This window comes from Yersinia alsatica, from assembly GCF_902170305.1.
In the GTDB taxonomy this organism is placed as follows: domain Bacteria; phylum Pseudomonadota; class Gammaproteobacteria; order Enterobacterales; family Enterobacteriaceae; genus Yersinia; species Yersinia alsatica.
In genome coordinates this window covers 288358-346028 of record NZ_CABHWW010000026.1, presented here as the reverse complement: position 1 = coordinate 346028, position 57671 = coordinate 288358, and the positions used below count along the sequence as shown (strand labels likewise).

Sequence of the window (57671 nt, the reverse complement as noted above, 5' to 3'; positions counted from 1 at the left end):
CCGGCACCCAGGCAAATCTGGTGGCGTTGTTAACTCACTGTCAGCGTGGTGAAGAGTACATTGTCGGCCAGAAGGCGCATAACTACCTGTATGAAGCGGGCGGTGCCGCAGTTCTCGGTAGTATCCAACCCCAACCTATTGATGCCAATGATGACGGTACGCTGCCTTTAGATAAAGTTTTGGCGGCCATCAAACCTGATGATATTCATTTTGCCCAAACGCGACTGCTAAGTTTGGAAAATACTCACAGCGGCAAAGTGTTGCCACTGAGCTATTTACAGCAAGCCAGAGCATTGACCGACGAACATAAACTTGCACTGCATATTGATGGCGCACGTATATTTAATGCCGCGGTGGCACTGAATGTGCCATTAAGCGAAATCAGCCAATATTGCGACACTTTGACTATTTGCCTTTCTAAAGGCTTGGGAACCCCAGTAGGTTCTCTGCTGTGTGGCAGTGCTGAATATATTCACCGCGCCCGCCGCTGGCGGAAAATGACCGGCGGTGGCATGCGTCAGGCTGGGATCCTTGCGGCTGCTGGGCTATATGCCTTAGAGCATAATGTCGCCCGTCTAAAAGACGACCACGACAATGCCGTGTGGCTGGAACAACAACTGCGCTCATTGGATATCGACATTGTGGCTCCCGGCGCACAAACCAACGTGCTGTATATTAAGCAATCGGCTGAATATGCTGCCAAACTTGGCCCTTGGATGCGCGAGCGTGGGGTATTAATCAGTGCTGGCCCCATCACCCGAATGATTACTCATATCAATATCAGCCGCCCAGATCTGGAAAAAGTGGTCGCATTGTGGCGTGAATTTTTGACAGAACAGCGCTCATGACACCACAACGGATATTGGTGCTAGGCGCCAGTGGCTACATCGGTCAGCACCTGATTCCAAAGCTTAGCCAACAGGGGCACCAGGTCATTGCCGCCGCCCGCCGTATCGAATGGTTAAAAGAGCAACCGTGGCCGGGGGTCGATTGCCGCTTTGTTGACCTTTATCAACCCGCAACCTTACATGCTGCTTTGCAAGATATTGATGTTGTTTACTATCTGGTGCATGGCATGGGGGATGGACAGGATTTGATTGAGCAAGAACGTATTGCAGCCAACAATATGAAGACCGCGTTACAGCATGCTGCCAGCACCTCCTCCTCGGTCAAGCAGGTTATTTATCTGGGAGCTTCACAGCCCGGTGATAGCAACTCCACGCACTTGGTTGCCCGCAAACTGACCGGTGATCTGCTGCGCCAGAGTGGCATTCCAGTGACAGAGCTGCGCGCCAGTATCATCATCGGCCCCGGCTCTGCGGCCTTTGAAGTGATGCGCGACATGGTCTATAACCTGCCCATCCTAACGCCCCCACGGTGGGTGCGGTCAAAATCCTCCCCAGTGGCATTGGAAAATCTGCTGGTTTATTTGACCGAATTGCTCAATCACCCGGCCACTGAAAACCGCGTTTTCGATGTCGCCGGGCCGGAATATATAAGCTATCAGACCATGTTCGAGCGCTTTATTGCCATCAGTGGCAAGCGGCGCTGGCTGGTACCAATTCCCCTCCCCACCCGTTTTATCTCAGTCTATTTCATCAATATGATCACCTCAGTACCCACATCAATTGCCAGTGCATTGATTGAAGGGCTGAATCACGACCTACCTGCCGACGGCCAAGCTTTGCAGGCGCTAATTCCTCAGCAACTCATCAGTTTTGATGATGCTGTTAAAGAGACGTTGCGCCGTGAAGATGAAGTGGTGGACTCCGCGGATTGGGGCTATGACCCAGAGGCGCGCGCCCGCTGGCGGCCGGGTTACGGTTTTTATCCCAAACAAGCTGGCTGCCAACTGTATACCACCGCCTCCAGTGAGGCGCTGTGGCACGTGGTACAACAAATTGGCGGCAAAGAGGGCTATTTCTATGGCAATCTGCTGTGGAAAACCCGCGCCTGGATGGATGACCTTGCCGGTGGTGGTGTCGTTTATGGCCGCCCGGAGAGGGAAACACTGGAGTTGGGTGACCTGATTGATGGCTGGAAAGTTATCACTCTCAAGCCAATGCGCCAACTCGCCATGATGTTCGGAATGAAAGCGCCAGGACTCGGGCGGCTGACTTTTACTATCAAAGACTTGGGTGGACGTCGGAGTTTTGATGTTCGAGCATGGTGGCACCCGGCTGGTTTTAACGGATTACTGTACTGGTTTGTTATGATGCCGGCACACCTGTTTATTTTCCGTGGAATGGCCCAGCGAATTACAACTTTAGCCGAGCAATATGACCGCGAGCATCAAAGTAGTGGCCCACAGAGTGCTTCATCAACAAATAAGCCAAACATCAAAACCGTGGATACATCAGCCCAATGAACCAAAAGGCCGATAAATAACGGTTATTTGTCGGCCAATTGAGACATTTGTAATATTTACTCAGCCCTTTCTGATTGCATAGCGCATCATTTCACGGAAGAATGGCATCTTATTTGCGGGGCTAATAGTTCTAAGCTCTAGCATTCTGATTATTGGTGGGAACCGAATTCGCTATGAAGGTATTGGTTACCGGTGCAACCTGCGGGTTAGGCCGAAATGCCGTTGAATATCTCCGTCGTCAGGGCATCAAAGTCATCGCCACCGGCAACAACCCGGCGATGGGCGCATTATTGACAAAATTAGGCGCTGAATTTATTCATGCTGATCTGACCAATCTGGTTTCCTCGCAGGCAAAAGCCATGCTGGCGGATGTTGATACCTTGTGGCATTGCTCCAGTTTCACCTCGCCGTGGGGGACTGAACAGGCGTTTGAATTAGCCAATGTCCGCGCCACACGTCGCCTGGGTGAATGGGCCGCGGCTTATGGCGTAGAGAATTTTATTCATATCTCCTCACCTGCCATTTATTTCGATTATCACCACCACCGTAATATTCAGGAAGATTTCCGCCCAGCACGTTTTGCCAACGAGTTTGCCCGCAGTAAGGCCGCTGGAGAAGAGGTTATCCAGCAATTGGCGCTGTCTAACCCACAGACCCACTTCACTATTTTGCGCCCACAAGGTTTATTCGGCCCGCATGACACGGTGATGCTCCCGCGCCTGCTACAGATGATTAAGTATTATGGCACTTTGCTACTGCCGCGGGGCGGTGATGCATTGGTGGACATGACCTATCTGGAAAATGCGGTTCATGCCATGTGGCAGGCGACCCAAAGCCAAAATACCTTATCGGGCCGAGCTTACAATATTACCAATCAGCAGCCTCGTCCGCTGCGCACTATCGCGCTACATCTGCTGGAAGAGTTGGGGATGACATGCCGCATTCGCTCCGTGCCCTACCCAATGATGGATATTATGGCCAGAGCCATGGAAAAGTTGGGCAATAAAGCAGAGAAAGAGCCGGTACTGACGCATTATGGCGTCGCTAAACTCAATTTTGACCTGACACTGGATACCCAGCGTGCCGAGTTAGAGTTAGGTTATCGCCCAATAGTGTCGCTGGACGAAGGTATTATTCGTACCGCCCGCTGGTTAAAAGAGCATGGTAAATTACGCGGCTGATAAGGTAGGTTAGCTGGAGGTTTGTCATTCACTTTGCCTTGCTGCAACTCCACATTCTTTGGGTATATACTACAATCACTTTCATAATAGATTCTTTCACTTAAGGTCATCATATGAAAAAGAAAAATATTGCCCTGATTCTCCCACTCGCCATCCTGCTCAGTGCTTGTACCACTTCAGTTTCTCCAGCATTCAAGGATGTTAGCAGCCGCACGGCACCTTGTGTTGACGGGGGACCGGACCAAGTCGCGCAGCAATTCTATGACTTACGGATTCAGCAAATTGGTAATAAGAACGGCTTGCCTGACGATAATTTGTCAGCTCAATTTCGCCCTTATCTGAGTCAGGCACTGTATGAAACTATCCAAACAGCCAGAAAACAAGCCGGTAACCGCGCCACTACTCAGGTAAATACCACACAAACTATTAATGGCGATATTTTTACCAGCCTCCGTGAAGGCAGCACCAGTGCCGACGTCGCTAGCGCCTCAACCATCCCTAATACCGATGCGCGGAATATTCCGTTACGTGTCAATTTGACGCACCAAACAGCCGACGGGAAATCCGTGGCGTGGCAGGATGAAGTGTTAATGATCCGCGAAGGAACCTGCTGGGTTGTCGATGATATTCGCTTTATGGGTGTCTCTGCCCCAGCGAGCAGCCTGCGTCAACTGCTGGGCGATCGTTAATTCCGTTAGCTAATCTTCCAGTAAACAACCATGATGTTTACTGGAAGTACCTGATGTAGAACTCTTGCCTTTCAACCACCGAATAAATAAGCCTCAACAAGGAAGTCGTGACTATGCACCCATTCATCCGGTTTATCGCTGTTAGCTGCTTTTTTATCTCCGCGACGGCTCAAGCGCAAAATTGTGGGCAAACCGCCCAACTGCTCAACGAACGTTTAAGTTATATGAAGGATGTCGCGGGCTATAAAGCCGCCAATCATTTGCCGATAGAAGACCTCATCCAAGAAGATAAAGTAATGGATAAAAGTCTGGCTGAAGCCGAGTCGCTGGGGTTAAGTGGCGCATCTATCAAGCCGTTCATGGTGGCACAAATCAATGCCGCAAAAGCCATCCAATATCGTTACCGCGCCGATTGGCTATCACAGCCAGAAACACATTGGCAGCCAAAGCCACTGGATGAAGTGCGAACCCACATTAGTGAGTTAAGCAGCACAATTTTGCGGCAGATAGCGCAAGAGCTGAAAAGCTGCCAACCCGCAGAGATGGGCGATAAAGCGCTATTTATCAAAACCATCCGCCAGCATAATTTAAAAGAAGCTGATGTTGAGATCATCTTCACCACATTCAATCAGATAAAATTGAAATAGCCATATTGGGTGTACCGGTTTTATTCCAGTAAACCGGTACCCTTTGATTTGCAAGTACAAACCTATTTCGCTTGTTTTTTAACCCACACTGCGGATGCTCTGTCAGATTTATTCATCGCATGACAAATTCCCTCTGATAGCATTCAAATCCAAATGTTATGCTGTTATTTAGCCGTAACACTGGTTATTAATAAATTTTAACGCACAAAGATTGCATAAGTATGCCGCGGAAGTTACCATTCACCGCATCATTGGCTATTCAGATTTGGCGCATGAGTATTCAACTTAACGGAATTAACTGTTACTACGGCGTACACCAGGCGCTGTTCGACATTACATTAGATTGTCCTGCGGGCGAAACCTTGGTGCTATTGGGGCCAAGTGGTGCCGGTAAAAGCTCATTGCTGCGCGTACTTAATCTGCTGGAAATGCCTCGTTCAGGGACCTTGCAGATCGCCGGTAATCACTTCGACTTTACTCAGGCTCCGGGCGCAAAAGCTATCCGCGAATTACGCCAGAATGTGGGTATGGTCTTCCAGCAATATAATCTTTGGCCGCACTTGTCAGTGGTACAAAATCTGATTGAAGCCCCTTGCCGTGTGCTGGGTCTGTCAAAAGATGAAGCCATGGCGCGGGCACAAAAATTACTAACACGTCTGCGTTTGACTGATTTTGCTGATCGCTATCCGCTGCACCTTTCTGGTGGTCAACAACAGCGTGTGGCGATTGCGCGTGCATTAATGATGGAGCCACAGGTGTTGCTGTTTGACGAACCAACCGCGGCACTGGATCCAGAAATTACGGCACAAATTGTCAGTATTATCCGTGAATTGGCCGGCACCGGTATCACTCAGGTGATTGTTACCCATGAGGTTGAAGTGGCCCGCAAAACGGCCAGCCGTGTGGTTTACATGGAAAACGGTCACGTAGTGGAACAAGGCGATGCCAGCCACTTTACACAGCCAACAACTGAAGCTTTTGCCAGCTATCTGTCACATTGATATCTATTTGGGAATTTGCGATGAAAAAATTAATAATTGCTGCAGTCCTCGCCAGTATCAGTTTGTCTGCCTCTGCCGCTGAAACTATTCGTTTCGCTGCTGAAGCAACTTACCCGCCATTCGAATTTATTGATGCCAATAATAAAATGCAGGGCTTTGATATTGATCTGGCCAATGCGCTGTGTAAAGAGATGCAAGCCGATTGTACCTTTACCAATCAGGCTTTCGACAGTTTGATCCCAAGCCTGAAATTCAAACGTTTTGATGCAGTTATCTCTGGGATGGACATCACCCCTGAGCGCCAGAAACAAGTAGCTTTCACCCAGCCTTACTATGACAACTCTGCCCTGTTTATTGCAGAGAAAGGCAAAATTGCTGATTTGGCGGCACTGAAAGGTAAACGTGTTGGTATGCAAAATGGGTCTACCCATCAGAAATTCCTGATGGAAAAACACCCTGAAATTACTGCCGTTCCTTATGACAGCTATCAGAATGCCATTCTTGATCTGAAAAATGGTCGTCTGGACGCCGTATTTGGTGACACAGCCGTGGTCAATGAGTGGCTGAAGCAGAACAACCAACTGGTGGCGGTCGGTGATAAAGTGACTGATGCCAACTATTTCGGCACCGGTTTAGGTATTGCGGTTCGTCAAAACAATACCGAACTACAGGGTAAGTTAGATGCTGCGCTGGCGAAAGTTAAAGCAGATGGCACCTATCAGACAATCTATAAAAAATGGTTCCAGCAGTAATTTAAGCACCCATGAATGAATTTCAACCTTTAGCAAGCGCCGCCGGCATGACCGTCGGCCTTGCCGTTTGTGCCTTGGTCCTCGGCCTGGTTCTGGCGATGCTGTTTGCCGTCGGTGAATCATCGCGTTGGAAAGTGGTCAGTTACCTGACCACCGGCTGGGTCACTATTTTACGCGGGCTACCCGAGATACTGGTGGTCCTGTTTATCTATTTTGGCTCTTCTCAGCTACTGATGATGCTGTCAGACGGCTTTACTCTAAATCTCTATCTGTTTGAGCTGCCCATTAAGCTCAATATTGATGATTTCGAGGTCAGCCCGTTCTTGTGTGGTGTTATCGCCCTGGCCCTGCTCTATTCCGCTTATGCTTCGCAAACCTTACGCGGTGCACTGAAAGCGGTGCCTGTCGGGCAATGGGAGTCAGGTCAGGCGCTGGGCTTAAGTCAGGCGGCTATCTTCTTCCGTCTGATTATGCCGCAGATGTGGCGTCATGCCTTACCCGGCTTGGGTAACCAATGGCTGGTGCTGCTGAAAGATACTGCGTTAGTGTCGCTGATCAGTGTCAATGACTTGATGCTGCAAACCAAAAGCATTGCCACTCGAACACAGGAACCCTTCACTTGGTATATGATTGCCGCGGCAATCTATCTGGTGGTTACCCTGCTGAGTCAGTATGTACTCAAATGGATTGAACTCCGTACCACCCGTTTTGAGCGGAGCCCATCCTGATGTTGGAATACTTACCCGAGATTCTTAAAGGGCTGCATACCAGCCTGACATTGACCATCGCCTCTCTGTTGGTTGCTTTGGTGCTGTCACTGCTGTTTACCATTGTGTTGACACTGAAAACCCCGATAGCGAGCCAGGTGGTAAAGATTTACATCACTCTGTTTACTGGTACTCCGCTGTTGGTGCAGATTTTCCTGATTTATTATGGCCCCGGCCAGTTCCCAGCGATTCGCGAATTTCCGTGGTTGTGGCATGTGCTATCGCAACCTTGGTTGTGTGCCATGATAGCCCTCGCGCTGAACAGCGCGGCTTATACCACCTTGCTGTTCCACGGTGCTGTCCGCGCTATTCCGGCCGGTCAGTGGCAATCCTGCGAAGCTCTGGGGATGTCCAAAGCACAATCCTTACGCATTCTGCTGCCTTATGCTTTCAAACGCGCGCTATCCTCCTATTCCAACGAAGTGGTATTGGTGTTCAAAAGTACCTCACTGGCTTACACCATCACATTGATGGAAGTTATGGGTTATAGCCAATTGATGTATGGCCGTACCTATGACGTGATGGTATTCGGTGCGGCGGGGATAGTTTACCTGTGTGTCAATGGTTTGCTGACCCTGTTAATGCGGTTGGTGGAGCGCAGAGCATTAGCGTTTGAGCGGCGTAATTAGGGGGAAGCTTTTCCTAATGGTTTTGCTTGAACTAGGTGCTCAGCTCGGTTGTTAAAGCTTCACTGCTCACTTAATCTCGGATGAACCAACCGCCAAAGGGTGTGAGCGCACACCCTTGTGGAATCCCGCGCTTGCGCGAAATATTGCCCTGCGGGTAAACCTCCTGCGTCTTCCGGGCTTAACGAGCCAGCGCGACGGGCATCCTTGCCCGAGCGCGCTTTTCGCGGGCGTCCATGCCCGCTCACTCTACCCTCCATCCTTGTCGGCAATATTCCTGATTGCGCTTAACATCAAAGTCCAAAAACCAATGTTTTGACCTTAATATTTAAAAGCACATTTGAGCAGCCGAGTGAAGAGAGTAGGCAAGGAAAATGGGCAGGACGCCCGTTTTAGGCGTCGCGCGGAGGGACCCGCGTAAAGCCGTCCGCCAGCCGAAACGATGAGTGAGGGACACCCACGAAGTGGGCTAGCGATACGTGCGTAGGCGCGGGATTGTCAAGGGTGTGCGCCAACACACCCTTGACCGGTTGAGGCCACGGAGATTAAGTGAGCAGTGAAGCTTTAACAACCGAACCGAACACCTAAATGAATATCAACCGAAATCTGATTCGATATCGATTAATCAAAATATCCCCCCTCCTTTTATCACAAAAATAAAAACTAAATTTTTAATCACATTACTTGCATATAAATTCATAAAATGGCAATGTAAACACCATCAACCATCCGAATAAATCGCGATGAAGCATCATCAGTAATAATAAAATCAATAACTAACAACGTATTCTATTAAAAAAATTCAGACAGGAGTTTAAGCATGAAAAAGTTACTATTGGCAACAATCTTAAGTGGTATGGTTTTCAGTGCGACTGCCGCAGAAACTATCCGGTTTGCCGCTTCTGCAACTTACCCGCCTTTTGAATCTATTGGTGCCAATAACGAAATTGTCGGCTTTGATATGGATTTGGCAAAAGCATTATGCAAGCAGATGGAAGCCAACTGTACTTTTACCAATCAGGCCTTTGATAGCTTGATCCCCGCGCTTAAATTCAAACGTTATGATGCAGTCATTTCCGGTATGGACATTACTCCTGAACGTAGCAAGCAAGTGGCATTTACCCAGCCGTACTATGCTAACTCAGCCATTGTCATCGCCCCGAAAGGTAAATTCAGTTCTTTCGCTGACTTGAAAGGCAAGAAAATCGGCATGGAAAATGGCACCACCCACCAAAAATATCTACAGGATAAGCACCCTGAAATTCAAACCGTGGCTTATGACAGCTACCAAAATGCCATTATCGACCTGAAAAATGGCCGTATTGATGGGGTGTTCGGTGACACTGCGGTCGTTAATGAATGGCTGAAAACCAACCCGAATCTGGCGTCAGTTGGCGAGCATGTGACTGATCCGCAATATTTCGGTACTGGGCTGGGGATTGCCGTGCGCCCAGAGAACACCGCGCTGTTGGAAAAACTGAATAAAGCGATTGATGCAGTAAAAGCTGATGGCACATACAAAGCCATCAATGATAAGTGGTTTCCTAACTGATCCACACGTTAATCAGTCCCCAAAGTCATTGGAGTTGCAGGTCGGCAACCAGTAAACACATCCCGATGAGCTTATTCAGGTAAGTGATTCGGGTGGGTGCGCGCAGCTAACCCACCAGCGGCTTCAAGGACGAAGGGTAAGTAATGTCAGCACTTCATAATGGCTAGTATGTGGAAACATATCGAACAACTGCACCCGCTCAATACGGTAATCCGCTAACTGGCCAATATCTTTTGCCATCGTCTCAGCATTGCAGCTTGAATAGAGAATAAATTCAGGTGCCATCTGGCTGAGATAGTGGCACAGTTCGCTGCCAATTCCACGGCGCGGCGGATTGACCAAAACTAACTGCGGCACTTGTGCTTCGGCGGTAGCAAATCGGGTTGAATCGAGCGCGGCAAAATTGACGTTTTTTAGCCCTAACTGATCCGCAGACTGTCGCGCGCAAGCAATAGCTTCAGCACTGATTTCAATCCCGGTAAGCTGAGTATCGGTATCGGCACAATGCAAACCAAACCCGCCCACCCCACAGAACAAATCCCACATGCTATCAATATTCAGTTCACGCCCCCATTGGCGGGCCGTGGCATACAGCGAGGCCGCTACCTGTGGATTAGTCTGGAAAAAGCTTTGTGGGCGGATGAACAACGGTACCTGATTAAAACTCTCGGGTAGTGTTTGTTGCTCAGTTAATGGAATTTCCTGCTCCCCTTCCAAAATCGCCATATGCACCGGCTGAATATTGGCCGAGATAACCGCCAGTTGCGGCAATTGTTGCTGAAGCCACGGCAACGCTGCCCGCAGTTGCGCCAGTTTAGCTTCAGAGCGCAGTACAAAACGCAGCATAAGCTCGCCGCTATAGGTGCTTTCAGTCAACAACAGAAATTTCAACTCACCCCGTTTACGGGCCACGTTATAGGGCGTCAAACCCGCGCGGGCAATAAAGATTTTAAGCACCGCAAAAATGGGGGCAAAACTGGCCGGATAAAGTGGACAATCACACAAATCTACCGCAGTACCATCACGATGCAACATCCCTAACAGTGGGCGTTCAACACTGCCACTGACCACCATTTTCGCTTTATTACGAAAAGCACTTTCACGCCCGAACACCGGATCGAGCCATTGAGCTACGGCATGACCGGATAACAGACTTTCTAAATGATGTTGTTTGTCAGTTAGTTGCTGGGGATAAGGTTTATCCAGCCACTGACAAGAACGGCAACTACCTGCCGTATATTGTGCGCAATGCATTAATAATTGACCGTTATAATCTGAGACGTTAAATAATTTGCAGCCGAGGCTGTTGATGGGAACGGATTGTAGCACTGTGTCACGCTAAACACTCATTTTGGCGCGCGGAAGTCGTGGTGCCAGGGGAAAAACAACAAACCGATAATCACCACATCCGGGATCTTCTGTAACAGCAGGCTATGCAGGATTTCTGCACCGGTATCCCCTTCGACGCGGAAAACATCCACATCAAGAGATAGCCAATCCAGCGATACCATCAATAAATAAACAATGACGAGTAACTGACACACCAGATAGGTCCAGCGCGCCCAATTTTGCCGTAGGCAGACTGCGACACCACACAGGATCTCCAGTAGCAGCAGCAAAATACTGACAGTAAAGACCAAGCCGGAACCCCAGGTTTGCAGACTTTCATAAATAAAACTGCCGGTACCGCTCCAGCCCAGTTCCGCCACCAACAGTAATACCCCGATAAAACGGGTCGCAATGATGGCCGTTCCGGCAATTAACACCGGCACCGGCGTAGTCGCCGCAGATGAAAACGCTGAGGATGAAAATAACGATCTCATATTGCCCTGTTGGTCTCCCTGCTCAGGTTTTGCAACCTGATGTTATCCTTGACAATAACGCCGCTTAAGCGCGGCGTTATAAGATGATGAAAGCCTAACAGTTTTAATGCTAATCAGCTACGGGCAGCTTTACGTAATTCGCGCAATCGCTGTTTTTCCGCGCGGGACATAAACCACCACGCGATTAAGCCGATAATCCCGACCACCAGCAAGATAAGCGTCGCTAAGGCATTTATCTCTGGATTAACCCCCATGCGCACACTGGAGAACACCAACATCGGTAACGTGGTTGCGCCCGGCCCGGCAACAAAGCTGGCAATCACCAAGTCATCCAGCGATAAGGTAAAGGCCAGCAACCAACCGGAGATGAGCGCCGGTGCAATCATCGGCACGGTAATCACGAAAAAGACTTTTAATGGCGTCGCCCCCAAATCCATCGCCGCTTCTTCGATTGACCGATCCAACTCGCGCAAACGAGAACTGATCACCACCGTCACATAGGCGGTACAGAACGTCACATGGGCCAGCCAGATGGTAAACATACCGCGCTCCGCCGGCCAGCCAATGGCGTGGCCCATAGCAACGAACAGCAGCAACAGTGACAAACCCGTAATGACATCGGGCATCACCAATGGTGCGGTCAGCATAAAAGCGAAGCCGGTAGAGCCGCGAAAACGCCCGAAGCGCACCATGACCACTGCGGCTATCGTCCCCAGCACCACCGCCATCGTGGCAGAAGCCGCCGCGATAGTTAGACTCAAGCCAACAGCAGATATCATCGCCGAGTCATTAAAAAGTTCGGTATACCAACGGGTTGACCACCCCGCCCACACGGTGACCAATTTCGAACTGTTAAACGAATAGATAACCAACATCAGCATCGGCGCATACAAGAATGTATAGCCGACAATCAGGATCACCCGGCGCCAGACCGAACGCACTTCCGGTAGGTTATTCATACCGAGCCTCCTGGCTCTTTATTCTGGTGTTTGTGGAACCAGAGTATCGGCACAATCAGCAACACCAACATCACCGTAGCTACCGCTGAGGCCACCGGCCAATCACGGTTATTGAAGAACTCCTGCCACAAAATACGGCCAATCATGATGCTATCTGGCCCACCGAGTAGTTCAGGGATAACAAACTCACCGACCGCAGGAATAAAGACCAGCATGGAGCCCGCAACAATTCCCCCTTTGGTCAAGGGGACAATGACACTGACAAAAGTCTTAAATGGCTTCGCACCCAAGTCCAGCGCGGCTTCAACCAACGAATAATCCAGCCGGGTCAGCGCGGTATAGATAGGCAGCACCATAAAAGGCAGATAGGAATACACCACGCCAATGTATACCGCCAGATTGGTGTGCAGAATAATCAGCGGCTGATCAATAATCCCGGTCCACATCAGGAAGTTATTCAGGATACCGTTATTTTTTAGTATCCCCATCCAGGCATAAACGCGAATCAGGAATGAGGTCCATGACGGCAAAATCACCAGCAGCAATAAGATATTGCGTGTGGATGATTTACTGTGGGCAATCGCCCACGCCAATGGATAGCCGATAATCAGGCAACAAAATGTCGATACCGCCGCCACTTGCAATGATTGCAGATAAGCATCGATATACAGTGGATCATCAAGCAGTTGCAGATAGTTGCCAAGATTGAGCGAGATATCCAACTTACCGTCCAACCAGGTCACCAGGTCGGTATAAGGGGGAACGGCACGCGCCATCTCTGCCAGACTGATTTTAAACACAATCAGGAATGGCAACATAAACAGCAGGAATAGCCACAAATAGGGCATCGCAATGACCAATTTGCGGCCATGCGACATCTGGAAGCGCTGTATCAGCACCTTAACTGGCCCGATAGTGCGGGTCGGTGGCTCTGCTGCCCCACGGGTAGATTCTGGTATCACAATATTAAGCTCCCAACACCACACAGCTATCCGCGTCCCAGCAGAGTTGCACTTCATCACCCCAGGTTGGCATCCCTTTACGATAGCGATGGCCATTCTGTAGCTGCGCACTCAGCATCTGCCCACTGTGTAATTTAACGTGATAGATAGACAAATCGCCCAGATAGGCAATGTGCACCACTTCACCCACCGCAAAGTTACAACCGTCTTCCGGCACCTGCTCGCACAGCATCACTTTCTCTGGACGCAGGGCAACAAAAACTGGCACACCGTCAACCACCGAAGCATCAGAATCAACTTTCAACGGATGACGTAAGCCGGGGCTATCAATAATTAGTGCATCATCCAAACGCTCTTTTAGCACCCCTTCAAACACATTCACCGAACCGATAAACTCTGCGCTGAATCTACTGTTAGGATGCTCATAGATCTCTTCTGGCTCGCCAATTTGCACAAACTTGCCACGGTTCATAATGGCAATGCGCCCGGCCATGGTCATCGCTTCTTCCTGATCATGGGTCACCATGACGCAAGTGGCCCCCACCCGCTCTAAGATATCCACTACTTCCAGTTGCATGCGGTCGCGCAGCTTTTTATCTAATGCGCCCATGGGCTCATCCAGCAGCAGCAGTTTGGGCCGTTTCGCCAAACTGCGCGCCAGTGCCACTCGCTGGCGCTGACCGCCAGAGAGCTGGTGCGGCTTACGTTTGGCAAACTCTTGCATATGCACCAATGTCAGCATCTCTGCCACTCGGCTTTTGATTTCATCCGTTGGGAGTTTGTCTTGCTTCAAACCAAAGGCGATATTTTGCTCGACAGTCATATGTGGGAATAATGCATACGACTGGAACATCATATTGATTGGGCGCTGATAAGGCGGCACATGCGACAAATCCTGCCCATCAAGCACTATTTGCCCCTGAGTCGGTTGTTCAAAACCGGCCAGCATACGCAACAGGGTGGATTTGCCACAGCCTGAAGCCCCTAACAGCGCAAAAATCTCACCTTTATAGATGGTCAAATTGACATCATCTACCGCGGCCTGACCATCAAATGATTTGGTTAAATTGCGAATCTCCAGCAAGGGGGTAAACACCTTCTGGGATTTTGGCTGCGGACGGGGAATTACATCATTCACTCAGCGTGCTCTCCGTGAAAGCAGAACAGGCCGCAATCAAGGTGCGGCACAATAAAAAAACAGGAACAGGAAGATACACTCCCTGTCCCTACCATGGTCTATTTTACTTTTTCATCAATGGGTTAACAGTCTTCAATGAGTAACTGCGTCACGCCAATGGTTTATTTACCGCTTTTCACTTTGGTCCAGGCCCGCGTGATCACGCGATCAATTTTCGGATCTTGTACTTTCAGAGTGAACATTTTGGCGCGCACATCAGCTGGCGGGTAAATGCCCGGATTATCACGAATTTCTGCATTCACCAGCGGGGTTGCCGCTTTGTTGGCATTCGCATAGAACACATGATTACTGATATTCGCAATCACATCAGGGCGCATCAGGTAATTCAGGAACTGATAAGCTTCATCCTGATTTTTGGCATCAGATGGCATCGCAAACACATCAAAGAAAGCTAGTGCCCCTTCCTTTGGAATGCTGTAAGCCACATTCACACCATTTTTAGCTTCTTTGGCACGATTAGAAGCCTGCATAACATCACCAGCCCAACCTACCGCAACGCAGATATCGCCGTTGGCCAAATCATTAATATATTGTGATGAGTGGAAATAGCGGATATTCGGTCGTAATTTCAACAGTAAATCAGTGGCCGGGCCGGTGTAATCACTGGCCTGAATACTGTTCGGATCTTTGCCCAGATAATTGAGCACGGTGGCAAAAATCTCACTTGGCGCATCGAGGAAAGAGACGCCACAACTTTTCAGCTTCTCAAGATTTTCGGGTTTTAATACTAAATCCCAGCTGTTGACAGGGGCATCAGTCCCCAGTGCTGCTTTAACTTTTTCTACGTTATAGCCGATACCCGTAGTCGCCCACAGATAAGGGATTGCGTGTTTATTCTCAGGATCGTGTTTGCTGACCAGCGCCAACAATTCGGGATCAAGATTTTTGTAATTCGGTAATTTGCTTTTATCCAGCGGCTTAAATACGCCAGCAGACAATTGACGTTCGAGGAAACTGGCAGATGGCACCACCAAGTCAAACCCGGTACTCCCCGCCATCAATTTACCTTCCAACACCTCGTTGGAGTCAAACACATCATAGACAACTTTAATGCCGGTCTCTTTCTGGAAATTTGCCAGCGTATCCGGCGCGATATAATCGGACCAGTTGTAAACGTGCAGTGTTTTTTCCTCAGCAGATGCTGAGACGGACGCGGCCATTAACAGGCCAGCAGCAACACCCGATAACCACTTTTTACGTTGGGTGAACATCCGTTAACTCCTCCAAAATAGGGGGTGAGGTCGTACGCAAATTTGTATCCGATGGGATACAACACCTTTGGCCTGCCGAGCGCGATTGCCACAAACACCAGATGCATGACTATGCACGGCGTGTGATTATTAACCTAACAAGGATAATCACTGATATTGCGGGGGAATATTATGCCCTTTGCAGAAACAGCAGCATAACCGCAGTTCGCAATTCACACCAGACTCTAGGGTAAAAAACGCCTTTTATCGATTTTTTATGCATATTCTATCTATGTAATGCGCCACTAACGGTATAAACGGCGATAAATATCTGGCAAAGGAGGGTAAAAAGCAGAATATCTTATGGTTTATAAGGGGAATAGCAGTGTGCCACTGATGATCAGCAGCACTCTGATAATTGATGTGGGGTGTCAATTAATGAATAACAGGATAAGCCGTGGCAGTTTGCGGCAACTCATCGTCGTCACTGTTGCCAATGAAGAGCAAATCATTAGCACGCGCTTCCAAAATAATCATTGAGATCTGTTCTTCGCACTGCTGCATAAAGTAGCCAAATTGGGCAAATGTCACCCCCACTTCTATTGTCAGCGACTGGCAAACAATCAGTTTTGGCAGATTATCATCCTGAATATCAATAAAGGCTTTAACCGTCAGTGAACTGGCATTAATTTGGCTAAGATCGGCCACTAATGGGATCAAGGCTGTCGGCCGAATCTCGGCCAGTGCAGAGAACAGAATGACGTTATCAACCAAATCAACTTTGGCATCAAACACACCCTCAAAATTTTGCATATGCGGCAAATGCAGTGCCTGGCAGGAATCGCATTCAAAAAATGAGATACCGAGCTGATCCAGCCAACGCCGTAATAAGGCTAAATCCGGGACGATGAGTGAATCCATAACTACCTACCTCACGATTCTCATAATACGAAAAGTGGCATAGCTTACGGAATATTGGCCGACAGCGCCACTTCAATCCCGACTAATTTAATGCCCTAAAGAAGACTTGGTCATGACCTTACTCAGATTTATTCTCCTTTTTTATTCGCTCTTCATCTAACTCTTTCTTGGATTGCGGTTTGGATATTCTATCTGCACTGCCTAATAATGGCCCAAAACCGCTGGCAACGCGCCAAACAATATAGGCGGCAGCCGGGAGCATCAGGCCAATTCCGACAAAAATCATAATAATCGCAACAGTGGCGGTTCCCATCGAACCAGGTAATGACACAAAGTCATTAATACTGAGATAGGCAACAACCAGTAATACCATCCCCAACACTTCTGAAATAATCACAATGCGGGGCATATCTCCTAACGAGCGCATCTTTGCCTCCGATAAGCTCAAGAACGACTTTGACTCAGTGTATTGAATCCTCACTGTTTGTAACAGTATCGATAAGCAAATAGGTAAGATTAATCAGACTAACAGGTAATTCCTGCTTTTTTTTCACTACGCCAAAGGGCATAGTAGACCCCAGTGAGAGTGAGTAATGCGCCAGAAGTCATTTAACAGTTGAATATATCAGTAACTGTTGGCGAAGTGATTATCTCAATTTAATCAAGGAGTTATACATGTTTGCTGTAATTTTCGGGCGTCCTGGATGTCCTTACTGTGTTCGTGCCAAAGAACTGGCGGAAAAGCTGGAAACTGAACGCGACGATTTTAAATTCCGTTACATCGACATCCATGCGGAAGGTATTACCAAAGCTGACCTGGAAAAAACAGTCGGCAAACCGGTAGAAACCGTGCCACAAATCTTTATCGATGAAAAACACATTGGTGGTTGCACCGATTTTGAAGCTTACGCGAAACAAAATCTAAGCCTGTTCCAGTAATCCGGTTAGCAACCAACTGAAGTTTTCTATACCAATAGGGTTTTTCTGTCAATTTTGGTTGGTTTTATCCGATAAAGGGTGTTTAACACCCTTTTTTATTGCCTGTCATTTATCTCACCGCAGTAAAAATATCGTCCCAAAGCGGTTCACCTCGATTATTAGTAGCATATAAGCCCACATTTTATTACTAACCAAGCATATCTATCTGGCTATGCCAAACTTCCTGCTTACTACTGGCTGTCTCGCAGCAGACCGATTAGAATAAGCCCCGCTATTGCCAACATTTATCTTTTTTTGGCGATAACATTTTTGAATTTAAAGATATGTGTCGCTCTAGCGTTACATTGAGGGCGAGTGCATCGTAAATCATCGTCATCCGGGCTAAATAGAAAGTCATACTAGTGAATATAAACGTCGCAAATTTGTTAAACGGCAACTACATATTGCTGTTATTCGTAGTTTTAGCGCTAGGATTATGCCTAGGCAAACTGCGACTGGGTCCTATTCAATTAGGCAACGCTATTGGTGTGTTGGTGGTATCACTGTTGCTTGGGCAACAGCATTTTACTATCAATACAGAAGCGCTCAATCTGGGCTTTATGCTGTTTATTTTTTGTGTCGGTGTCGAAGCTGGCCCAAACTTTTTCTCTATTTTCTTCCGCGATGGCAAAAACTACCTGATGCTCGCCTTGGTCATGGTGGGCAGTGCCATGATTCTGGCCCTCGGTCTTGGTAAGTTATTTGGCTGGGATATTGGTCTAACGGCCGGTATGCTTGCAGGTTCAATGACATCAACTCCCGTGCTGGTGGGTGCCGGCGACACATTGCGCCATACCATCGCCAATAATCCAGCGCTGCAACATGCCCAAGATAACCTGAGCCTCGGTTATGCCCTGACCTACCTGATTGGCTTGGTCAGCCTGATTTTAGGCGCGCGCTACCTCCCTAAATTGCAGCATCAAGACTTACCGACCAGTGCTCAGCAAATTGCGCGCGAACGTGGCCTTGATACCGATAGCCAACGTAAAGTTTATTTACCCGTGATTCGTGCCTATCGTGTCGGCCCAGAACTGGTGGCGTGGGCTGATGGTAAAAATCTACGCGAACTGGGGATCTACCGCCAAACGGGCTGTTATATCGAGCGAATTCGCCGCAATGGTATTCTGGCAAACCCGGATGGCGATGCAGTGCTGCAAGTGGGTGATGAGATCTCGCTGGTGGGTTATCCCGATGCACATTCGCGGCTTGACCCCAGCTTCCGTAATGGGAAAGAAGTCTTTGACCGTGACCTGCTGGACATGCGCATTGTGACAGAAGAAATTGTGGTCAAAAACAGCAATGCGGTAGGCAAACGTCTAAGTCATTTAAAACTGACCGACCACGGCTGTTTCCTTAACCGGGTGATTCGCAGCCAAATCGAAATGCCGATTGATGACAATGTGGTCTTGAATAAAGGCGATGTATTGCAAGTCAGTGGTGATGCCCGCCGAGTGAAAAGCGTGGCTGAAAAGATTGGCTTTATCTCCATTCACAGCCAAGTTACCGACCTACTGGCTTTCTGTGCCTTCTTTATTTTGGGATTAATGATTGGCCTGATTACCTTCCAATTCAGTAATTTCAGCTTCGGTATTGGTAATGCTGCCGGGTTATTAATGGCTGGCATCATGCTCGGGTTTTTACGTGCTAACCACCCTACTTTCGGCTATATCCCGCAAGGGGCGCTTAATATGGTGAAAGAGTTCGGGTTGATGGTCTTTATGGCTGGCGTCGGGTTAAGCGCCGGTGGGGGCATTAATAGCAGTCTGGGAGCCATTGGTGGGCAGATGCTAATATCTGGCCTGATAGTCAGTTTAGTGCCGGTCGTTATCTGCTTTATCTTTGGCGCTTATGTATTGCGCATGAACCGAGCTCTGCTTTTCGGCGCGATAATGGGGGCTCGGACGTGCGCTCCGGCGATGGATATCATCAGCGACACCGCCCGCAGTAATATCCCAGCCCTAGGTTATGCAGGAACTTATGCCATCGCGAACGTATTATTGACGTTAGCAGGCTCATTAATCGTCATTGTCTGGCCGGGGGTATTAGGTTAGCGCGGAAAAAGTGCATTTAAGATAAAACTAAACATTATTTTATACTTTTTTCATTTGCCCAGAACTTTCTTACCGAGCTGGGGTCTGAATTAATGCCACTGCTTTTCTTTGATGTCCCCATATTGAGGAGCCCGATAGTCCCGCCTTCTTAGGTTCAAGACTAATCGGGTTTTTTCTTGCCTGAAATTCAAACCATTACCTATCAATACCTTACAAGCACTTTGCATGGCCATTGGCGGTGGAATGGCGGCAGCACTTTGAAATTTTTCATTTAAATGCTTGAGTTTTAGGTCTGTTCGCCTAGTATTTACGCATCTTAACTATAGAGATATTAAATACTTACATACAGGATGGTGCTAAAAAGGCGAGTGAACTAGATTCTCAAATAGAAAGGAAAGGATAGCTGACAATTTCATTTCTTTTTTTTAATATCGAATTCCAGCGCAAGCATTACCACACCTGACTTACGCACTATTTTATCTCACTATCATAAGATCTATTTCGTAAAAAAGTTTACAGACTCGCTCCAATGAAATATTTGGGGGCAAAGCTCAAGAGCCTTAAATAGGCTTGCTGTATGCATTGCTGGGTCGGAGTTCATCATACGAAATAGCGACATGCTCACTATATGCAGGTCTATTAAGAAGTCGTTTATAGTAGGCTTCAACATATGGCATTGATTTTCTTTTTATATCAATATCATAGTAACGATACAAAACATGTCCAAATTGAATATCGGCTAATGAGAAGTGTTCGCTTGCCAAATAATTCCTAGAGGTGAATATTTCTTCGGCAATCATTAAATTATTTTCAAACTGTTCAACTGCCAATCTGATAGCTTCTATATCATGCAATTCATTGGGAGTACGTGCAACCCGCCAAAAAATTGGTGCCGTAAATGCCAATGCGACATTTAACTTTGACCACTCCATCCAACGATCAACTTCGGTTCTTGCCAGTAAATCATCAGGCCAAAAATCCCCTTTTGCATATCGATTAGCAAGATATCGCAGTATAGCTCCGGTTTCCCATAAAGGAGGATTACAGCCATCCTGTAAAACAGGAACAGTACGGTTTGGATTTAAGCGATAAAACTCGTCAGTGTTAGTACCACCATAACGATGCCCAATATCATGTCTCTTATAAGGTAAATCCAACTCCCCAATACACCACATGAGAGCTTGCACATTCGATGAAGTTTTACGACCCCAGACCGTTAGCAATGTATTCTCCAGAAAGTCATCTAAAAATATTCTTTCAATAATACATACATAAATTAATCCAAGAAAGCATCCGCCCCTATAGACCCAAATCAATCTGTAGCTATAGTAACACTATTAATCACTTAAATTTCAGCTTAGAAACGGTCTGTGAAATCCCCCACAACCCACGCCAGCTCTGACATAGTGGCATTTATCCGCATTGAACAAAAGCGCGTAAAGAGATCCAATTCATTCCACGCAAACCACACAATCCCCTTTAAATTCAATGCACTAATACTTTTACGCGATCCACTCCAAGATCCAAAAACTGAAAAACATTGAAATTCTTTTCAATCTTTTCAGTTGGCGAAACGCCGCAAAGCCCCAGCCACGGCGCGGGCTGGCGGGATGTTTTGTAGAAAAATAAAACTGAAAAAACTTTATAACGCAAAGTGTGCAGGCGGGTGCGGTGTAGTGCCGTTTCCGTCATGATTACGTTTCTTCCGTGGCGTGTTCTGCTACGTGCGCGGGGCGTGGCTGGCGTGTCAAACGACCATCGGCCAACATCGCTTTGATAGTGTCTGAATCTAAACCAGTCAACTCGCCATATCTCTCAACTGTGACGTGAGGAGTTAGAAGAGTGATTGAAATATTAGGTCTCATGATGCAACATCCCCTATTCGCTTGTGGTGAGCGGTAGTAACGATAAATAACGGGTGGTTATTCACTTTTCGAGATGAATTTAATATCTCGAAAAGTGAATGTCAATAAATAAACTTCACTTTTCGAGATGAACATGGATCTTCGACGTGGTGGCCAAGCGGCAATTGACCGGATGCTGGAGGCTTATGGCTTCAGTACAAAGCAGGCTTTATGTGAGCAATTAGGCATATCTGCCAGTACATTAGCCAACCGTTATCTACGTGATACTTTTCCCGCAGACCTTGTGATTCAGTGTGCTTTAGAGACTGGCGCATCACTACGTTGGTTAACGACTGGCGAGGGCGTAATGTATGAAAATGCTAAACAGCTTGATATCGTGCAGATTCCTCGCCAAAAGTTGTTAGACGGCAAACTCTACGATTCAAACTTCTATATGTTCGATAAGGCGTTCTTGCCTGACGGATTAAAAGACCCGGTAGTTATCCTTGATGGGGATATTACCTATATTGCTGATCGCAAGTTCGATGAAGTACAGGATGGCAAATGGGTTGTTGATATTGAGGGAACAATCAGCGTCCGAGATATTATCCGGATTCCCGGTGGCAAAGTGAGGGTTGAAGGCGGGAAGTTTTCTTTTGATTGTAGGTTAGAAGATATCAATTTCCTTATTGCAATAAAATCCATGTTTTTAATTACTAATTGAAATCAAGGGACATATGTTCATAGAATCAGTTAAATTAAAAAATTTCAAATCATTCAAGAATTTAGAAATGAATGACATTCCGAAATTTTGTGTGATTGTAGGGGCTAATGGGGTTGGGAAAACAACTTTGTTTGATGTATTTGGCTTCCTCAAAGACTGTCTGACATACAATGTTAGAAATGCGATACAAAGGCGGGGAGGTTTTAATGAGGTTCTTAGTAGAGGAACAGATTTTAATAATAGAACAATCGAGATTGAAGTAAAATTCAGACTAGAAATTAGTGGCTATGAACGTTTAGTCACATATATTTTAAAATTAAATGAAGATGCAAAAAAAAGAACTTATGTTGATAGAGAGATACTCCGTTATAAGCGTGGCCCATATGGTTCCCCTTATCATTTTCTTGATTTTTCTAAGGGAAAAGGGACTGCCATTATTAATGAAGATGACTTTAGTAAAAAAGATGAGGAGCTTAATAGAGAAGAACAAATTCTTGATTCCGATGATGTTCTAGCAATAAAAGGGCTTGGCCAGTTTTCTAAATTTAAGGCTGCAAGTGCTTTCAGACAATTAATTGAAAATTGGCATGTTTCAGATTTTCATATTAACGCAGCCAGAGGAACAAAAGATGCTGTAGGGTACGAAGATCACCTATCTGCCACTGGTGATAATTTACAACTAGTTGCTCGAAATATTCATGACAATTACCCTGAGATATTCGCTGAAATAATTACTGCGATGAAACATAGAGTTCCTGGTGTTTCTGACGTAAAACCAATAAGTACACAAGACGGTAGACTTTTATTAGGTTTTCAAGATGGGAGTTTTGCAGACCCTTTTATCGACAGATTTGTGTCTGATGGTACATTAAAAATGTTTGCGTACTTAGTACAATTACATGATCCCACTCCTCACCCATTACTTTGTGTTGAAGAACCTGAAAACCAATTATACCCTAAATTATTAACAGAATTAGCTGAAGAATTTAGAGCATATACTACTAGAGGTGGCCAAGTTTTCGTCTCAACACATTCACCTGATTTTCTAAATGCAGTAGGTATTGACGAAGTTTTTTGGTTGTCAAAGAATCAAGGTTATACAACTGCAAATAGAGCAAAAGAAGATACTCAACTTGTTGCTTATATGAATGATGGCGACAAGATGGGATATCTTTGGAAGCAAGGATTCTTCCCTGGAGTTGACCCTCAATGAGAACTATTGTCTTTTTACTTGAAGAGTTATCTGCCGCTGAAATGTTAAAAGGCTTAGTTCCAAGAGTTATTCCGGGTGATATAACTGTCCGATATATTGCATTTGAAGGTAAAAATGATCTTGAAAAACAATTAACAAAAAAACTGAGAGGATGGCAAACACCTAATACAACATTTGTTATTATCCGAGATAAAGATGGTGGAGATGGCCCTACAATAAAACAGCGGCTATTAATGTTATGCGCTGCATCCGGTAAGCAGAGTTATTTAATACGTATAGCCTGTCATGAACTAGAAAGTTGGTATCTAGGTGATTTGATTGCGGTTGATCAAGCGCTAAACCTAAATACAACCCCCCAACAGAATAATAGAAAATTTAGGACTCCCGATAACTTAGCAAATGCGGCAGAAGAGTTGATTAAACTCACTAATCACTCATATCAAAAAGTAGCCGGCTCTAGGGCTATTGGGAAAGTATTAAGAATACATGGTAATCTTTCCCATAGTTATAATGTGTTCATTAGTGGGCTTCAAAGTATTTAAGTGAATTAGATTATGTATTGCTGTCCAATTACAATCTTTTTATTGATAATATCAAACATTGACCACTGTTCATTCATACAGTTAAATACCCCCTTATCTTCAAAGGGGGTTATCAATGTCAGTACGCAAACAGCCAACAGGCCAATGGTTATGTGAGTGCTACCCGGCAGGCCGTACAGGTCGCCGGGTAAGAAAAATGTTTGCGACCAAAGGTGAAGCGTTAGCCTTTGAACGATACACCATGGATCAGGTAAGTAATAAGCCTTGGTTAGGGGACGCACCAGACCGCCGCACATTAAGCGAAATTGCCGAACTTTGGTATAACCTGCACGGCCGTTCTTTAGAGGCCGGTGAAAAGGTTTATAAAAAACTGAAACTGATAGTTGCCGCACTGGGTGATCCCCCTGCCCACAGTTTGAGTGGCAAAGATTTTGCTCACTATCGCTCTAAGCGTTTGTCTGGCGAGATTTATTTCTCAGAGAAATGGAAGAAAGGCGCAAAGCCAGTCACCGTGAATCTGGAACAAAGTTTTTTGAGCGGTATGTTTAGCGAGTTGGCCAGATTAGGCGAATGGAACCTACCGAACCCATTAGACAATCTGCGCAAGTATGCCGTGGCAGAAAAAGAGATGGCGTGGCTCACTCATGAACAGATTAAAACACTATTGGCCGCATGTAGTTTTGGCCGGGCAGATTTACCTATGGTAGTTAAAGTTTGCCTCAGTACCGGGGCGCGATGGAATGAAGCAGAAAAGCTCACCCGCTCACAGGTTAGCCCGCACAAAATTACTTTTGTCAGAACCAAAGGTAAAAAGAACCGCAGTGTGCCAATCAGCAAAGAACTTCATGACGAGTTAATCGCGTTAGAGGGAGACCGGCTTTTCAGTGAGTGTTATTTCCGCTTTATGGCGGCAATCAACACCACAGACATTAAGTTACCTGCTGGCCAGCTCACGCATGTTTTGCGCCACACCTTTGCCGCTCACTTTATGATGTCCGGGGGCAACATTCTGGTATTACAGCGCATCCTTGGCCACAGTGATATTCAGATGACAATGCGTTATGCTCACTTCGCGCCAGAGCACCTAGAAACCGCTGTACAGTTCAATCCGCTAACCACCATGAGCACTGGCGGCAAAGTGGCGGCGGAGGTTACCCTTCCCTAGTATTTACTACCCCTCAATAACTAATTAACTCACTGTATTTATTGTATATTGTTGTTTTATATAGAGTAATGAGACTATCGGGTTTTTTCTTGTCTGGAATTTGAGTCCTGCTGTAATCCCCTTCGCTATCAGCCCTTAAGGCTTTCTTAAGACAAAATAAACACAATATCAACATCAAAACCTCTGCTTCAGGCCATTTCGTGAAGACCAACAAACTGCCCGCTCAATCAAACGCAACTATGTCTATATTAAATAATACCTCAACGGTACAGATAATTAGGACAAAGTCCCTTTACTCACTGCCGTTATCCTTTTATTTTTGGCAGGTTTTTGGGTTGTTGATCAGCGGATTGCTGTTTCTGTGGTTGTCCCGCAACGAGCAACTGGATTGGTTTATCAGTAATTACTGGTTTGACCCGGTTGGCCAGAATTTTCCGTGGGATAATAATTACTGGCTGGATTTACTTAACCACCGGTTACTGAAACTGAGCATTATCAGTGCGGCGATCGTCACATTGTTATGGGGCATTTATCGTCGCAATGGGCGCTTGGTGACCACCATGTTGCTGCTGGGTATCGGCCCATTGGTGATCGGTATTCTAAAAGCCACCAGCGCGCACTCCTGCCCTTGGGATTTGGTGGAGTACGGCGGTAAATCCCTGAGCTACGTATTGATGGGGACGGCCCCAGTCGGTGCAGGCCCCGGCCACTGCTTCCCCGGTGGCCATGCATCCAGCGGTTTTGCAGTAATGGCACTGTTTTTCTTGTTTTACCCAGAGCGCCCGCGATTGGCCACACTGTGTTGGTTCGTCGGTGCCAGCCTTGGCATGTTGATGGGGTTTGGTCAAATTATGCGTGGGGCACATTTTCTTACTCACAACCTGTGGGCAGGTTGGTGGGTATGGCTCAGCCAGTTGGCTGTGTTTTGGATGATTAGCGGTTTTTACCACCGCGATAAAGGTACAAAATGATGGAACAAATGAATTACTTTTTCTTTTCCATGATAAATGCGACTCCAGCATCACCATCGTGGATAATTTCTTTTGCGACTTTTATCGCACGCGATCTCATTATGATTATCCCTATTTTGCTCATAGGGCTGTGGCTATGGGGGCCGAAAAACACTATGGATATGCAGCGCACCATGGTCACTAAAGCTGCCATTGCCCTTGCATTCTCCATGCTATCAGCCACTTGTATTGGCATGCTTATTCCCCATGATCGACCTTTCGTGGTGGGTTTTGGCTATAACTTTTTACCGCACTCACCGGACAGTTCTTTCCCGAGCGATCACGGCACCGCTATTTTTACCGTGGCCTTAGCCTTTGTTTTCTGGCACAAACTCTGGTCGGCAGTCAGCATGATGATCGTGGCGGTCGCCATTGCATGGTCACGCATTTATCTGGGTGTTCACTGGCCATTAGATATGGTGGGAGCCTTCCTGCTAGGGATTGTCGGCTGCTTGTTCGCACAGCTAGTGTGGAATTTATTCGGGGAAGCTATTTCGAATGGTATGCAGCGTCTTTATCACGTAAGTTTTGCCTTGCCGATCAGTAGAGGATGGGTCAGAAGCTAATCCTCCGCACGTTACTTATCTCACATTGCCGGTAAGCGAAAAGACCGGCAATCTCTCTCGTCAAAAATACCACTCTATTTAAAACCAATAAAATTCAATCAGATACACTTCAATTAAGTGTATCTGTTGTCTATTTAATCGCCATCAATGTAATTAAAATAACAAAATAAAATCTAAAATAGCCATATTTGTGAGAATTATCTTTGTTTTTTCTTTTAAATGTTATTATTATAACAACAGAACTAACTTACAGATGAACAAAAGGATAATAATCATGACGATCAATTACGCTAGCTACATTGACCATACCCTACTGGCAATGGATGCCACTGAAGCACAAATCATTAAGTTGTGTGAAGAAGCTAAACAGCATCATTTCTATACTGTATGTGTTAACTCTGGCTATGTTCCCCTGGCGGCACAGCAACTGGCGGGTAGCCCAGTAAAAGTATGCTCAGTAATTGGGTTCCCTCTGGGGGCCGGTCTGACCGAAGCAAAAGCCTTTGAAGCTCAAGCGGCTATCAAGGCTGGCGCACAAGAGATTGATATGGTTATCAATGTTGGCTGGTTAAAAAGCGGCAAAATTGATGAAGTTAAAGCTGACATCAAGGCTGTGCGTGATAATTGCGGCGCAACACCGTTGAAAGTAATATTAGAGACTTGCCTGCTTAGCGATGCACAAATTGTACAAGTTTGTGATATCTGCCGTGAGCTTGACGTCGCTTTTGTTAAAACTTCAACCGGTTTCAGCACCGGTGGCGCGAAAGAAGAACATGTAAAATTGATGCGTGCCACAGTCGGCCCGGTCATGGGTGTTAAGGCATCCGGTGCAGTTCGAGACCAAGCAACAGCTGAAACCATGATTAAAGCTGGCGCGACACGCATTGGTACCAGTTCAGGAGTGGCCATCGTTTCAGGCCAGTCCGCCTCCGCATCAAGTTACTAAATTATTGTAAGCCCGGCGCTTGTCGGGCTTAATTATTGCCATCGACTGTTTTACTCTGTTTTTTGTTTTGTAATAGCTTGTTTTAGATTGCATTACAAAGAGTTGTGCGCAATATTTGGTTTTGAAAATAACTTGTCAGGAATAGCTTATGGAAACCCGCCGTGCTGAACGAATTAATAAACTTACTCAGGCCCTTAAGCGTTCCGACAAAATCCATCTAAAAGACGCCGCCAATCTGCTGCGCGTGTCTGAAATGACCATTCGCCGAGATCTTAGCGCTGAACCTACTGCCGTCATTTTGTTGGGCGGTTACGTGGTGATGGACCCAAAAAGCAATAACGCCAATAACTATTTTGTTTCGGACCAACAAGCCAAGCAGGTGGAAGAAAAACGCCGCATCGGTCAGTTGGCAGCACGTCTTATTGCCGAGAATGACACTGTTTTTTTTGATTGTGGCACCACAATTCCATCAATCATTGACGAAATAGATGAAGAACTGTCATTTACCGCCATTTGCTACTCCCTCAACACTTTTCTTTCCTTACAAGATAAACCTAACTGTAAAGTGATCCTGTGTGGTGGCGAGTTCAAGCCTAACAACTACATTTTCACCCCTATCAGCCAGCACAATGAACTAGACAACGCCTGCCCGAATAAAGCTTTTATCTCCGCAGCCGGTGTTTCAATTGAGTACGGCGCAACGTGTTTCAACTTCGACGAGATCCTACTGAAGCAACGGGCGATTGCCAAATCCCAGCATAAAATTCTGGTCGCTGACCACAGTAAGTTCGGCAAAATAAAACCTGCCAGTATTGGCGCTCTGACCCTCTTTGATGCATTGGTGACTGATCGCCAACCTGATGATGAATTCAGCCAATTCTTTTTACAGCATAGTATTAAAACCTACTGTTAAGCCCGCACGCCCTGCCCCACTGATTATTTCCCTTGCTAGTGAGATGCGCGTCATCTCGTTGGCATGGGATTTTTTCCGCTCTAAATACTGATTTAGTCGCTCGCTGACAGATCGCCTTGATTACATAGCAAAAATCTTAATTGTGTAAATACTGGATGAATACGATAGAGGTGTATTATCTAAAAAACGTATTATATTTAAGCAAAATAAGCCAAGGGGTTATAACCCTATTTTATTTGTGCTTAATATGATTTTTAATCTATAAAAAATTTAAAACACAATTTCATTCCATAATTAAGTGCCAGTAATAACTGAGCTTAAGGTAAATTAATTTAACATTTGTCATTCTTTTTAATACATCTATGCCAAGAAATAGCGACAGTTATATTGTCAGACAAATAATCATCACAATATTTCATATGACAAATAAACCATGGAATGCAAATAGTCACTCACTGACTTATTTAATTCAGCAATAAACCTTTCATTTTTGTCTTATTTAACTGTTTATATTACCGCCAGGTATCAGCAGCCATACTGATAACAGAAAAAAGATAAAGTCATTTAAAATCAATTAGTTAATTCAATATCATTATTTTACATTAATGATATTCATCAATAAATCAGTGAAAAACTTGATTTTAACTAGATTCATAAGCGTGGTTAAAATATATTTCCCACCAAGATAGAGAGGATGAAAATCTGATTGTTTATTTATTGAACAGTGCAAAGAATGCTTATTTATTATCCTTAGTGATAAAAAATAAACATTAACACAACAATCAGATGTAAATTCGTAACAAGTGATCGTCGGCGAGTTTATTGAGCATTTGAGAGCAGGATCACGGTAGTTTTCACTACAAATCGCTATCTTGCCGCCAGCAAAAACTAGAGTTCTTATCAGAACAATAAAAATATCCGATAAAACGAATTCACACTCTTACAATCGGTTAATTTTTGCACTTTAACTTTTAGGTATAACACGCGACTACGGCACCAACGTAATAACCAGGGCACCATTTTAGACGAATCGTTTAGACTGAATTTTTCGCCTGATAATGTCGCTAAATAAAGCATTACAGGAGCCTAACTTTCGGTTCTTAATTTTAAATTAACGTGTTCACTATGGAGATTTTTCATGGACACTACTCAAGTAGGCACTATTGCCTCCACGGGAAAAGTTTCATCAAGCACATGGCGTAAAACCGACACCATGTGGATGTTGGGTCTGTACGGAACAGCAATCGGTGCTGGCGTACTGTTCCTGCCAATCAACGCGGGTATCGGCGGCCTTCTGCCTCTTATCGTTATGGCTATCATCGCTTTCCCGATGACGTTTTATGCTCACCGTGGCCTGTGCCGCTTTGTGCTGTCAGGTAAAAATCCGGGTGAAGACATTACTGAAGTGGTTGAAGAGCATTTTGGTAAAGGCGCGGGTAAGCTGATTACTCTGCTTTACTTCTTTGCTATCTACCCAATCTTGTTGGTCTACAGTGTGGCAATTACCAACACTGTTGATAGCTTCATCACACACCAGATGCATCTGCCATCACCCCCACGTGCCATTCTGTCGCTGATTCTGATCATCGGCCTGATGACTATCGTGCGTTTTGGTGAGCATGCCATTGTGAAAGCAATGAGTATTCTGGTCTTCCCATTTGTCGCGGTATTGATGCTGTTGGCGGTCTATCTGATCCCTAACTGGTCAGGTGCGATATTTGAACATGTATCAATGGATGGCAATGGGACTGGCAGTGGCCTGTGGATGACCCTATGGCTGGTGATTCCGGTGATGGTATTCTCGTTCAACCACTCCCCGATCATTTCCGCCTTTGCGGTAGCAAAACGTGAAGAGTACGGTGTTGAGGCTGAGAAAAAATGCTCCCGCATTTTGGCTTTCGCTCACATCATGATGGTTGTTACGGTGATGTTCTTCGTATTCAGCTGCGTACTGAGCCTGTCTCCGGCTGATTTGGCTGAAGCAAAAAGCCAGAATATCTCTATTCTGTCTTACCTGGCTAACCACTTTAATACCCCAATGATTGCCTATATGGCTCCGGTCATTGCCTTTATCGCTATCACCAAATCTTTCCTGGGCCACTACTTAGGCGCACGTGAAGGCTTTAACGGGATGATGATCAAGTCTCTGCGTAGCAAAGGCAAAGCCATCAATCATGACAAACTGAACCGCATTACTGCACTGTTCATGCTGGTGACAACCTGGATCGTAGCAACCATGAACCCAAGCATCTTGGGCATGATTGAAACATTGGGTGGCCCAATCATCGCAATGCTGCTGTTCCTGATGCCAATGTATGCAATCCATAAAGTTCCTGCGATGCGCAAATACAGCGGTCACATCAGCAACGTATTCGTCGTCATCATGGGCCTGATTGCTATCTCTGCAATCTTGTTCAGCCTGTTCGGTAAATGATTTAGAGGCTGGCCAGTGCTCACGGCCAGCTCACAACCATCATCTGACGTTGTAAATTGTTTCAAAAGCCGGTGCGTCCGCGCCGGCTCTCTATTCCACGGTAATGTAAGCATTTTAATAATATTACCCAGCATGGGTATAACGCCTTTAACATGAAGGAGGCGAATATATGGTCAGCGTTTTTGACATTTTCAAGATTGGTATTGGTCCATCCAGCTCCCACACCGTCGGCCCAATGAAAGCCGGCAAGCTGTTTACCGATGATTTAATCACACTAGGACATCTTCCTGCCGTCACCCGAATCACTGTTGATGTTTACGGCTCTCTGTCTCTGACTGGTAAAGGTCACCATACTGATATCGCCATTATCATGGGGCTGGCGGGTAACTTGCCTGATACCGTTGATATTGATGCAATACAAGGATTTATCCGTGATGTAGAGTCGCGGGAACGCCTGTTACTGGCTAATGGTAGCCATGAAGTTGATTTCCCGGCAGTGGGTGGCATGAACTTCCATGAAACCAATTTGCCACTGCATGAAAATGGCATGTCCATCAGTGCACATGCTGGTGATGACTGTATTTACAGCAAAACCTATTACTCCATCGGCGGCGGGTTTATTGTCGATGAAACTCAGTTTGGTCAGCAAGATAGCCACGCAGTGACCGTGCCCTATCCCTTCAATTCTGCCCGCGATCTGCAAAAACACTGTAAAGATACCGGTTTATCTTTATCAGGTTTAGTGATGCAAAATGAGCTGGCTTTGCACAGTAAAGCCGAGATAAGCGCGCACTTTGCGGCGATCTGGGAGGTGATGCAAGCGGGGATTGAGCGCGGTATTAATACTGAAGGCCTGTTACCCGGCCCGATGAAAGTGCCGCGCCGTGCCGCGGCATTGCGCCGGATGCTGGTCACTACGGATAAGCATAATGCTGACCCAATGATGGTGGTTGATTGGATCAATATGTATGCCTTAGCGGTTAACGAAGAAAATGCCGCGGGCGGGCGTGTGGTCACAGCACCGACTAACGGGGCTTGCGGTATTATTCCTGCGGTTTTGGCTTACTACGATAAATTCATTCGCCCAGTGAATGAAAACTCTTACAGCCGTTATTTCCTGGTTTCAGGGGTTATTGGTGCGCTGTATAAAATGAACGCATCTATTTCTGGCGCAGAAGTGGGCTGTCAGGGGGAAGTCGGGGTTGCCTGTTCAATGGCCGCAGCAGGTTTGGCTGAGTTAATGGGAGGTAGCCCTGCTCAGGTCTGTATCGCCGCTGAAATCGCCATGGAGCATAATCTGGGGCTAACTTGTGACCCTGTGGCCGGGCAAGTTCAGGTGCCTTGCATTGAGCGTAATGCCATTTCCGCCGTGCAAGCGGTTAATGCCGCTCGGATGGCGCTGCGTCGGACTAGTGAGCCAAGTGTCTGTCTGGATAAAGTCATCGAAACGATGTATGAAACCGGCAAAGATATGAACTCAAAATATCGTGAAACGTCTCGCGGTGGGCTGGCAATCAAGATAGTCGCCTGCAACTGATGCACTAAGGCTAAAGTCAGTGATTCGGGTGAGTTCTCGCCACTACCCCATGCGGTTTCAAGTCCGAAGAGGTTACCCAAAGAACGTGGAGTTGCAGGTAGGCAGCAAGAGAGCAAATCCCGATGAGCTGACTCAAGTCAGTGACTCGGGTGAGTGAGCGCCGCTAACCCCTGCGGTTTCAAGTCCGAAGAGGTTACCCAAAGAACGTGGTGTTGCAGGTAGGCAGCAAGAGAGCAAATCCCGATGAGCTGACTCAAGTCAGTGATTCGGGTGAGTGAGCGCCGCTAACACCCCTGCGGCTTCAAGTTCGAAGGGTAATAGGGCGACCGGATAGTCGCCCTATATAATCATCCTAAACTTAACCAAAAACCCCGCCAAACCACTGGTTAAGTTTCATCATGACAAAATCCCAGATACGGCTAAAGAAGCCGCCCTCTTTGACTTCGTTCAATACCACTAGCGGGCGCTGGTCGATAGTTTTGCCATCCAGTTGAAAATCTATCGTCCCCACCACCTGATGCTTCGCCAGTGGTGCTCGTAGCTCTGTTTGATCCAGCTTATAACTGGCTTTCAAGTTCTTCATCTGCCCTTTCGGGATGGTGATGGCGGCATCTTGCGCAACACCAAGTTCAGCTTGCCCGGTGTCACCAAACCATACTTTCTGCGTCACAAAAGGTTTGGTGGCTTTAATCGGCACCACGGTTTCATAGAAGCGGAATCCCCACGTCAGGAGTTTCTCACTTTCACTGAAACGCACTCTATCGCTGGGCGCACCTAGTACCACAGAAATCAGTCGCATTGGCCCGTCGGTCGCCGAAGCCACCAGATTATGCCCCGCCCCGGTGGTATAGCCGGTTTTCATACCATCGACATTGAGATTAGTGCTCCATAACAGGCGGTTACGGTTAATCTGGCGAATTTTATTAAAGGTAAATTCTTTCTCTTTGTGTAGTGCATACTCTTCGGGCACATCACGGATCAGTGCTTGCCCCAATAAGGCCATATCGTGTGCGGTACTATACTGCCCCGGCGCATCAAGGCCATGCACTGTCATAAAGTTGGTATTGTTCAGGCCCAATGCTTTGGCGTAATTATTCATCAAGCCAACAAAACTATCCTGGCTCCCAGCGATATAATCCGCCAATGCGATGCTGGCATCATTACCTGATTGAATAACAATGCCTTTATTCAAATCGGACAATTTCACCTGATCGCCCGGTTTCAAAAACATCAGTGAAGAGCCTCGCAAGGCCGGATTACCAGTGGCCCAAGCATCTTTCCCGACAGTCACCAGATCATCCGGATGAACTTTACCGGCTTTAATCGCCTGCCCAATCACATAGCTGGACATAATTTTCGTCAAACTGGCCGGGTCAAGGCGTTGGTCACTGTTCCCCTCAGCCAGCACTTTCCCACTGTCATAGTCCATCAATACATAGGCTTTAGCATCGATCACCGGAGCCGCTGGAGCATCAGCCGCATGGGCGGCGGGCAGTACCAAGAGCAATAATCCGGCACTGAAAGAGAACTTTTTTGTCTTAAACGGGAGGGTAAATTTCATCATGAGGTCGCCAGAGTATCCTTGCAAATAATCGGAAATAAGTGGTATTCCCAGAACAAACCACAGTCCAATTAGCGAAAAAGTAACGTCTTTTCACTGATACTGAAATATTAGCTTAGTCATACTTCAGCACCTTTTCTAAATTTATCCCATTGCCGAGTCAATTGGGCGTAGTTTTACGTTTTGTTTTGTAAAGATGCGCTTTTTCAATAAATATTGATGGCTACGCGGCTAACCATCTTCCTATCTAAACGTCCTTACACCTAAGCAGCTAAACGTCTAAAAAACAATAATCATATTCCAAAAAGGAATATAAATGGGTTATTTGTTCTTTTTAGTGCCTAAGTCGCTAGCGCTATTATCCCGCCATAGGTTGTTAACTGAACTCACTCAGTTAACTCAAATTTTTGCTGGAGCAAATAATGGCAATCCCTCGCTCGGTGCTTGATCTTATCGGCCATACCCCCCTTTTGGAACTGACCCGCTTTGATACCGACCCGTGCCAATTGTTTGTGAAGTTGGAAAATCAAAACCCCGGCGGTTCGATTAAAGATAGAGTCGCGCTGTCGATGATTGAACAGGCGGAACGAGATGGTCTGCTGTCACCCGGTGGCACTATTATTGAAGCCACTGCGGGCAATACTGGCCTGGGGCTGGCGCTGGTAGCGGCACTAAAAGGCTACAAATTGGTCTTGGTGGTGCCGGATAAAATGAGTCAGGAGAAAATTTTCCATCTACGGGCGTTAGGCGCACAAGTGTTGCTAACCCGTTCTGATGTGGGTAAAGGTCATCCGGCTTATTATCAGGATTATGCCCTGCGTCTGGCCCAGGAAATCCCCGGCGCTTTCTATATTGACCAGTTCAATAACCCTGCGAATCCGGCGGCACACCGGACATCAACCGGCCCAGAACTGTGGCAGCAGATGGACGAACACATCGACGCCATCGTGGTCGGTGTCGGCTCAAGTGGCACCTTGAGTGGGCTGAGCCAATATTTTGCTGAGGTTTCGCCGACCACCGAGTTTGTGCTGGCTGATCCCGCCGGTTCTATTTTGGCGGATTACGTCAACAGCTCACAGATTAATGATGCCGGCAGTTGGTTGGTCGAAGGTATTGGTGAGGATTTCATTCCGCCACTGAGTAATTTCTCTCAGGTAAAAAAATCCTACCAAATTGATGATGCCGAAGCATTCAGCACTGCCCGCACCCTATTACGCGAAGAAGGGATTCTGGCGGGTTCTTCAACCGGTACCTTGCTGGCTGCGGCATTGCGCTATTGCCGCGAGCAGACCACACCGAAACGGGTCGTGACCTTTGTCTGCGACAGTGGGAATAAATACCTGTCAAAAATGTTCAATGACTACTGGCTACTGGAGCAGGGTTTACTCAGCAAACCTCAACATGGCGATTTGCGCGATTACATCACTTATAGCCATCAGGATGGTGCGACTGTCTCGGTCACGCCACAAGACACACTGGCGGTCGCTCATGCCCGGATGCGCCTGTATGACATCTCACAGTTACCGGTGTTAGACGGCGAAAAAGTCGTTGGGCTGATTGATGAGTGGGATCTGCTGAATGCGGTCCAAGCCGATGCCAACCATTTTAAATTACCCGTCAGTACCGCCATGACACGTCAAGTCAACACGCTGCAAAAAGAGGCGGATTACCACGCGCTACTGACCACCTTTAATGATGGTCATGTCGCGGTAGTACTGGATGGCGAACACTTTCTTGGCCTGATTACCCGCACCGATGTTTTGAATACCTGGCGTCAAAAGCTGGCTTAACCTTCTCTTATTAAGGATTTTTATTATGGCAAAGTTCGATACGCTGACCGTCCACGCCGGTTATACCCCTGACAGCACCGGTGCCGTGATGCCCGCCATTTACGCGACATCCACGTTTGCACAACCGGCTCCCGGCGAACATACCGGATATGAATATTCCCGCAGTGGTAACCCCACTCGTACTGCACTGGAAAACGCTATTGCAGAACTGGAGGGTGGCCTTCGTGGTTACGCCTTCGCTTCCGGTTTGGCAGCTTGTTCAACTGTACTTGAACTGCTGGATCAAGGCAGCCATATCATTGCAGTTGATGATTTATATGGCGGAACTTACCGATTGTTGGAGAAAGTGCGCAGTCGCAGCGCCGGTTTGCGCGTGACTTATGTTTCTCCGGCAGATACCGCAGCACTGGAACAGGCCATTTTACCTGACACCAAAATGATCTGGGTGGAGACACCGACTAACCCACTGTTAAAACTGGCCGATCTGGCAGCTATTGCCGCTATTGCCAAGCAACATCGTCTGATCAGTGTGGCTGATAATACCTTTGCCTCGCCTTACATTCAGCGCCCACTGGAACTGGGCTTTGATATTGTGGTGCATTCAGCCACCAAATATCTTAATGGTCATTCTGATGTGGTAGCCGGGGTGGCAGCGGTAGGGAATAACCCTGAGCTGGCTGAGCAATTGGGCTTTTTGCACAACGCCGTGGGGGGAATTTTAGACCCATTCAGCAGTTTCCTGACATTGCGCGGTTTACGCACGCTGGCTTTGCGGATGGCACGACATAATCACAGTGCTCAGCGCATTGCCGAATGGCTTGAACAGCAGCCACAAGTGGAAAATGTGTATTATCCGGGGCTGAAAAGTCACCCACAACATGCGCTGGCAGCCAAACAGATGGCCGGTTTTGGTGGCATGATATCTGTCCGCTTGAAAGGGGATGATGCCTTTGCTCGTGCAGTGATTAAGCGCTCACATCTGTTTACGCTGGCCGAAAGTCTTGGCGGAGTCGAGAGCTTAATCAGCCAGCCTTACAGCATGACCCATGCTTCAATCCCCTTGGAAACCCGACTCAAACACGGTATTACGCCACAATTACTGCGTTTGTCCGTCGGTATTGAAGATACTGAAGATTTGATAGCTGATTTGGCGCAAGCGTTAAATGGTTAATTTTTAATAAAAAATACGGTAGGAGTGGAGGCTTTCCTACCGTGATACACACAGCGCTGAAAACTAAACGGCTCTTTGCCATCTATGCCCGCGCTCTTCAAAAATCAATTTTTCTATTGATTGCTGCACTTCAGAATCGGCCAGAATACGTAAAAAATGGCCCACACCACTGGCCTCATCAATAGATTCCACATACAGCGCCCGCAAAGAGACATCTGCTGTTCGTGGCAAGCTGGTTTGCCCTTTTTCCCAACGAGCTACCGTCTGTACATCCACACCGAGTAATGCCGCGAGTGCTTTTTGCGACATGTTCATTTCAATACGTATAAAGCGAATCTCATCGGCGACTAAAGGATTGCTGCGGTTAACTAATATTTTGCCAATGAGGCGATGCAAACCATCAACATCATCAATACTGGTAAACCGCTCACCATCAACAACATCACAGTGATAACCATTAGCCAACCATACCGTGGTTAAACCACTCTCCGTGTAGTGATACATGACTTTTCTCCATTACTTAATCATCACCGTGACAACAAATACCGTAGGGTCGTCCTCATGCCGCTTTAGCACCGTCACTATTTCAATCACATCACCTGCGGCAACACCTTGTAAGTTAAACTTCCAGTCACCGGCGGCAGTTTGGTGCGGTACTTCGATAAATCGGCTGTGCTTGCTGACAAAAACATGCAAAATTTGCCGCAGCGTAACACTCCGTTCAGACATCCTTTGCTTGGCATGCCGGCTGATACGAATACGTCCAGTATGATTCATTGCCAGATCGTTAACTATTTTTCGTGCTGAAACAGCACTGAGCGGAAACTCCCTGACCGTCATTCCCTGATAACGTAAAGGTGTATTAGATTCCATTCAATCACCTCTCAATTTTGTACCTATCATTTTGATAGGTACAAAAGAGAACGTCAAGAATAGACAGAGAAGAAAAGAAATGAAAGAAAATAGGTGTCGGGATGAATAAAAAATAAGCGGTAAAAACTTTTATGCGGTAAAAGCGTTAGCGCCGATGAGCCAGTGACCTGACCCACTTGTCACCCAAGCTTTGTACACCCTGAACCAGAATCACCAATATAATTAGAGTCGCGACCATCACTTCATTATTAAATCGTTGATAACCATAACGAATAGCCAAATCACCCAGCCCGCCGCCGCCGATAACCCCCGCCATTGATGAGAACCCCACCAGCATGACGACGGTTAAAGTTATCCCCGCCAATAAAGCGGGCAGTGCTTCCGGCAACAACACTTTTTGGATCACATGCCGCGCCGATCCCCCCATGGATAAAATGGCCTCAATTCGCCCTTTATCAACTTCATCTAATGCCGCTTCAACCACTCGAGCAAAAAACGGAATTGCCCCAAGAGTGATGGGCACAATAGCGGCAGTACTGCCCAGTGTCGTCCCGATAATCCACCGGGTAATGGGAATTAATGCAATGAGTAGCACCACAAAGGGCATTGAACGCCCTAAATTCACGATGGCCCCGATCAAGGTATTTAGCCGCGGCGCAGGTAGTACCCCATTAGGGCGTGAAACAAATAATAATACGCCCAAAGGCAAACCAATCAGCACGGTGAAAAAGGTGGCAATCACCACCATATATAGGGTCTCGCCGGTAGCATTAGCGACCAATGCCAGCAGGTCCTGCCAACTCATGCGGTTGTTCATAGCAACTCGGCCCTCACACCACGCTCATTAAGAAATTGTAAGACTTCAGCCAAATTCAACCCGCCATCTGGGTGGCTGAAATCAACCTGCAAACGGCCAACCCGTTGACCGCCAATCGATTCCACTCCGCCGCCGAGTAGAGTGACGCCCACCGCATGTCGGTGCGCCAATTCACTGAGTGCTGGAGAGGCCGCTAACGTATCAAAGAAAGTCAGTTCCGCCACCGGCGTACCGGATAAAGAAGCCGGGCCACGGGCTGGCAGTAATAAACGCCCTAAACGGGAGTGAGGAGAAGCCAGTAAATCCGCAATAGCGCCGGTTTCGGCCACTCGCCCACCTTCGAGTAACGCCGCGTTATCACAGATAGATTTCACCACATCCAACTCATGGGTAATCAACACGATGGTTAACCCCAACTGGCGGTTAATATCACTGAGCAGTGCCAATATCGAGGCAGTAGTTTCTGGGTCCAGTGCACTGGTGGCCTCGTCAGATAACAGATATGAGGGCTTAGCCGCCAGCGCCCTGGCAATACCGACGCGCTGCTTTTGCCCACCGGATAACTGAGAGGGAAAAGCATGCGCTTTGTCACTCAACCCCACTAAATCTAATAATTCTGCGACACGTTTTTGCCGCTGCGATTTCGGCATACCAATAATTTCCAAACCCACAGCAATGTTGTCCCAGACATTACGTGAATGAAGTAAATGGAAATTCTGGAAAATCATGCCGATATTCTGCCGCTGTAACCGTAATTCACGGTCAGAAAGTGTGGTTAACTCGCGGCCATCGACCTGAATACGGCCCGAAGTGGGCCGCTCCAGTAAGTTAAGACAGCGGATTAAAGTACTTTTACCGGCCCCGCTGCGGCCAATAATCCCGAACACCGAGCCAGTCGGGATCTCAAGCGAGACCTCCTCCAGAGCCACCATCGGCAGCCCTCCTTGCGGATAGGTTTTACTCAGGCGTTCGATGCTGATCATGATTTAATACCTGCCACTGGGATAACCGAACCGGCATATTTTTCAGTGATAAACTTCGCCACTTCTGGCGATTGTAAATCTTTCGCCAGTTGTTTGATGCGCGGGTCGGCTGCCAATGCTGGCGTGGTGACCAAAATATTGGCGTAAGGGTTACCGGCCGCTTTCTCCAGCCCCAATGCATCTTTAGCCGGACTTAACCCAGCCTCCAGGGCATAGTTGCCATTAATCACAGCCAAATCAACATCATCCAATGAACGTGGGATCTGCGGTGATTCAATCTCCAAGATTTTTAGGTGCTTTGGATTGCTGGCAATATCTTTAGGTGTTGCCTGGTTTTTGGCTGGATCAGTAAAGCCCGGCTGCAAGGTAATCAGCCCCTGATCTTGCAATAAATAGAGCGCACGACTGAGGTTAGTGACGTTGTTTGGCACCGCCACCGTGCCATTCTCCGGCACATCTGCAAAGGTTTTGTGTTTATGGGAATAGACGCCGAGTGGCTCAATATGCACCGTGGCGGCAACAGCGAATTTCTGCCCCAGTGCCTGCTCTTGTGAGTGCAAATAAGGAACATGCTGGAAATAGTTGGCGTCCACATCACCATGAGCTAACAACTCATTGGAGTTCACGCCATTTGGGATCTCAATGATTTTCAGATTTAACGACGGGTCCAGTTTCTGTACAAATTGCAGAATTTCCGCATGGGGAACCGGATCTGCGGCTACCCGCAAGGCTTCAGCGGCCTGCGCTGATAAGGTAAAAGTTGATGTCAGTGCTGTCAGTAATGCCGCACGAATCCAGCCAGAAACAGGTTTCTTAGTCATAATCATCATCCCAAAATAAGTTTTTATCATTAATAACACCCACGCCATTGAGTAAGTTTCAAGAGCCAAAGGTTTCTGGATAGTAACGCTCTGCAACATCCGGATGAGAACGCAAGCGCCCTTTGAGATAATTAAGCCCGACGTCACGAAACAGCGGATTATGCGGATCACTGGCTGGCCCCCGAGCCTCCAGCGCCAAAGATTCAGGCAGTTGATACAATGGCACCACTGCATCCAGGCGCGCGCCGAGGAAAAAGGCGATAGACAGACGGTCAGCCCCTGGCGGTGGGGTTTCCACACGATGTACTGTGGCGCGTAAATATCCATTACTGGCCAGTTCAAGCAATTCACCAATATTGACGACAAAGGTGCCGTCTTGTGGAACCGCATCAATCCAGCGCCCTTCTTCCACTTCTACCTGCAAACCACGTTGTTGATCTTGCAATAAGAAACTGAGGAAACCTGAATCCTTATGCGCCCCGACCCCCTGCCCACTTTGCGTGGTTTCTCGCCCCGGATAGCGAATAAGCTTGATATGCTCGTTAGGCTTATCGCCATATAACTCATCAAAGGCGTTTTCATCCAAGTTCAATGCCAGAGCAAAAGCGCGCAGCAAGCGCAATGCCATTCCCGTCATTTCCCGCTGCCATTGCAACAGTGCTGGTTTTAGCTCAGGTAGCCCCTCAGGCCACTGATTGGGGCCTTGCAGCCGCGCCCAACTTGGCGTGCCGGGGGTTTGAGGTAATGGCGTTCGCTCAGCACCGATATCAAACTGTTCGCGCCAGTCGGGCTGACCGCGAGTAAGCTCAGAAGCAGCACGGTTATAGCCGCGAAAATGCGGGGAGCGCACCATGGCGACCGCCAGTTTTTCTTCATCTGGCAGAGCAAAGAATTCACGTGACAAAGTTTGGATCTGTTTTAGTAGCGCGGGGTCAATTCCATGTCCGGTAAGATAGAAAAAACCGATATCTCGGGCGGCATGGCGTAAAGCGCTCAAGAATGTCTGACGTTCAGTGTCACTGCCATTAAGCAATGAAAGGTCCAATAAAGGTAATGTATTGGCAGATACTGTATTAACGGCAGATTGATTACTAAATGATTGATGGCTTAACTGTTGGTGGCTCATTTTTCACTCCAGAATGTTCAATTGGCTGCTTTTTTTGCTCATAACCAATGAAAACTGGACAACCATACAAACGAATAATCAGCATAATCAGCTCCTGAGCTGTAGGGGATGAAAACATTTTTAAGAGCGTTCTCGACTAGATATTTAACAATCTATATCCAAACGATATAAACAATTAACACCGAAATTTCTCAGCACACCAATATCAATCCGTTCTATGTTATTTCTTTCATTTTTATCAGAGTGGTCTGTAGCCAATAGATTTCGGGTTGGCGCGGCAACTGAATGATCAATATAGCGGGGGTTGATTTAAGCTGAGTTCGCACTAGCCCATAAAATAAGTCTTAACGAGTTGAGATAACTCAATGAGTTGGTGACGTGATGGCGCGCCGAAAGCCTGTTTCTGGAGAAATGAAAAGGATTTCATTGTTCTGTCTTATTTGCCGACTAATCTGCTTAACTTCCCTATTTGGGTAGAAAGTATTAGGTTAGCTGTTGATAGCCGTTATTCCAGTGGGGAATATTCTGATGCTCAGCACCAGCACTGTTAAGTTTCACTTCATTCGATTTACCAACCAGGAGGTGGCTTAATGGATTTGGCCCTATTTGACCTTGATGAAACGCTAATAAGCGATGACAGTTCTGGCCTATGGCTGCGCTGGTTAGTTGATGAGGGACTGGCTCCCATCGAGCTGGCAGAACAAGAACAATATTTAATGAAGCAGTATTACCAAGGTAACCTGTCGATGTCCTGTTATATGGAGTCGACTTTGTCACCTCTGGTCGGTAAACATCAGTCTGAAGTGGCGGGTTGGGTGGCGCGTTTTATTGAGCGCGATATTTTGCCTCGCGTTTATCCACAAGCCAGAAAGCTACTAACCTGGCACCGAGAACGTGGCGATTATATCGTCATTATTTCAGCCACTGGCGAGCATTTGGTCACCCCGATTGCACAGTATTTCTCTGCCAATGCGGCGTTATCGATTGGCGTCGAGCTGGAAAACAATCGCTATACCGGCAAAACATACGGCACCCTGACTTATCGCGAAGGTAAAGTCGAGCGGTTGAAACAGTGGCTGGCGGAGTCACCCCAGTTAGATTTCCATCGAACTTATGGTTACAGTGACTCCATCAATGACAAGCCGCTACTGGAATATGTCGACCGCGCCGCAGTCATCAATCCGGGCACCGAATTGGTAGATTTGGCAATTTTACATGACTGGGATATCCATCATTGGCAACGGCGTTAAATAAAGAGGATTTGATATGCTGACGGTCTGGGGTCGAAATAACTCGACCAATGTCAAAAAAGTGCTGTGGTGTCTGGAAGAGTTGAGTCTCCGCTATGAGCGAATTGATGTCGGTGGTCAGTATGGCAAGCTTAATGAGCCGCTTTATCGTACATTGAATCCAAATGGCCTGATCCCTTGCCTACAAGATGACGATTTTATTTTGTGGGAATCGAACACTATTGTGCGCTATTTGGCGGCGCAATATGGCGAAGAGACTCTTTATCTACCTGATGCGCGGCAACGAGCAAGTGCTGAAAAATGGATGGATTGGGCTTCGTCCAGTGTCGTAGAGCCCTTTAAAGCGGTATTTATTGGGCTAGTACGCACCGCGCCAGAACAGCAAGACAAAGTGAAGATCGCTCAAGGTATTGAGCAACTGAATAAATTGATGACAATTGCGGATACGGCCCTCGACAAGCAAGCCTATCTTTCTGGTGATCAATTCGGTATCGGTGATATTCCGTTAGGCTGTCTGGCTTACGCCTGGTTTAACCTGCAGATTGAGCGCCCGGAATTACCGCACTTACAGCGTTGGTATCAACAGCTGGCGCAGAGACCGGCATTCCAGAAAGTGATAGATATTGGCCTGAGCTGATGAAGCCACAGGGGTCAGCAAATATCGCTAACCCCTGCGACAGCAAATCGCCGCAAATTGGCAGTCAATGACTCGGGTGAGTGAGTGCCGCTAGCACCCCTGCAATGCCAAGGACAAAATCCATTCCCCGAAGTCATTGGTGCCGCAGGTAGGCAGCCAGCGAACTCATCCCGACGAGCTGACTCAAGTCAGTGACTCGGGTGAGTAAGCGCCGCTAACACCCCTGCGACGCCAAGGACAAAGGGGAATTAGAAATCGTAGCTCGCCCCAACCATATAACGACGCCCATCCAGAACCTTATCGTTAACTTCAATATCCACACGTTTATCCAGCACGTTGTAGACGCCGCCCATGAGACGGAACTCTTTTGTCAGTTGGTAGTTGGCCCCGACATCAACAAAAGTATAAGACGGGGTTTGAGTGCCCATGCTGGTACGATCGAGATATTCCGAGGTTTTACCGCGGTAGTTAGCCCGAATCCAGGTGGCTAATTCTTCACTCGCTTGCCAGTTCAGTGTGCCGTTCAGCATATGTTTTGGCATCTGATTCAGTGGCTGACCAGAGAACTGCCCGCTCTTCTGCTCAGATTGAGTAAAGGTATAGTTGGACGTCAGTGACCACTCTTTATTGATATCCCAACCAAAGGTGGCTTCCACGCCGCGCGTCATGGCTTTGTCCACGTTGGTACGGTCACTAATAAATTTATAGCTGGTGCCATTGATCATGCACTGACCGGATGCATTGCCTGAGGGCTTGCCGCTTGCATCAACGTCAGTACAGCGGCGCACCTCGGTAATTTTATCTTTAAAATCAGTATTAAATAGCGTGACTCCGGCATTCATACCTTCCTGATCATCCCAGAGAATGCCAATTTCCTGGCTAAGGCTTCTTTCTGGTTTCAGGTTAGCATTACCAATAATGATCGCCGGATCACCACGGCCACCACCGGTGAGTTGCCCCCAGTTTTCGGTAGCCTGACGCAAATCTGGTGAACGATAACCGCCAGATACCCCACCCTTTAATGTCCATTGCTCTGCCAGATGCCAGACCCCATATAAACGCGGTGTCCAGTGAGTACCATAGTTTTCATCCTGATCCATGCGGATACCGCCGGTCAGTGCGAAATCATTGGTCATCTGCCATTCATCTTCAGCAAACAGTGCCCAGCTCCAGCGCGTCAATTTAGTCAAATCACTGGCTGACACTAATTGGTTGCCTTCATCATATAATTCTTCGTAACGATATTGGCCGCCAAGAATTAATGTGTGGCTATCGAACAGGAATGAAGTTTGGCTATTAAAGATATTATCGACACTTTTCATTTCCCGCGATGGGTTGCGGGTTTCATCACGCTGAACATAGCTGGTTGAATTACCAAAATCATAATAACCGTGATGGGTAACCGCGTAATTATTGCGGTCATATTGCACATCACTGCTTTTGCCATTTAATGCCACTGAACGCCCAGCGGTTGAATTTCTGTCTTGCACATAATGGCCAATATCAAAATCAAATTCGTTCTTGTCATCTGGGGTCAGCGTAAATGTCGCTGCACCATTTCTTAAGCGCTGCTCATTATAGCCATCGACAATTTTATCTTCACTACGATGAGAAAGCAGACCGCTGACTTTTAATCCCAGTAAACCGTCAATTAATGGGCCAGAGGCATAAGCGTTGGTTTGATAAATATCGCCAGATTTGGCATCTTCTTGCAAAGTCGCATCAGCACGCACGGTGCCGTGCCACTCTTTGCCCACTTTACGGGTAATGACGTTAATCACCCCGCCCATGGCGTCGGAGCCATAAAGTGAGGACATCGGGCCGCGAACTACTTCAATGCGCTCAATGGCGGCCAGTGGTGGCAGCCAGCCCTGCTCAATACCCGAGCCATCGCTGTTTGGCCGCGTGCCACGGGTATCCACTCGTTTGCCATCGACCAGAATCAGCGTGTATTTCGCGGCCATACCACGAATACTGATATCACTGTGGCTACCGCCGCCAGTCACCACCACGCCCGGGACATCTCTTAGCGCATCGGTAATATCACGATAAGCTTTATTTTCAATTTGCTCGCGGGTAACAACAGAAATAGACGCCGCTGAGTCTTGAATACGTTGTTGGAAGCCTGTTGCCGTTACCACCATAGTATCTGTTGTGGTGGTATTGGTTTCAGCGGCATACGCCTGAGATGAGATAATTGTCGCTATTACCAATGCCGCAGCATTAGATTTCCTAAAACTCTTATTGGCCTTCGCCATTATACGTTCTCCATGAGATATAAATTTACTCAGAGCCTTTCCATCAGGTTCTTTTTGCCTGTAGCGATACCGCCTGACGGGCAGGTGATAAATATTATTTTTATAAACATCGGCAATAGCTCACCAAAGCAGAAATAGCGCTTCCAACGACTCCTGCTTAATAGATAATTTTTATTTTATAAAATCGGTTACTTCTCAAATATATGCCTTACATCACAGTGCTGGTGCACCGCGTGAAATAAGGCATAAAAAAATGACTTATTTATATTGTGGGCTCTGTGACCAACCCATCAATTAATACTTGTGGTGTTCCTTGTGAACAGCGCTCAATACGCCCTTTCACACCATATACTCTGGCCAGACTTTGCGGCGTAATAACATCCTCGGGTAAACCATCAGCAATCAAGGTGCCGTTTTGCAGCATCAGCACATGGTCGCCATGACGTAAGGCAATATTGATGTCATGAACCACAACCACGGTAATAATATTGCGTTTACGGGTTTCTTTACCTACCAAATCCATCACATGGAACTGATAATTAAGATCCAGCGCGCTGAGTGGCTCATCAAGTAATAACAGTGACGGCTGGCGAATAAGAGATTGCGCCAACCCCACCAATTGCTTCTGACCGCCAGAAAGTTGATCCAGATAACTGAGTGCCAGGTGAGCAATACCTAGCTGTTCCAGTAAGGCCATCACTTCTGCTTCACTGCTGGCATTACTGCGCCCGCCAGAGGCACGTTGGGCCACGATAATCGACTCCAACACATGCAGATGCACACCTGCGGGCAGTGATTGCGGCAAATACACCACTTTTTCGGCCCGCTGGGCAAACGGCATCTGCATCAGGTCACTGCCATCCAGCCACAACTGACCTTGGGCACGGTTTAACCCCGTCAAGGAGCGCAGTAAGGTTGACTTACCGCTGCCATTCGGCCCAAGCAATACAGTAATTTTGCCGCGTGGCAGCAAGGGTACCGTCAGGTCTTGAATCACCGGGCGTTTCGGGTAGCCCGCATTAAAACTCTCAATACGTAAGCCTGAAGTCATACATTCCCCCTATGGCGTAAAATAATGCTGAGGAAGAATGGTACGCCCACCAACGAGGTCACGATGCCAACCGGAATGATGACGCCAGGAATCAGGTTTTTCGAGGCAATGGATGCCATCGACAGGACCAGCGCGCCAATCAGGGCACTGGCTGGCAGATAGAAACGGTGGTCTTCACCAAAAATCATGCGCGCAATATGCGGCGCTACCAGACCGATGAAACCAATCGGGCCGACGAATGCCACTGCCAACGCCGATAATATGCTGATACGCAGCAATGTTCCCAAGCGTAAGCGGCGAACATCAATACCAAAACTGATGGCGCGGTCTTCGCCTAAGCGCAATGCGGTCAGTTTCCATGAACTCATCATCGACAATGGCAGCATCAAAGCAAACACCGCTAGCATGATGCCAAGTTTGCTCCATGAAGCACGCGCCAGACTGCCCATGGTCCAGAAGACTAAGCCTTGCAGGGTGTCTTCACTGGCAATGAACTGCATCATTGAAACCAGCGCATTGAAGGTAAAGACCAAGGCAATACCGAACAACACCACGCCGGAAGTCGCCACTCGCGTCCAGCGTGTAATTCCGTCGAGCATCAAGGCGGCGAACAGAGCAAAAATAAAGGCATTAACTGAGATAAACCACTGGTCAGGCACCCCAGGAATACCAATCCCCGAGACAATCGCCAACGCCGCACCAAATGCCGCCGCTGAGGAAACCCCCAGGGTAAAGGGGCTAGCCAGTGGGTTATTCAGGATGGTTTGCATTTCAGCCCCGGCCAGCCCGAGCGATAAACCAATCACCACCGCCATCAAGGCATAGGGTAAACGAATATCCCAAACAATAACCCGGGTACCCGCATTAGCGCTGGCCGGATCAATGAATGTCTGCCACAGCGACGACAATGTTAGGCCCGATGGCCCCATCGTGAAATCCAACAACAAGCAGCCGACAATCGCCAACACCAAAATACCCATAATTAGCAGGCGGTGACGTACAATATTCTTATAACGCCCCATGACGCTGACATCAGTTTGCTGCTGCGTGTTGGTCATGGGTTCTGTAGATACACTCATTTATGTCTGTTACCTGCCACGGGCCATTATTGGTTTTAGGGGATGTCGCCAGAACGGTCTTCAGGCTCACCAACCCCAATGCCCTTTACACTTCCTTATCAGATGGCGCTAACAATAAAACAAACGATAATACTTATCAATAAGATTGCTATAACTGATTTAATCTAATTGTTTGTAAATGCTTCTTTTATAATATTATTTAATCAATAGGGTTAATTTTACCCACGTTCTGATAGGGGGAATGAGGTGAAGTTAGCGAAAATATTTGCGGAAGATGGAGCAGATAACCCTCAAATTATGGATGTAAAAAAGGGCGATAATGTTATCGCCCTTCTCTTATTGCATCCTGAGGTTAGTCAGAGATCAGCACCGGTTTTTTCGGTTCCTGCTCATCATGACTATCATCGCGCCATTTAGGGAATTCCATATCTTTGTATTTGATTACCCGAGTACCACGGGTCAGCTTATAGCCAAACCAAATGATCAGGAACAATGGAATACCGATATAGGTGGCGGTGACGCCATACCAATCAATGCGATCTTGCAGGAATGCCTGATAGTTCTGACCCAAAGTAATGGTCAAACACAGCACAAAGGCGAAAATCGGCCCTAATGGGAAGAAGCCTGATTGATAAGGTAAGTCATTCAAATCACGGCCCTGCATCATATAACCGCGACGGAAACGGTAATGACTGATGGCAATCCCCAACCAGGCAATAAAGCCCGTCATCCCTGAAGTATTAAGCAACCACAGATAGACAGTTTGATTACCAAACATCGAGCTCAAGAAGCACAAACCAGCCACTACCGTCGTGGCATAGAGCGCATTACGCGGTACACCGCCACTAGAAAGCTTGGCGAAAATACGTGGTGCTTTACCTTCTGAAGCCAGCGTAAACAGCATGCGGGTTGAAGCATACATGCCTGAGTTACCGGCGGATAATACTGCCGTCAGGATAACTGCATTCATCACCGCAGCTGCCGACAGCAGACCCGCATTCTGGAACACCAAGGTGAACGGGCTGACACTGATATCTTTAACATCATTACGTAACAGACTTGGGTCAGTGTACGGAATGATCAAACTGATAATAAGGATCGCGAAGATATAGAACAGCAAAATACGCCAGAACACCTTGCGCACCGCGCGTGGAATGTTCTTGCCCGGATCTTTTGATTCGCCCGCAGCAATACCGATAAGCTCAGTCCCCTGGAAAGAGAAACCGACAATCATTGCCACACCAATCATCGCGGAGAAACCACCCGCAAAAGGTGCATCACCAATAGTCCAGTTGTGCCAGCCGGCACTTTCGCCGCCCTTCATGATGCCGCTGATCATCATTACGCCCACAATGATGAAGATAATCACTGTGGTCACTTTAATCAGTGAGAACCAGTATTCCGCTTCACCAAAGCCTTTTACTGATATCCAATTCAGTAAAAACATCAAGCCGAGGAACAGCGCACTCCAGATCCAGCCTGGGGTGTCCGGGAACCAGTAATTCATCACTAACTGTGCAGCAACCAAGTCAACGGCGATAGTGACCGCCCAGTTGTACCAGTAGTTCCAGCCGAGGGCGAAGCCGAAGCCTTCCTCAACATATTTTGAGCCGTAAGTCGAGAATGAACCGGATACCGGCATGAATGCCGCCAGTTCACCGAGGCTGGTCATCAAGAAATAAACCATCAGGCCAATCAATGCATAGGAGAGCAATGCTCCACCTGGGCCTGCCTGTGATACCGTCGCCCCTGAGGCCACAAATAGACCGGTACCAATTGAACCACCGATAGCGATCATGGCTAGATGCCGTGATTTAAGCTCTCGGCGTAAGCGCTGTGCACCCTGCTGCGCTGGGATTTTAGTATGTTGCTGAGTCATTCTTACCCTAATCCGCCCTTAAAAATGAGGCGGGATTGTAACAAATCCCACCGGCTCTGTTAGTAACAATGCGCTGATATAAGATACCTTCATGATCCCAGCCCAATTATTAGCAAAAGCTTAATTGTCAGAAGAAGCTCATACCAACAGGGTATTCAAGCCAAAATCGCCCTTTTAGCTGGTGTAAAACACTCAAAACCCTCCGCACCATGCTGCTAATACACTGGTATGAAAACCACCGCGTTCAAGTCTCTTCCTGACAATAACTAAGAAAACGTTGTAAAGCATTGGAGATGTGTTTTTGCCGATGATGAATCAGGTATAGCGTGCGGAAAAGTGGCGGCAAAGGGATATTAAGCGCGATCAATTCACCACTGGCGAGTTGATCGGCAATAACCTGACGCGATAAGCAACTGATTCCCATGCCGTAACGCACTGCCCGCTTAATGGCCTCTGAGTTGCCCAGTTCCATAACTAACTTAAAATGGGGCAATTTTGCCAACAATAAATGGTCGAGCACTTCGCGGGTACCTGAACCTCGCTCTCTGAGGATCCAAGCGGCGTCAGCTAGCTCATCCAGAGTCAGCATTTTATGACATAGTGGATTATCAGGGGCCGCAAACACCACCAGCTCATCACGTTGCCAGGCCTGAGTCATTAGCTCCGGCATATGGCATGGCCCTTCAATCAACCCCAAGTCTCCGCGAAAATCAGCTACCGCCTCAATGACATCCTGGGTATTACCAATATTCAGTTCCAGCGGCGTGCCAGGAAAATCACGCCGATACTTGGCAATCATGCCCGGCAACATATAGTTGCCAATAGTGCTACTGGCCGCGATGCGTAATGCACCTAAATCCTGTAAGAAAAGTTGTTCTATTTCAATCGACTGATCGAGTAACGCACGCGCTTTGGGGTAAAGCAGACGCCCATGCTCATTGGTCACTAAACGCTTACCGACCCTATCAAAAAGTTGCACCCCTAATTGCCCTTCCAAATCCGCCAAGGCAGCACTGACTGCCGATTGTGAAAGCGCCAGCACAACCGATGCCTGGGTGGTGGAGCCGCTCTTTAACACCTCAGTAAAGACTTCAAGTTGACGTAAGGTTATGTGCATAACGGTCTCTGTAGTAAAAAATGGAGGACGCTATCATCACTCTGTTCGTCAGTTGCCAGATGAGAGGAGCTAATGTCTACCCAAAGTAATTGCTGACGAAAGGATTATATAGCCTCAATTACCGTATAAGACTAACACCTTTGAGTAAAATCGGGAGGTTATCAGGGATCAAATTAAGCAGCGAAAATACTATTTATTATCCTCTGGACGAAAGAATAACCGATAAACTATTGCCACAATCGTGCTGACAACTACGTTTAAAATCAACCACATAATCAGCAGATAGCTAAAAGTATGTGATAATGGGATGCCGCGCTCGGTCTTGAATGGATTAAAATGCGGCAGCGACGCTATATGGAAAGGATTCAAGTTATATAATTTGAAAAAATAAGCGACTAAATAAGGTGGAATCAATAAATAAATAAGTGGTGCAATCACCAATATCGCCCAAAGCGACTTTTCTGGTTTTATCTTCTTCATATTAAAACCTTATATCGCTGATTAAATATTACAACTGTAACGTCGTTGCTTGCTCTCCCCACTACACCCGCCAGCCATCTGCAGGTTGTTCCGATGCTTTAGTCCTATTAATACGAGTATTAGTTCATTGAACTGCTCGCACTATCGGCATATTGTTTTCGTGGTGTGATAAATCATTGTATATATTCATTATAAATATTATTTATTAGCTTAGAAATTAGAATATCGCCAATGACCCCTCACATATTAAATAGATGGATTCATTTAACTTATTGAGGCGTACTTATGAATAATCCTATTAAATATCTACTGTTTTTCTTAACTATTTCAGCTATTTCTTGGTCGGCGAATGCTTGCTTACTTGCTGGATTAAGTGAAGACGAATGCATAACGGCCTGTCTGCAACCAGAAATAGAGGACTATAACGCTTGTATGCTAGGAACACCTAATCCACATGATCAGTCCTCCCCTACTGCCACAGGGCAAACTGACCAACCCACTTCGCCATAAATGAATTATCAGGCATGCTCTCCTGCGTATGCCTGCATTATCAATAACTGAAACCACTCATTTTGTGATGCCTCCAAGCACCTTTACCACTTATATCGATTGATTATAAATATATAATGAATTTATCTATTATGCTAAAAATCAGTAAACTGTGCGCAATCTTTACAGGACACAGGAGATAACATGGCGACTTCTCATACTAAAGGACTCTCCCAACCACAGCAGTTTACTCTGACCCGCTATATCCCGGGTTTAGTATTAACCGGTGTGCTTACTGGGGTAGCACTTAAAGTGGGTGATATGCCGTGGTTTATCGATATGGGGCTAGGGGCTCTGACTCTGGCTATTCTATTCGGCATTGTGGTGGGCAATACCTTGTACCCATGGGTGCAGCCAGTCTGTGCTGACGGGGTGGTGCTTGCTAAGCAACATTTGTTGCGATTAGGGATTATTTTATATGGTTTCCGGCTGACTTTTCAGCAAGTGGCTGATGTCGGGGCCACCGGGATGATTATCGACCTGTTAACCTTAAGTTCGACCTTCATACTGGCGTGCTGGCTGGGTAAACGGGTATTTGGTCTGGACCAGCAAACCGTGATGCTGATTGGTGCCGGTAGCAGTATTTGTGGCGCTGCGGCAATCATGGCGACAGAGCCGGTGCTGAAAGCCGATGCCAGCAAAGTTGCGGTAGCGGTGGCAACCGTGGTGATTTTTGGGACGTTAGCCATTTTTGTTTATCCATGGCTGTACCAGTTGAATCTGCATTATCAATGGCTGCCATTTAGTCAGGAAACCTTTGGTATTTTTGCCGGTTCAACCATTCATGAAGTGGCACAGGTCGTGGCGGCGGGCCATGCGATGGGGCCTGATGCTGAAAATGCAGCGGTTATCACCAAAATGATCCGCGTCATGATGCTGGCCCCGTTCTTGCTGTTACTTTCCGCTTATTTGGGCCGTAGCAGCATGAAGACCCATGGGGAAAAACGTGAGAAAAGTGCCATCACCATTCCGTGGTTTGCGGTGATATTTATTCTGATGGCCGGTTTCAACTCACTCAACCTGCTGCCCGCAGCTTGGGTTAACCATCTGATTGTATTGGATACTATTTTACTGGCGATGGCGATGGCAGCTCTGGGGTTAACTACCCACGTTGGCTCTATTCGCCAGGCGGGGATAAAACCGCTGTTACTGGCTTTAATGCTGTTTGCCTGGTTGCTGATCGGGGGTACCGGCATCAACTTACTGGTTCAGCATATTGCCGCGTAAATCGATATAGGAAGAATTTATTCGCTATTTAATTAGTGCAGAAGAAGGGGCATATCAGCTGTCTCTTGAGCAGTTCTCAGTTCAAGAGACAGCATCAGCATGACCCCTAATGGCATCCACAAATTTGGAGCGGATCATAACCAAGGGGCTTAGGTATAAGAAACCGCAATACCAACCCTGAAAATAACCGAAAAGTATGCTTTCAGTTGAATTCTGTGGCTATATCAATAAATCAGAATCTATAGCCAACACCCAACATCCATGTGCCAACTTTAATATCACTCAATTTGGTATGTTCATATGAGGCATCAATGGCAATATTTGGGAGCGGATTGAATTGTACCCCAACGCCATAGGCCATAGCGGTCTTACTCTCGCTGACAGATTCATCAAATACAGATAGGCTGACCTTACCTCGCGCGGCCCCTATTAATCCATATGTACTAACATATTCATTAAAACGATAAGATGGGCCCGCAGTGAATGAGTAATAATCAAAATCACCAGAGCCAACATCGCCATAGCCATCAGATAAATTATATCCTTGATGGGTATGAGTAAATGAACCTATTAGCCCGAGAGCATTATTAATTTCATAACGATATTTAAAGTTAAAACCTTTAGGATCTTTATTTAAGCTATTACCCGCTGCACTTATATTATTTTGAGCATAACCAATAGAAACGGTATTTTCATTAGCAGCATATACATTGACTGACATGATTGATAAACAAGCTATCAAAGACGTAGCTAATAAAGTCTTTTTCATAAAAATCGTCCAATCCGTTATAACAAAAAAAGAATGATAAAAACCAATCAGTTATCATGGTCATAAATATTATATCAAAAGATTTTCTCTCAGAAAAAGTGCAAAATATCTCTGGTAAACAATAGACACAAAAAGAATTACCCAAACGTGATCCGCATTTTATTTATGTTTTTCACCATTCAATCGATCCCCTATTAATGCCATAATGCAGGGGAAAATAAAGGAGAATGGAATGAAATTTGTCGGTGCACATGTTAGCGCAGCGGGTGGTGTCGATCAGGCGGTGATTCGGGCGCACCAACTTGAGGCCACGGCCTTTGCCCTGTTTACCAAAAATCAACGTCAATGGCGCGCCGCGCCGTTAGCGGAAGATGTTATTGAAAAATTTAAGCAGGCTTGTGAGCAATATGGTTACACCTCAGCTCAAATCCTGCCGCACGACAGTTATTTGATTAATCTCGGTCATCCAGTCACAGAGGCACTGGAAAAATCCCGTGAAGCTTTTATCGATGAGATGGTTCGTTGCCAGCAACTGGGGCTGTCGTTACTGAATTTCCATCCCGGCAGCCATTTACTGCAAATTGATGAAGATAAGTGTCTGGCGCGTATTGCAGAATCGATCAATATCGCGCTGGACGCCAGTGAGGGCGTGACCGCGGTGATTGAGAATACTGCTGGTCAGGGCAGCAACCTCGGCTTCAAGTTTGAACATCTGGCTGCCATTATTGACGACGTAGAAGATAAAAGCCGCGTGGGAGTTTGCATTGATACCTGCCATGCTTTCGCTGCCGGTTATGATTTACGCACCGAAGCAGATTGTGAACATACTTTCAATCAGCTTGGTGAAATCGTCGGCTTCCAATATCTGCGCGGTATGCATCTTAATGATGCCAAAAGTGAATTTAACAGCCGTGTCGACCGCCACCACAGCTTGGGTGAGGGGAATATCGGCAAAACGGTGTTTAGCTATATTATGCGCGATCCGCGCTTTGATAATATTCCGCTGATTCTGGAAACAGTGAACCCGGATATCTGGGCCGAAGAGATAGCTTGGTTGAAATCACAGGCGGAAATTTAAGCAAAAAAATGCCCGCCAGCTAACCTGACGGGCATTTTGCTATGGTTTATCCCTCTTAATGACACACTCCACTGAGCATATACAGCCCGACGTCGCCTTTTTTCGCGTTCGCAAGCTGGTAATCCACCTTGCACTGTTGGCTGGCATCCTTGCCCCACTGCACCAACAACTGCCCAGTTTCCGGCAAGCCAGCCAGATAGGCTTTCCCGCCTTCGTCGACAATCGCCGCATTGGCCGGTTGATTGACCAAACTGGCCATCGCACCAAACGGAATAATCTCGCCATTAGCCCGTTTGATGGTCATCAGCGCCCGCGCCCCGATTTGTGGGCTAAAGCTGGCGCGAACAATCGCCCCTTCGGTCGGCAGCACCTTGGCATCGGTTTTTGTCACCTCCGCGTCCGGCGGTAAATCGGTAGTTTCCAGCAAAATATCATGCTCTTCATAAGGGAAAATACCCGACACAATGCTGTAACCGCGAAAATCCGTTTTCAGCCGGTGATCTTCACTGGTGGACACTCCGCTCACCCCCGGCACTTCAACCAGTGCGGCGGTGCCATTGATTTGCGGCCCCAATGTCAGCCCGTGCCGATGGAGAATCGCCCCACCAGACACATTGGCACTGATCTGGCGCATCGTCGGGGTATAGTAATAATCCCCGCCAATATCGCCGTAGTTACCCTGCCAATCCAGGCCCAATGAACCGCTGTTTCCACCGGAGTGAAATTGAGCATAACGTTCTGTTTGGCGTACGTTCCAGCTCAGCCGATTATCAAAAGCATGACCATACAGACTCAATTCATGGTCTTTACTCTCACCAGATGACGTCATGCGGTAAGCCGCATAAGTGTTGCGCTCGCGCCCCAGCGGCATACTGACCGACAAACTTAACAGGCGCTCCTGATTACCGCGATATTGATTTTGCGTCCAATCCAGTGAGCAATATAAATTGCCGATATTGAAGCTGTACTGAACGCCCCACGAACTGCTCACCGGAGCATCACGGTAATTCTGTCGTGACCAATTGAGGTTCAGATAACCAAACTGACCTAAGGGTTGCCCCACCACCACGCGAGTTTGGTGGCGCAGCGGGCTTGAGTACAACCCGCTATCACCATGGCGCCGATAACTCTGCAACACATCAGATAAGCTATGGAAATCTGCGGTGCTGTATTGGCTATTGACCAATGAAAATGAAGTATCCGATGCTTGCAACGTCTTGTTATAGCGCACTTCCCATGCTTGCCCTTTCACCGGCTGCTGCTGACGATATTCACTGCAGGCTTGGGTAATACTGGATGACAACGCACCATAATCCCCCAGCATCACCCCCATCCCAGCCGTGGTGGCCTGATAGTGCGGCGACCATTGCCCACCAACAAAGGCGGTCAGATTCCACGGCAAACCATAGGCCAGGGTGGCCTGCGCAATGGGCGTGGTTTCCACATCCACATTAGCGGGGCGATAGCGCCCTGCCATCAGGTTGTAGCGCAAACGCCCCTTGCGCAGCGCGATAGCCGGTACAGTATAAGGCACGATAAACTGCTGCGTTGCGCCGTTACTTTCCAACACCGTCACATGCAAATCACCGTCTGAGTGACTTGGTAGCATGTCAGTTAACTCAAATGGCCCCGGTGACACCACGGTGCTGTAAATCAGATAGCCATTTTGCCGCACTTCCACTCGTGCCTGAGAGCGGGCAATGCCGCGCACTACAGGCATAAAATCGCGCTGGTTACTCGGTAACATATTGGCGTCATCACCCAGCATCACTCCACTGAATGGTACGCTGTCAAAAAAATCACCGGGGGTATAGCTTTCCCCCAAAGTGATCCGGCTTTTTAAGCGGTATAACCCGCGTGTGGCATAGATATAGCTGCTTTGCCACTTGCCGCCGGTATCACCGGATTGGCTCCAACTGGTGGCATTACGAATACGCCATGCCCCAATATTCAAACCGGGATACAGCTGAATATAGTGTGAGCGCTGCTGCTGGCCATTTTGGCGATAAGTTGTTTCACTGCTATTGGCCATATAATTGAGCAGAAAAGCCGTAATACCGTCATCCCAGCGCTCGATTGGGATTTCATCCTTGGGCCGCAATGCCACTTGTGGAATATTCAGCACCAGTTGCATATGATAAAAGTCAAACTCTTCACTGGCCTGTGGAATAGCCGCCAAATTAACACACTGGCCAGCTTGTTCACCCTGCTGGGTATTTTTTGCTGGCGACAATAATTCCGGGTAATTATCCACATCCACACCATAGCGGGATAATTGCTCTTTAGTTAAACAAGATTGTAGTGCATATTCTCCGCTGGATAGCTTTACCGAATGGAACGCCACCTCGGTGGAATCCACCTTTTCGCCGCCCAAGATAATATCTACCAGATAAGTACCCGGTAATTGCCCACCTTGTTCAAATAAAGAAAGTTCTGCTTTATCTTTAGCCGTATTATCAGCCAATAATGTCGGGTCAAAAGTATAATGGTTGGCCCAAGCTGGGGACACCAAACCTATTGCCAGCAAAGCGATAATTTTAACCACCGATTTATTTAAAGAACAAAACATCACCATACACCATAAACATGCAGGGGA

54 protein-coding genes and 1 pseudogene (1 of these 55 running past the window's edge) are annotated in these 57671 nt (G+C 47.1%); 29 read left to right on the top strand and 26 right to left on the bottom strand.

From position 1 onward, the window contains the following. From ltaE to FTA96_RS15650, 10 genes are all read left to right on the top strand, one after another. Positions 1-848, top strand: partial view of a low-specificity L-threonine aldolase gene (gene ltaE / locus FTA96_RS15695; protein ID WP_050106282.1) — the 3' portion only. It extends 172 nt beyond the left edge of the window; only the last 848 of its 1020 coding nucleotides appear in the window; the start codon falls outside the window, past its left edge; its stop codon occupies positions 846-848. Beyond that, positions 845-2368, top strand: a complete 1524-nt coding sequence (locus FTA96_RS15690; protein ID WP_235896017.1) for a DUF2867 domain-containing protein — start codon at positions 845-847, stop codon at positions 2366-2368. The genes ltaE and FTA96_RS15690 overlap by 4 nt, the downstream gene beginning before the upstream one ends. A 173-nt stretch (positions 2369-2541) precedes the next feature. Beyond that, positions 2542-3549, top strand: coding sequence for an NAD-dependent epimerase/dehydratase family protein (locus FTA96_RS15685; protein ID WP_050106278.1), 1008 nt, complete (start codon positions 2542-2544; stop codon positions 3547-3549). Between the two features lie 113 nt (positions 3550-3662). Continuing rightward, on the top strand, positions 3663-4238 hold the full coding sequence (locus FTA96_RS15680) for a lipoprotein (RefSeq protein WP_050106276.1): 576 nt from the start codon (positions 3663-3665) through the stop codon (positions 4236-4238). 113 nt (positions 4239-4351) lie between these two features. After that, on the top strand, positions 4352-4885 hold the full coding sequence (locus FTA96_RS15675; RefSeq protein WP_050120961.1) for a chorismate mutase: 534 nt from the start codon (positions 4352-4354) through the stop codon (positions 4883-4885). A 272-nt stretch (positions 4886-5157) separates the two neighbouring features. Next, positions 5158-5886 carry an arginine ABC transporter ATP-binding protein ArtP gene (gene artP, locus FTA96_RS15670; protein WP_050106362.1) on the top strand — a complete coding sequence of 243 codons (729 nt, stop codon included), beginning with the start codon at positions 5158-5160 and terminating at the stop codon, positions 5884-5886. Positions 5887-5906: 20 nt separating this feature from the next. Then, entirely contained in the window at positions 5907-6638 is a 732-nt protein-coding gene (gene artJ / locus FTA96_RS15665) for an arginine ABC transporter substrate-binding protein (protein ID WP_050106274.1), read from the top strand. 11 nt (positions 6639-6649) lie between these two features. Then, complete coding sequence (artQ, locus tag FTA96_RS15660) at positions 6650-7366, top strand: arginine ABC transporter permease ArtQ (RefSeq protein ID WP_050106273.1); 717 nt, start codon at positions 6650-6652, stop codon at positions 7364-7366. Then, a complete protein-coding gene (artM, locus tag FTA96_RS15655) occupies positions 7366-8034 on the top strand; it encodes an arginine ABC transporter permease ArtM (protein WP_050120959.1) in 669 nt (222 codons plus the stop codon). The genes artQ and artM overlap by 1 nt, the downstream gene beginning before the upstream one ends. Positions 8035-8851: 817 nt before the next feature. Continuing rightward, entirely contained in the window at positions 8852-9583 is a 732-nt protein-coding gene (locus FTA96_RS15650; RefSeq protein ID WP_050145396.1) for an arginine ABC transporter substrate-binding protein, read from the top strand. A 123-nt stretch (positions 9584-9706) separates the two neighbouring features. Here FTA96_RS15650 and rlmC read toward each other — a convergent pair whose 3' ends face one another. From rlmC to FTA96_RS15605, 8 genes are all read right to left on the bottom strand, one after another. Then, positions 9707-10837, bottom strand: a complete 1131-nt coding sequence (gene rlmC / locus FTA96_RS15645; protein WP_145574256.1) for a 23S rRNA (uracil(747)-C(5))-methyltransferase RlmC — start codon at positions 10835-10837, stop codon at positions 9707-9709. 92 nt (positions 10838-10929) lie between these two features. Beyond that, complete coding sequence (locus FTA96_RS15640; protein WP_050106269.1) at positions 10930-11406, bottom strand: YbjO family protein; 477 nt, start codon at positions 11404-11406, stop codon at positions 10930-10932. A 113-nt stretch (positions 11407-11519) separates the two neighbouring features. Continuing rightward, a complete protein-coding gene (potI, locus tag FTA96_RS15635) occupies positions 11520-12365 on the bottom strand; it encodes a putrescine ABC transporter permease PotI (RefSeq protein WP_050120955.1) in 846 nt (281 codons plus the stop codon). Beyond that, complete coding sequence (gene potH, locus FTA96_RS15630; RefSeq protein ID WP_145574253.1) at positions 12362-13327, bottom strand: putrescine ABC transporter permease PotH; 966 nt, start codon at positions 13325-13327, stop codon at positions 12362-12364. Before potH ends, potI begins: the two co-directional genes overlap by 4 nt. A gap of 4 nt (positions 13328-13331) precedes the next feature. After that, complete coding sequence (gene potG / locus FTA96_RS15625; protein WP_050106264.1) at positions 13332-14465, bottom strand: putrescine ABC transporter ATP-binding subunit PotG; 1134 nt, start codon at positions 14463-14465, stop codon at positions 13332-13334. A 161-nt stretch (positions 14466-14626) separates the two neighbouring features. Continuing rightward, complete coding sequence (gene potF / locus FTA96_RS15620) at positions 14627-15736, bottom strand: spermidine/putrescine ABC transporter substrate-binding protein PotF (protein ID WP_050106262.1); 1110 nt, start codon at positions 15734-15736, stop codon at positions 14627-14629. A gap of 414 nt (positions 15737-16150) precedes the next feature. After that, positions 16151-16636, bottom strand: coding sequence for a type III secretion system chaperone family protein (locus FTA96_RS15615; protein WP_004710760.1), 486 nt, complete (start codon positions 16634-16636; stop codon positions 16151-16153). 118 nt (positions 16637-16754) lie between these two features. Then, complete coding sequence (locus FTA96_RS15605; protein WP_050106259.1) at positions 16755-17063, bottom strand: YbjC family protein; 309 nt, start codon at positions 17061-17063, stop codon at positions 16755-16757. Between the two features lie 248 nt (positions 17064-17311). On the opposite strand from FTA96_RS15605, the gene FTA96_RS15600 reads away from it, so the two are divergent. Together FTA96_RS15600 and FTA96_RS15595 are read left to right on the top strand one after the other, a co-directional pair. Continuing rightward, entirely contained in the window at positions 17312-17575 is a 264-nt protein-coding gene (locus tag FTA96_RS15600; protein WP_004710767.1) for a GrxA family glutaredoxin, read from the top strand. A gap of 401 nt (positions 17576-17976) precedes the next feature. Beyond that, complete coding sequence (locus FTA96_RS15595; RefSeq protein WP_050106257.1) at positions 17977-19665, top strand: aspartate:alanine antiporter; 1689 nt, start codon at positions 17977-17979, stop codon at positions 19663-19665. A 560-nt stretch (positions 19666-20225) separates the two neighbouring features. On the opposite strand, the gene FTA96_RS15590 is transcribed toward FTA96_RS15595, so the two are convergent. The 3 genes and pseudogenes from FTA96_RS15590 to FTA96_RS23555 all read right to left on the bottom strand — a co-directional run. After that, positions 20226-20888, bottom strand: a complete 663-nt coding sequence (locus FTA96_RS15590) for a glutathione S-transferase family protein (RefSeq protein WP_145574251.1) — start codon at positions 20886-20888, stop codon at positions 20226-20228. Positions 20889-21150: 262 nt separating this feature from the next. Beyond that, complete coding sequence (locus tag FTA96_RS15585; RefSeq protein ID WP_145574249.1) at positions 21151-21357, bottom strand: hypothetical protein; 207 nt, start codon at positions 21355-21357, stop codon at positions 21151-21153. 50 nt (positions 21358-21407) lie between these two features. Continuing rightward, a pseudogene (locus FTA96_RS23555) lies at positions 21408-21530 on the bottom strand (regulator); the annotation flags it as partial. A gap of 133 nt (positions 21531-21663) precedes the next feature. Here FTA96_RS23555 and FTA96_RS15580 point away from each other — a divergent pair. The 10 genes from FTA96_RS15580 (at position 21664) to FTA96_RS15535 (ending at position 32559) form a co-directional block, all read left to right on the top strand. Next, positions 21664-22233 (top strand): phage repressor protein CI, encoded by a 570-nt coding sequence (locus tag FTA96_RS15580; RefSeq protein ID WP_145574248.1) that lies wholly within the window; start codon positions 21664-21666, stop codon positions 22231-22233. 13 nt (positions 22234-22246) lie between these two features. After that, positions 22247-23446 carry an AAA family ATPase gene (locus FTA96_RS15575; RefSeq protein WP_071706665.1) on the top strand — a complete coding sequence of 400 codons (1200 nt, stop codon included), beginning with the start codon at positions 22247-22249 and terminating at the stop codon, positions 23444-23446. Next, positions 23443-23988: a DUF4276 family protein gene (locus tag FTA96_RS15570; protein WP_145574245.1), complete on the top strand. Its 546-nt coding sequence runs from the start codon at positions 23443-23445 to the stop codon at positions 23986-23988. Before FTA96_RS15575 ends, FTA96_RS15570 begins: the two co-directional genes overlap by 4 nt. A gap of 115 nt (positions 23989-24103) precedes the next feature. Then, on the top strand, positions 24104-25153 hold the full coding sequence (locus FTA96_RS15565) for a phage integrase (RefSeq protein ID WP_145574244.1): 1050 nt from the start codon (positions 24104-24106) through the stop codon (positions 25151-25153). Between the two features lie 299 nt (positions 25154-25452). Continuing rightward, positions 25453-26124, top strand: a complete 672-nt coding sequence (locus tag FTA96_RS15560; protein ID WP_222424315.1) for a phosphatase PAP2 family protein — start codon at positions 25453-25455, stop codon at positions 26122-26124. Further along, the gene (ybjG, locus tag FTA96_RS15555; RefSeq protein ID WP_050120918.1) at positions 26124-26729 is read left to right on the top strand and encodes an undecaprenyl-diphosphate phosphatase; all 606 of its coding nucleotides are present in this window, start codon (positions 26124-26126) and stop codon (positions 26727-26729) included. The genes FTA96_RS15560 and ybjG overlap by 1 nt, the downstream gene beginning before the upstream one ends. Positions 26730-27003: 274 nt before the next feature. Next, a complete protein-coding gene (gene deoC / locus FTA96_RS15550; RefSeq protein ID WP_050106254.1) occupies positions 27004-27675 on the top strand; it encodes a deoxyribose-phosphate aldolase in 672 nt (223 codons plus the stop codon). A 148-nt stretch (positions 27676-27823) separates the two neighbouring features. Then, complete coding sequence (deoR, locus tag FTA96_RS15545; protein WP_145574240.1) at positions 27824-28588, top strand: DNA-binding transcriptional repressor DeoR; 765 nt, start codon at positions 27824-27826, stop codon at positions 28586-28588. Between the two features lie 1138 nt (positions 28589-29726). Continuing rightward, positions 29727-31022, top strand: coding sequence for an HAAAP family serine/threonine permease (locus FTA96_RS15540; RefSeq protein ID WP_050106251.1), 1296 nt, complete (start codon positions 29727-29729; stop codon positions 31020-31022). 169 nt (positions 31023-31191) lie between these two features. Then, complete coding sequence (locus FTA96_RS15535; RefSeq protein ID WP_134957502.1) at positions 31192-32559, top strand: L-serine ammonia-lyase; 1368 nt, start codon at positions 31192-31194, stop codon at positions 32557-32559. Between the two features lie 358 nt (positions 32560-32917). Here the strand turns inward: FTA96_RS15535 and FTA96_RS15530 are convergent, their stop codons facing one another. Beyond that, positions 32918-34123, bottom strand: coding sequence for a serine hydrolase (locus tag FTA96_RS15530; protein ID WP_050106248.1), 1206 nt, complete (start codon positions 34121-34123; stop codon positions 32918-32920). A 419-nt stretch (positions 34124-34542) separates the two neighbouring features. Between FTA96_RS15530 and FTA96_RS15525 the strand changes: the two genes are divergently transcribed. Both FTA96_RS15525 and FTA96_RS15520 read left to right on the top strand, forming a co-directional pair. Further along, on the top strand, positions 34543-35910 hold the full coding sequence (locus tag FTA96_RS15525; RefSeq protein ID WP_145574238.1) for a pyridoxal-phosphate dependent enzyme: 1368 nt from the start codon (positions 34543-34545) through the stop codon (positions 35908-35910). A 25-nt stretch (positions 35911-35935) separates the two neighbouring features. Next, on the top strand, positions 35936-37081 hold the full coding sequence (locus FTA96_RS15520; protein ID WP_050106243.1) for a trans-sulfuration enzyme family protein: 1146 nt from the start codon (positions 35936-35938) through the stop codon (positions 37079-37081). A gap of 63 nt (positions 37082-37144) precedes the next feature. Here the strand turns inward: FTA96_RS15520 and FTA96_RS15515 are convergent, their stop codons facing one another. From FTA96_RS15515 to FTA96_RS15490, 6 genes are all read right to left on the bottom strand, one after another. After that, positions 37145-37585, bottom strand: a complete 441-nt coding sequence (locus tag FTA96_RS15515) for a helix-turn-helix domain-containing protein (protein ID WP_050106242.1) — start codon at positions 37583-37585, stop codon at positions 37145-37147. A gap of 12 nt (positions 37586-37597) precedes the next feature. Beyond that, positions 37598-37954 (bottom strand): DUF4258 domain-containing protein, encoded by a 357-nt coding sequence (locus tag FTA96_RS15510; protein ID WP_050106240.1) that lies wholly within the window; start codon positions 37952-37954, stop codon positions 37598-37600. A 145-nt stretch (positions 37955-38099) separates the two neighbouring features. Beyond that, on the bottom strand, positions 38100-38771 hold the full coding sequence (locus tag FTA96_RS15505) for a methionine ABC transporter permease (protein ID WP_050106238.1): 672 nt from the start codon (positions 38769-38771) through the stop codon (positions 38100-38102). After that, positions 38768-39754 carry a methionine ABC transporter ATP-binding protein gene (locus FTA96_RS15500; RefSeq protein ID WP_050106237.1) on the bottom strand — a complete coding sequence of 329 codons (987 nt, stop codon included), beginning with the start codon at positions 39752-39754 and terminating at the stop codon, positions 38768-38770. Before FTA96_RS15500 ends, FTA96_RS15505 begins: the two co-directional genes overlap by 4 nt. Beyond that, positions 39751-40575, bottom strand: a complete 825-nt coding sequence (locus FTA96_RS15495; protein WP_050106358.1) for a MetQ/NlpA family ABC transporter substrate-binding protein — start codon at positions 40573-40575, stop codon at positions 39751-39753. Before FTA96_RS15495 ends, FTA96_RS15500 begins: the two co-directional genes overlap by 4 nt. Before the next feature lie 58 nt (positions 40576-40633). Beyond that, positions 40634-41701, bottom strand: a complete 1068-nt coding sequence (locus FTA96_RS15490) for an isopenicillin N synthase family dioxygenase (RefSeq protein WP_050145400.1) — start codon at positions 41699-41701, stop codon at positions 40634-40636. 590 nt (positions 41702-42291) lie between these two features. On the opposite strand from FTA96_RS15490, the gene FTA96_RS15485 reads away from it, so the two are divergent. Together FTA96_RS15485 and FTA96_RS15480 are read left to right on the top strand one after the other, a co-directional pair. After that, a complete protein-coding gene (locus tag FTA96_RS15485; RefSeq protein WP_050120913.1) occupies positions 42292-42951 on the top strand; it encodes an HAD family hydrolase in 660 nt (219 codons plus the stop codon). Positions 42952-42967: 16 nt separating this feature from the next. Continuing rightward, entirely contained in the window at positions 42968-43588 is a 621-nt protein-coding gene (locus FTA96_RS15480; protein ID WP_050151043.1) for a glutathione S-transferase, read from the top strand. Positions 43589-43836: 248 nt separating this feature from the next. Here the strand turns inward: FTA96_RS15480 and FTA96_RS15475 are convergent, their stop codons facing one another. From FTA96_RS15475 to FTA96_RS15450, 6 genes are all read right to left on the bottom strand, one after another. Then, the gene (locus tag FTA96_RS15475; protein ID WP_050151042.1) at positions 43837-45846 is read right to left on the bottom strand and encodes a ligand-gated channel protein; all 2010 of its coding nucleotides are present in this window, start codon (positions 45844-45846) and stop codon (positions 43837-43839) included. A gap of 262 nt (positions 45847-46108) precedes the next feature. Then, positions 46109-46897 carry an ABC transporter ATP-binding protein gene (locus FTA96_RS15470; protein ID WP_145533221.1) on the bottom strand — a complete coding sequence of 263 codons (789 nt, stop codon included), beginning with the start codon at positions 46895-46897 and terminating at the stop codon, positions 46109-46111. Next, a complete protein-coding gene (locus FTA96_RS15465; protein ID WP_050106227.1) occupies positions 46894-47976 on the bottom strand; it encodes a FecCD family ABC transporter permease in 1083 nt (360 codons plus the stop codon). Before FTA96_RS15465 ends, FTA96_RS15470 begins: the two co-directional genes overlap by 4 nt. A gap of 352 nt (positions 47977-48328) precedes the next feature. Then, complete coding sequence (locus FTA96_RS15460; RefSeq protein ID WP_050106226.1) at positions 48329-49855, bottom strand: amino acid permease; 1527 nt, start codon at positions 49853-49855, stop codon at positions 48329-48331. A gap of 244 nt (positions 49856-50099) precedes the next feature. Next, positions 50100-50972: a DNA-binding transcriptional regulator YeiE gene (gene yieE / locus FTA96_RS15455; protein WP_050106224.1), complete on the bottom strand. Its 873-nt coding sequence runs from the start codon at positions 50970-50972 to the stop codon at positions 50100-50102. Between the two features lie 189 nt (positions 50973-51161). Beyond that, positions 51162-51452 (bottom strand): hypothetical protein, encoded by a 291-nt coding sequence (locus tag FTA96_RS15450; RefSeq protein ID WP_050106222.1) that lies wholly within the window; start codon positions 51450-51452, stop codon positions 51162-51164. Positions 51453-51737: 285 nt separating this feature from the next. On the opposite strand from FTA96_RS15450, the gene FTA96_RS15445 reads away from it, so the two are divergent. Next, positions 51738-51962, top strand: coding sequence for a hypothetical protein (locus FTA96_RS15445; RefSeq protein ID WP_134958004.1), 225 nt, complete (start codon positions 51738-51740; stop codon positions 51960-51962). A 183-nt stretch (positions 51963-52145) separates the two neighbouring features. Then, positions 52146-53228, top strand: a complete 1083-nt coding sequence (locus FTA96_RS15440) for a YeiH family protein (protein WP_050120908.1) — start codon at positions 52146-52148, stop codon at positions 53226-53228. Positions 53229-53460: 232 nt separating this feature from the next. Here FTA96_RS15440 and FTA96_RS15435 read toward each other — a convergent pair whose 3' ends face one another. After that, on the bottom strand, positions 53461-53997 hold the full coding sequence (locus FTA96_RS15435) for an Ail/Lom family outer membrane beta-barrel protein (protein WP_050151098.1): 537 nt from the start codon (positions 53995-53997) through the stop codon (positions 53461-53463). A 232-nt stretch (positions 53998-54229) separates the two neighbouring features. Between FTA96_RS15435 and nfo the strand changes: the two genes are divergently transcribed. Then, positions 54230-55075 (top strand): deoxyribonuclease IV, encoded by an 846-nt coding sequence (gene nfo / locus FTA96_RS15430; RefSeq protein WP_050145403.1) that lies wholly within the window; start codon positions 54230-54232, stop codon positions 55073-55075. A gap of 55 nt (positions 55076-55130) precedes the next feature. On the opposite strand, the gene myfC is transcribed toward nfo, so the two are convergent. Continuing rightward, positions 55131-57593, bottom strand: a complete 2463-nt coding sequence (gene myfC / locus FTA96_RS15425; RefSeq protein ID WP_186372887.1) for a fimbrial polyadhesin usher MyfC — start codon at positions 57591-57593, stop codon at positions 55131-55133. Positions 57594-57671: the final 78 nt, after the last annotated feature.

Excerpts from the sequence above, each read along its gene's own strand:
- FTA96_RS15585 (WP_145574249.1), bottom strand. The coding sequence starts at position 21,357 with ATGACGGAAACGGCACTACACCGCACCCGCCTGCACACTTTGCGTTAT.
- FTA96_RS15500 (WP_050106237.1), bottom strand. The coding sequence starts at position 39,754 with ATGATCAGCATCGAACGCCTGAGTAAAACCTATCCGCAAGGAGGGCTG.
- deoC (WP_050106254.1), top strand. The coding sequence starts at position 27,004 with ATGACGATCAATTACGCTAGCTACATTGACCATACCCTACTGGCAATG.
- artQ (WP_050106273.1), top strand. The coding sequence starts at position 6,650 with ATGAATGAATTTCAACCTTTAGCAAGCGCCGCCGGCATGACCGTCGGC.
- FTA96_RS15685 (WP_050106278.1), top strand. The coding sequence starts at position 2,542 with ATGAAGGTATTGGTTACCGGTGCAACCTGCGGGTTAGGCCGAAATGCC.
- FTA96_RS15575 (WP_071706665.1), top strand. The coding sequence starts at position 22,247 with ATGTTCATAGAATCAGTTAAATTAAAAAATTTCAAATCATTCAAGAAT.
- FTA96_RS15530 (WP_050106248.1), bottom strand. The coding sequence starts at position 34,123 with ATGATGAAATTTACCCTCCCGTTTAAGACAAAAAAGTTCTCTTTCAGT.
- rlmC (WP_145574256.1), bottom strand. The coding sequence starts at position 10,837 with ATGCATTGCGCACAATATACGGCAGGTAGTTGCCGTTCTTGTCAGTGG.
- FTA96_RS15480 (WP_050151043.1), top strand. The coding sequence starts at position 42,968 with ATGCTGACGGTCTGGGGTCGAAATAACTCGACCAATGTCAAAAAAGTG.
- FTA96_RS15465 (WP_050106227.1), bottom strand. The coding sequence starts at position 47,976 with ATGAGTGTATCTACAGAACCCATGACCAACACGCAGCAGCAAACTGAT.
- artJ (WP_050106274.1), top strand. The coding sequence starts at position 5,907 with ATGAAAAAATTAATAATTGCTGCAGTCCTCGCCAGTATCAGTTTGTCT.
- FTA96_RS15440 (WP_050120908.1), top strand. The coding sequence starts at position 52,146 with ATGGCGACTTCTCATACTAAAGGACTCTCCCAACCACAGCAGTTTACT.
- FTA96_RS15580 (WP_145574248.1), top strand. The coding sequence starts at position 21,664 with ATGGATCTTCGACGTGGTGGCCAAGCGGCAATTGACCGGATGCTGGAG.
- artP (WP_050106362.1), top strand. The coding sequence starts at position 5,158 with ATGAGTATTCAACTTAACGGAATTAACTGTTACTACGGCGTACACCAG.
- FTA96_RS15510 (WP_050106240.1), bottom strand. The coding sequence starts at position 37,954 with ATGGAATCTAATACACCTTTACGTTATCAGGGAATGACGGTCAGGGAG.
- deoR (WP_145574240.1), top strand. The coding sequence starts at position 27,824 with ATGGAAACCCGCCGTGCTGAACGAATTAATAAACTTACTCAGGCCCTT.
- nfo (WP_050145403.1), top strand. The coding sequence starts at position 54,230 with ATGAAATTTGTCGGTGCACATGTTAGCGCAGCGGGTGGTGTCGATCAG.
- FTA96_RS15515 (WP_050106242.1), bottom strand. The coding sequence starts at position 37,585 with ATGTATCACTACACGGAGAGTGGTTTAACCACGGTATGGTTGGCTAAT.
- FTA96_RS15650 (WP_050145396.1), top strand. The coding sequence starts at position 8,852 with ATGAAAAAGTTACTATTGGCAACAATCTTAAGTGGTATGGTTTTCAGT.
- FTA96_RS15680 (WP_050106276.1), top strand. The coding sequence starts at position 3,663 with ATGAAAAAGAAAAATATTGCCCTGATTCTCCCACTCGCCATCCTGCTC.
- FTA96_RS15565 (WP_145574244.1), top strand. The coding sequence starts at position 24,104 with ATGTCAGTACGCAAACAGCCAACAGGCCAATGGTTATGTGAGTGCTAC.
- FTA96_RS15570 (WP_145574245.1), top strand. The coding sequence starts at position 23,443 with ATGAGAACTATTGTCTTTTTACTTGAAGAGTTATCTGCCGCTGAAATG.
- potF (WP_050106262.1), bottom strand. The coding sequence starts at position 15,736 with ATGTTCACCCAACGTAAAAAGTGGTTATCGGGTGTTGCTGCTGGCCTG.
- ybjG (WP_050120918.1), top strand. The coding sequence starts at position 26,124 with ATGGAACAAATGAATTACTTTTTCTTTTCCATGATAAATGCGACTCCA.
- FTA96_RS15535 (WP_134957502.1), top strand. The coding sequence starts at position 31,192 with ATGGTCAGCGTTTTTGACATTTTCAAGATTGGTATTGGTCCATCCAGC.
- potI (WP_050120955.1), bottom strand. The coding sequence starts at position 12,365 with ATGAATAACCTACCGGAAGTGCGTTCGGTCTGGCGCCGGGTGATCCTG.
- FTA96_RS15460 (WP_050106226.1), bottom strand. The coding sequence starts at position 49,855 with ATGACTCAGCAACATACTAAAATCCCAGCGCAGCAGGGTGCACAGCGC.
- FTA96_RS15540 (WP_050106251.1), top strand. The coding sequence starts at position 29,727 with ATGGACACTACTCAAGTAGGCACTATTGCCTCCACGGGAAAAGTTTCA.
- FTA96_RS15640 (WP_050106269.1), bottom strand. The coding sequence starts at position 11,406 with ATGAGATCGTTATTTTCATCCTCAGCGTTTTCATCTGCGGCGACTACG.
- FTA96_RS15495 (WP_050106358.1), bottom strand. The coding sequence starts at position 40,575 with ATGACTAAGAAACCTGTTTCTGGCTGGATTCGTGCGGCATTACTGACA.
- FTA96_RS15435 (WP_050151098.1), bottom strand. The coding sequence starts at position 53,997 with ATGAAAAAGACTTTATTAGCTACGTCTTTGATAGCTTGTTTATCAATC.
- FTA96_RS15445 (WP_134958004.1), top strand. The coding sequence starts at position 51,738 with ATGAATAATCCTATTAAATATCTACTGTTTTTCTTAACTATTTCAGCT.
- FTA96_RS15505 (WP_050106238.1), bottom strand. The coding sequence starts at position 38,771 with ATGAACAACCGCATGAGTTGGCAGGACCTGCTGGCATTGGTCGCTAAT.
- yieE (WP_050106224.1), bottom strand. The coding sequence starts at position 50,972 with ATGCACATAACCTTACGTCAACTTGAAGTCTTTACTGAGGTGTTAAAG.
- FTA96_RS15600 (WP_004710767.1), top strand. The coding sequence starts at position 17,312 with ATGTTTGCTGTAATTTTCGGGCGTCCTGGATGTCCTTACTGTGTTCGT.
- FTA96_RS15520 (WP_050106243.1), top strand. The coding sequence starts at position 35,936 with ATGGCAAAGTTCGATACGCTGACCGTCCACGCCGGTTATACCCCTGAC.
- FTA96_RS15615 (WP_004710760.1), bottom strand. The coding sequence starts at position 16,636 with ATGGATTCACTCATCGTCCCGGATTTAGCCTTATTACGGCGTTGGCTG.
- FTA96_RS15485 (WP_050120913.1), top strand. The coding sequence starts at position 42,292 with ATGGATTTGGCCCTATTTGACCTTGATGAAACGCTAATAAGCGATGAC.
- FTA96_RS15470 (WP_145533221.1), bottom strand. The coding sequence starts at position 46,897 with ATGACTTCAGGCTTACGTATTGAGAGTTTTAATGCGGGCTACCCGAAA.
- FTA96_RS15475 (WP_050151042.1), bottom strand. The coding sequence starts at position 45,846 with ATGGCGAAGGCCAATAAGAGTTTTAGGAAATCTAATGCTGCGGCATTG.
- FTA96_RS15490 (WP_050145400.1), bottom strand. The coding sequence starts at position 41,701 with ATGAGCCACCAACAGTTAAGCCATCAATCATTTAGTAATCAATCTGCC.
- FTA96_RS15605 (WP_050106259.1), bottom strand. The coding sequence starts at position 17,063 with ATGCGCTCGTTAGGAGATATGCCCCGCATTGTGATTATTTCAGAAGTG.
- artM (WP_050120959.1), top strand. The coding sequence starts at position 7,366 with ATGTTGGAATACTTACCCGAGATTCTTAAAGGGCTGCATACCAGCCTG.
- FTA96_RS15675 (WP_050120961.1), top strand. The coding sequence starts at position 4,352 with ATGCACCCATTCATCCGGTTTATCGCTGTTAGCTGCTTTTTTATCTCC.
- FTA96_RS15690 (WP_235896017.1), top strand. The coding sequence starts at position 845 with ATGACACCACAACGGATATTGGTGCTAGGCGCCAGTGGCTACATCGGT.
- FTA96_RS15450 (WP_050106222.1), bottom strand. The coding sequence starts at position 51,452 with ATGAAGAAGATAAAACCAGAAAAGTCGCTTTGGGCGATATTGGTGATT.
- FTA96_RS15525 (WP_145574238.1), top strand. The coding sequence starts at position 34,543 with ATGGCAATCCCTCGCTCGGTGCTTGATCTTATCGGCCATACCCCCCTT.